Raw genomic sequence first — 57,671 nt, forward strand, 5'->3', positions numbered from 1 at the left:
CCTCACCTGGGACATGACGGAGCGTCACGACAGTGACGGGGTGCCGACCGGCATCGAGGGTGAACTGGAATTCAGCCAGGACCTCTTCGACCGTGACACGGCCGTTCGCTTCGCCGAGCATTTCTCCCGGCTGGTCGGGGCCGTGCTCGCCGCTCCCGACCGTCCCGCGGCCGACGTCGAGTTCCTGACCCCGACGCAGCGAGCCGCGGCCCTGGACGCTCTGCCGTCGGCCTCCCCGGCACCCACGAGTTCTTCCTCGACCCACTTCCACCCCGCCCCCGGGACAATGGGCCCCGTGGACGAGGACATCACCGTCGTCGACATGTTCACCACCTGTGCCACCCTGCAACCGAACCGCACGGCCGTGGTCGCCGCGGACGGCCGGCTGACCTTCGGCGAGCTGCTGGAGCGCAGCGAGCAACTCGCCCGCGTCCTGGGCGATTTCGGCATCTCCGCCGGGGACCGCGTGGCGGTCGCGCTGCCTCGTGACACCTCCCACATCGTGGCGCTCATGGGTGTGCTGCGTTCCGGAGCGGCGTATGTACCGCTGGATCTCTCGCACCCCCTCGCCCGCAACCAACTGATCCTCGACTCGGCTGCTCCGCGACTGCTGCTGACGACGACGGCCGCCGACAGCGGCCTGCCCGGCACGACGGAGCGTCTCTTCCTCGACGATCCTCAGGTCTGGCTCCCCGCCCACGGCACTCCCGGCGCGGCCGGGCCGCGGCCGCACGACGTGGCCTATGTGCTCCACACGTCGGGATCCACCGGCCTGCCCAAGGGCGTGGCCGTGGAGCACCGCGCGCTGCTGAACCTGTTCACCGGCCATCGCGAGCGGTTGATGGGTCCGGCGGAGGCGGAGAACAACGGCCTGCCGCTGCGTGTCGCGCTCACCGCGGCCATGACCTTCGACGCGTCCTGGGACCCGCTGCTCTGGATGATCGCCGGGCACGAGCTCCATCTGGTGGACGACGCCACGCGCCGCGACGCCGAGGCGCTGACCACGCTGATCCACGACAGCTCCATCGACGTCGTCGAGACCACTCCGTCCTTCCTCGAACAGCTCAGGGCCTGTGGCCTGTTCGCTCCCGGCCGCCCCCGTCCGCGCGTACTCGCCCTCGGCGGCGAACCTCTCAACGAGGCGCTGTGGCGGGAGTTGGGCACTCTGCACGACGTCGCCGTCTGGAACCTCTACGGACCGACGGAGACCACGGTGGACAGCGTGATGGGGCGCGTCACCTACGGCACCCGCCCGCACCTGGGGAGCACCGTCGCGGGGATGTGGGCCCGCGTCCTCGACGCACGGCTGCTTCCCGTCGCCCCCGGCGCGACCGGCGAGCTCTACCTCAGCGGCCCCGGGCTCGCCCGCGGGTACGAGAACCGCTTCTCCGACACGGCGGGCCGTTTCCTCCCCGACCCCTACGGGCCGACAGGAACGCGCATGTACCGCACCGGTGACCTCGTACGGCGCCGGCAAGGGCTCCTCGAATACGTCGGTCGCGCCGACGGCCAGGTCAAGGTACGGGGTTTTCGCATCGAGACCGGAGAGGTCGAAACGGTGCTCGGCGGCCACCCGGACGTAGCGCAGTCAGCGGTCGCCGTACGGCCTGACCAGCACGGCGACGGACGTCTGACCTGCTGGGTCGTCGCCTGCGACGGGCAGAAGCCAACCCCCCGGACTCTGCGCGCCTTCATGGCCGACCGGCTCCCGGCCTACATGGTGCCCACCAGCATCATCCCCGTGGCCGCGCTGCCGCTGACCGCACACGGCAAGGTCGACTTCAACGCCCTGCCGCTCGAAGCACTGCCCGCGCAGACCGCGCAAGGTGACGAACCCGCGGGCCCTGGCCCGGACGGCGGCGCCAACGACGCCGGTGATCCGCCGCATTCCGCGCAGGAGGAGATCCTGTGCGCCCTGTTCGCCGAAAGCCTTGAGCAGCCGCGCGTCGGCCGCGACGACGACTTCTTCGAACTCGGCGGCCACTCGCTCCTCGCGACCCGCGTCATCAGCCGGATCCGTTCGGCCTTCGGCGTCGAGCTCCCGGTACGGGCCCTCTTCGAATCCACCACCCCGGCGGCACTGGCCGAGCGTCTGGACCTGGCCGGCACCGCACGACCGGTTCTGCGCCGCACCCACAGGCCCGACCGTCCTCCGCTGTCGCCGGCACAGCAACGGCTGTGGTTCCTGCACGAGATGGACCCCGACGCCTCCGCGTACCACATATGCGTCGCCGTACGGCTGCGGGGCACCGTGGACCGCCCCGCCCTGCACCGCGCCCTCGCGGACGTGGTGGCCCGGCACGAGAGCCTGCGCACGCTCATCGACTCCGACGGGGACGAGCCCCACCAGGCCGTGCTCGCCCCCGGTGACGCGCGTCCCGACATGACGGTCACCGACCTGCCCGAGGCGGATCTTCCCCAGGCCCTGCGGGACGCGGCACGCCGGCCCTTCGACCTAGCGCACGAGATCCCGCTGCGCGCGGACCTGTTCCAGGTCGCCGAGGACCGGCACACTCTGCTGATCACCGTGCACCACATCGCCGCCGACGGCTGGTCGATGGGTCCGCTGGCCCAGGACCTGGCCGGCGCCTACGCGGCGCGGTCGGCGGGACGCGCGCCCGACTGGGCCCCTCTCCCGGTCCAGTACACGGACTACACGCTCTGGCAGCGGGACCTGCTGGGCAGTTCCGACGATCCGGGATCCCTGGCGACCGAGCAACTCGCCTACTGGAAGGCCGAGATGGCGGGGGCGCCCGAGGAGACCGCGTTGCCCGTCGACCGGTCCCGGCCGGCCGTGTCCACCGGGCGGGGCGCCACCGTCGCCTTCCAGCTGCCGGCCGCCACGACCGCGGCGCTGTCCCGGCTGGCCAGGGAATCGTCCACCAGCACCTTCATGGTCCTGCACGCCGCACTCACCGCTCTTCTGCACCGCGTCGGCGCCGGGGATGACATCACCATCGGTACGCCGGTCGCCGGCCGTACCGATGACGCTCTCGACCCCGTCGTCGGCTTCTTCGTCAACACGCTCGCGCTGCGCGCCGACGCCGCCGGTGATCCGACCTTCGGTGAACTGCTCGCCCGGGTGCGCGACACCGACCTCGCCGCCTACGCCCATCAGGAACTTCCCTTCGAGCGCCTGGTGGAGGAGCTGCGGCCCGGCCGATCCCTCAGCCGTCATCCCCTGTTCCAGGTGATGCTCACCCTCAACAACACCCGTCAGCCCCGGCTCGATCTTCCCGGGCTCCAGGCCGAGATCGAAGGAGTCGACACCGCGGGTGCCAAGTTCGACCTCTCCTTCAGCTTCACCCAGCGTCAGGGTGCCGCTCCGGGGAACGACGTCATCGACGCCACCCTGGAGTTCAGTCAGGACCTCTTCGACACCGTCACCGCGCAGCGGATGACGGACTGGTTCCGCCGGCTGACGGCACAGGCCGTGACCACGCCCGCCACCCGGTTGTCCGATCTCGAACTGATCGGCACGGAGGAACGGTCACACCTGCTCGCCCTCGGCCACTCGGGGGCCGCCGCGAGCGGCGCCGCCACCGTCCTCGACCGTTTCGCCGAAACCGTCTCCCACTCCCGCAGCGGCGACATCGCGCTCACCGCGCCCGACGGCCGGGTGTCGTTCACGGAACTCGACACCCGCTCCGACCGGATCGCCGCACTGCTCAGGGCGTCCGGGGTGGGCCCCGGCGACCCCGTGGCCGTCCTGCTGCCCCGCTCCGTCGACTCCGTGGCGACGCTGCTCGGGGTGTTCAAGGCCGGCGCGATCTGCGCTCCGCTGGACGCCGGACTCCCGTCGGGTCGTATCGAGGCCGTGCTGGACGACATCAGCCCCGCCCTGGTCGTCACCGCCGACGCCACCCGGCAGCTGATCCCCGGGGCGTGGCCGCGCCTGATCCTCGACCACCCGGAGACCGCCCAGCTCCTCCGGTCACCCGCCTCCTGCGCTCCGACGACACCACCCGTGCCGGGCGCCGCCGCCTACCTGATCCACACCTCGGGTTCGACCGGCAGGCCCAAGGGCGTACGCGTCGGACACGCCTCGCTCGCCCGGCTCCTGGACCACCATCGCAGGCACACCTTCGCCGCGGCCGTACGAGCCGGCGGACGCAAGCGGCTGAAGGTGGCCCTCAGCGCCTCCCTGTCCTTCGACGCGTCCCTCGACCCGCTGCTCTGGATGATCGACGGGCATCACCTGCATCTGCTCGACGACCTCACCCGGCGCGACAGCGAAGCGTTCGTCGACGCGGTGCGCGCCCAGCGCCTGGACGTCCTGGAGTCGACCCCGACCCACATCCGCCAGCTCCTGGACGCGGGACTGCTCGCCCCGGGCGGCTCCCACCGGCCGGCCGTCGTGATCCTGGGTGGTGAAGCCGTCCCGGCCGCGCTGTGGACCACGCTGCGTGCGGTCCCTGACGTCCAGAGCTGGAACTTCTACGGCCCCACGGAAGCCACCGTGGACACCCTGATCGCAGCCGTCCACGACACCGACCGGCCCGTGCTCGGTTCCCCGGTCACCGGCACCCGCGTGGCCCTGCTCGACACACGGCTCCGCCCGGTACCCGTCGGCGTCACAGGTGACCTGTACCTGGCCGGCGAGAGTCTCGCCCACGGCTACCACAACAGGCCGGCGGAGACCGCGACCAGCTTCGTACCGGACCCGTACGGACCTGCTGGAGCGCGTATGTACCGCACCGGCGACCGCGCGGTGCGCACCTCCGACGGCTCGCTGGAATTCGCCGGCCGCTCCGACGGCCAGACGAAGATCCGGGGCTTCCGGGTGGAGCCCGACGAGGTCACCGCCGTTCTCGAAACACACCCCGACGTCCGCCGGGCCGCCGTACTGCCCCATCGGAGCGGCCCCGCCGGCACCCGACTCGCCGCGTACGTCGTCCTCCGCGACCACCCGGACCGGGCAGGAACCGCCGCCGAACGACTCGCGGTCGTACGCGAGCACGCCGCCCGGCAGCTGCCCGCCTACATGGTTCCCTCCGGATGGCTGTCCCTGGATCAACTGCCGCTGACCGCGAGCGGAAAGCTCGACCGGAAGTCCCTGCCGGATCCGGCGCCCCTGACCCGGACCGACACCGCGGGGCGCAGCCCGCGCAATCCCCGCGAAGACGTGCTGTGCACGCTGTTCGCCGAAGTCCTGGGCGTCGACCAGGTCCTCATCGACGACGACTTCTTCGACCTGGGCGGCCACTCCCTCCTCGCGACCCGGCTCATCGGGCGCATCCGCGCCACGCTCGGCATCGAGATCAGCATCCGAAGCCTCTTCGAGGCACCCACCGTGGCGCTCCTCGCGGAACGCCTCCTCGACCCGGCCCAGGACAACCCGCTGGCGACCCTCCTGCCGCTGCGCACCACCGGCAGCCGCCCGCCGCTCTTCTGCGTCCACCCCGCGGGCGGTCTCGCCTGGTCCTACGGCGGGCTGCTGCCCCACCTCGATCCCGACCAGCCGTTGTACGGACTGCAGACCCCGAACCTCGACGGCGGCGCCCCGTTCCCCGACAGCATCGAGGCCATGGCTGCCGTCTACGTCGACGAACTGCGCGCCGTCCAACCCCAGGGCCCCTACCATCTGTTCGGCTGGTCCTTCGGCGGCAACGTCGTCCAGGAGGTCGCCGTCCAACTCCAGGAGGCCGGCGAAGAGGTCGCCTTGCTGACCATCCTGGACGCCTTCCCGCTCGCCCCGCTGGACGACCTCGACAGCGCCGGCCGGGACACGGTCTTCCGTGCCCTGCTGTCCAACATGGGAGTCGGCGCGGACCGCCTCGACTCCGAGGGCCCCGTACAGGCCTCCTCGGTCCGCGAGGAGTTCCGGCGCGTCGGCAGCCCGCTCGGCTCGCTGGAGCCGGCCGTCATCGACGCGATGGTCGACAACTTCGCCGGTCAGTCCCGGCTCATGAGGAAGTACACGCCACGTACCTTCCACGGCCCGGCCCTGTTCTTCACGGCCGTCGAAGGACGCCCCGCCGACGCCTTCGGACTGGACCTGTGGGCGCCCTACATCGACGGACCCATCGAGAACCACGACGTGCCGTGCGCACATGCCCAGATGATGCAGCCCGCAGCCCGGGAGCAGATCGGAACGACCCTGGCCGCAGCCCTGCGCGCCGGGCACCTGCCCACCCAAGGAGACCCCTCGTGACCAACCCCTTCGACGACCCCCGGACCCAGCACCGCGTTGTCATCAACGACGAGGGCCAGCACGCTCTGTGGCCGTCCTTCGCCGAAGTGCCCGCCGGCTGGGAGGCCGTCTTCGGCCCCGCCGAGCAGACCTCCTGCCTGGAATACGTCGAACTGCACTGGACCGACCTGACTCCCAGGAGTGCCCGCGTCGCCGTGGCCTGACACCCCGTCCCCTCCCACCACGACGAAAGGCAGCGATGACTCAGCGGCACAACGAGCCCGCGATACGCGCCGAAGGGCTCACCAAGAGCTTCGGGGACAAGCAGGCTCTCACCGGCGTGGACCTGGAAGCAGCCCCCGGCACCGTGCTGGGGGTGCTCGGCCCCAACGGGGCGGGCAAGACCACGACCGTGCGGGTGCTGTCCACGCTGCTGCGGGCCGACAGCGGCCAGGCATGGGTGGCCGGACACGACGTGCACAGGGAACCGGAGAACGTCCGCCGCCATCTCGGGCTGTCGGGCCAGTACGCCGCCGTCGACGAGAAGCTCACCGGGCGGGAGAACCTCTACCTGGTGGCCCGGCTGTACGGGATGGGACGGCACGCGGCACGCCGCCGGGCGGCCCAACTGCTCGACAGCTTCAACCTCCAGGAGGCCGCGGACCGGCGCAGTGGAACCTACTCGGGCGGTATGCGCCGCCGTCTCGACCTCGCGGGCGCACTTGTCGCCCGCCCGGCCGTCGTGGTGCTCGACGAGCCCACCACGGGCCTCGACCCGCGCGGGCGCGCCGACACCTGGGCCTCCATCCAGGAACTCGTGGCGGCCGGCACCACCGTGCTGCTGACCACGCAATACCTCGAAGAGGCCGACCAGTTGGCCGACACCATCGCCGTCATCGAAGGCGGCCGGGTCATCGCCCGCGGCACCGCGGCCCAGCTCAAGGCCCGAGTGGGCGGCGAGCGCCTCTCCCTGACCGTGCCCGAACCACACCTTCGGACACCGGCCGCCGAGATACTGGGCGCCCTGGGGCCTCACGTCCCCGTCTTCGACGCCCGTACGGGCCGGTTCACCGTCACGACCGACCATGGTGCCGAGAGCCTCGAATACGCCCTCGGCTGCCTGCGGACGGCCTCCATCGCGGTGCGGGACGTCGGACTGGCACCGCCCACACTCGACGACGTCTTCCTGGCCCTGACCGGTCGACCGCAGACCGCCGGCGAAGGCGCCGCAGTACAGCCGATGGAAGGAGTCCGGTGAACGCCGTCGGCCGCCTGACCCGCGACTCGTCCATCGTGGCGTGGCGCAACCTGCTCAATCTGCGCCGCACCCCGGGTTCGGTGATCGCCGCGCTGGTGCAGCCCGTCATGTTCGTCCTGCTGCTGGCGTACGTCTTCGGAGGCAGCCTCGGCGGAGCCGACTACCGGACGTTCCTGATGGGGGGCATCTTCGCCCAAGCCGTCACGTTCAACGCCGCGTTCACCGCCCTGGGCCTCGCGAACGACATGGACAAGGGCATCGTGGACCGCTTCCGCTCCCTGCCCATGCCCCGGATGGCGGTGCTGCTGGGCAGAACCCTGTCGGACCTGATCATGAGCAGCGTGACGCTGATCGTCACCTCGCTGTGCGGCCTGCTGGTCGGCTGGCGCATACACGCCTCCGTCACCGACGCGCTCGTCGGCTATCTCCTCATCCTGCTCTTCGCCTTCGCCATGTCCTGGGTCGGAGCAGCGATCGGACTCCTCGCCCGCAGCGTCGAAGTAGCCCAGAGCGCAGGCCTCATCTGGCTCTTCCCCGTCACCTTCGTGTCGTCGGCATTCGTCTCCACCCACACCATGCCCGGACCACTGCGCACAGTGGCGGAATGGAACCCCGTCTCAGCAACAGCGACAGCCGTGCGCCAGCTCTTCGGAAACCCGCCACCCGACGGCACACCGGTCAGCACCGCATGGCCCGTGGCCCACGCGCTGCCTTACGCCCTCGGTTGTGCCTGCCTCATCACAACGGCTTTCATGCTGGTGTCTCTGACCAGGTTCCGCAGGATAACTCTGGCATGAGAACCACAGGCACCAGTGAGAGCGTTTCATCGTGGACTCGCAGGTCGAGGTACTGGTGTGAGTCCGTGGTGCAGTCCTCGTGCCGACAGGCAGAGTGATCGCCGTCGGGTGATCGTCTGTCACCGCTGGACTTCGCGGGTCGCCAGGACGAGCAAGGCTCGTAGCAGCGCGGTGGCGTGATGGACGTTCATGCGGACCTTGGTCAGAGTGCGCCAGGTCTTCCGGTACACGAAGCCGTGCTCGACGGCGGCGCGTTCGTGTCTGACCAGCCCATTTGCCTCCTTTTCAGCGTTGGTGAGGCGGTGGAAGCGGGTCGCCTTACGGCCGGTGATGATGACCGGAGCATCATCGGGGTCGGCGCCCTGGCCGACGACACCGAGGTCGGCCAGGGCGCCGAGACCAGCCTCACGCAGATGTCTGATGATGCGGTTGCGGCGGGCGGCGGTGATCCCGCTGGCCCGGCCAGGGCTGGCGAAGGAGATCCAGATCAAATGTGCCTTCACGTCGGTCAGCGCGAGGAAGAGCAGACCACGGGCCTTGTGCTTCCCGCTGTAGTTCTTGCGGTTGTCCGGCCCGGTGCAGCGGTGGGTGCGCACGAGAGTGCCGTCCAGCAGGACCACCGCACCGCCCAGGATCCAGCGGCGCACGGTGGAGGATGAGACGTCGTCGCCACTGGCATGGAGTACCCAGACCCGCTCTCGCCACGAAGTGAGGCCGGATCCGAGCACGTCGTACCCCGGCGGTGGGTGAAGCCGTCGATCAGGGGTCAGGCTGTGGCTGCGGCATCCGTTGCGGATCTCGCTCATCGGTTCGCGCTGTTCTTCGTCCCACCGGTGCTGGAGGAATAACATCAGACTGGCGACAGCAGGCATGAGTTCAACTCCCCCTCATCGCACGGATAATCTGATGTTCTCACCATGAGGCCGTAGGGATGCCTGGTCGAGGCCCGGGTACGTTCGGTGTACGAGCCTTGCCTCACGCCCGGACCCCGGCGTGGACACACCGCGCACCAGCCTGCGGATCCCGCGTCACGAGACACGAGGTCGCGCACCTGCCCACCTCATACGCCCGGCCGGGCTTCTGCCGGGTCCGTCAAAGCGCTGCGTGAGGAGATCACGCAGCTACGCGAGGCGCTGGAGAGGCGGCCGGTCATCGACATGTCCCGCGGCGTGCTGATGGCCCTGTGGTCGTGCTCCGAAGACGAGGCATGGGGGGGGTCCTGGTCGACGTGTCGCAGCACGCCAACACCAAGCTGTACGACATCGCCGAAGCCGTCCTCGCCAGCGCCCACAGCGAATCGCTGCCCGTGCCCCTGCAGGAGCACCTGGCCCCCGCCATCGCCCGGCTGCACGCACGATGACTCACGCTCAAAACTCCCGCGTCACAACGCCTGGCCTGTGCGGTGCCCGGCAGCACCGGCCGGTGACCGTCAGATCTGTGCATGCTCCCGGCGCCGACTTGCCCTCGCATCCTCAGGCTGCCGGTGTCTTCCCGCCGCGCGCCCCGGGGTCGACTGGGAGCAACCTCCAGCGCAGCCCTTACCGCATCACCCAGGCGCGACCGGGGACTGCCCTCTTCCGGGAGCTCCGGCGGCGTGGTCTGGCTGTGGTGGTCTCTCCCCGTTCTGGTCCACTTCGTGGGGAGCCGGACGGAGTCGCGGTCACTGGACAGTAACGGTCCAGCTGCGCTGCAGGCCAGACGCTCCTGCTGGAAATGCGGAGGTGGGCTGCCTTACAGCACCCGAAGTGGGCCAGAGCCTCTCTATCCAGGAGTCATTCGGCGGGCCGTGTAAAGGTCAACGCAGATGAAATGTGATGTCGCTTGGATGTGCGAAAGCCACTGATGGCGGTTGGAGCAATTCTGACGGTGCGGATGGCGGTGGCGGCGCGTACTGTAGTGCCAGCTCAGCCTGCACTCAGGCGTGGGTGGTGTGCCGGGAAGTCTGGTCGGCGATGAATCCGTCGCGCCCGAAAGGCTTTCCGTGCAGCTCAGGCTCCCTCCTCGTCATCGCGCTCAGGCCGTTGTCCGGCTGCGGGGGAAGCTGACTTCCCGCAGGGCGCCGCACGTGCGCAGAAGGCTCTTGAGAGCGTTCGCCCGGGCTCCCGGCACCGTGGAAGTAGACCTTGGCAAGGTCACCTACCTCGCACCGGAGACCAGCACACTGCTGTTGTCCGCCGCAGCGGCTGCGCGCCGTCGCGGTATCCGTCTCATCGTCACCCGCCCCTCGTCCCGCAGCCTGCGGGTGCTGGAGGAGCTGGGTATGCAGCGTCTTCTCGACGCACCTCTTCATCCCCGTCCGTAGCTCGTAAAGAGACAAGAAACTGGCGATGCCAACACCAACCGGACCCTCCTCCCCGCACCCGCTCACTGCCCAGGAGCTCGCGGCCCATGAGGTCCTCACCTCCTTCGACGCCTACGCCCGTGTCCGCGCGGCCCGCGACGGCGTCCTGCCTTCCTCCCGCGTCGGGCCGCGCGAGGAAGAACGCGCATTCGACGAGCTACAGCAGGCCATCGCCCGGCTCCGCACCACTTCACGACCCCGATAGGACCAGAGGGAACGCCATCCGGTACAGTAGCCGCCGCGCTGTTCAGCCGGTCGCTGCGCGTTCGGACCGGTCCGTGGTGTGGGAGAAGCGGTAGGACTCGGTTCCGGTCTGGATGATCGCGCCGTTAAGGGTGCGGCCTCGAACCACCTGGGCTTGGGTCACCTCCTGACCAGGCGAGCCGCCCACCAAGGTTCTGGCAGGAGCGGACAGTCGACCTCCGCGAAGCCCAACGCTACTGATCTTCTCGGCCCTGACGGTGAGCAGTCGCACCAGGACTCCCGGGGCCGCTGCCCCTGCCCAACCCCGGACAGCCGCCCGACATCGGGCTCACCGCCTTCTTTTCGCGTCACGCACTGTCACGCACTACCGGGTCCGGAAGTTTCCCCGACCGGTGCGGCTTCGGGGTACGGAGCCTTCAGCAGGAGGTCGGTCCCCGGGGGTCGGCGAGCACCTGCTCGGCGAGAACGGACAACAGTTACCGACGGTGGCGGGCTGTGTCGCGCAGGAGCCTGAAGGCGTCCTCGGGACCGGAGGGGGAGGCGGGCGGTGATAAACCCTTTCGCCTGCCGGATCCGGTGGTGGCTCTCCAGAGCCCGGTGGAACTGGCCGTTGGGGGCTACACCGTCCGCGATCGCCCTCTGCGGGAGCAGGCTGATGGCGGCCATGTTCGCCAAACTCTGCGCCAGATACACATCACGGGCGGACATCGGATGGTCACGGAAGAGGCTCAGCCCACCGATCGTCTCCTCCCGTAGCCGCATGGGCAGTGTGGTGATGCGCGCATGTCCCAGCGCCTGAAAGATCCGCTGCCGCAGCAGGCCAGCGGCGCTCGATGTCGTCCCAGTCGGCCACCACAACCGGCTGCCCTGTGAAGAAGCAGTCCAGCCAGAACCCCTGCTCGTGGCTGCGGTGCAGCAGGACGAGCAGTTCGGTGCTGTCACAAGGAGCTGTCCACCGCTGCTGATACGGCGGCCGCACTGTCGCTGAGTTCGCAGACGGAGCGATCCAGCAACTCGGGGCTCCACCTTCCATGGCGGTGCCACCACCCCCGTTGAGCAACGTCAGGGATAGGCCGATCGAGCGAAAGAGAACTCTCGGAGCGAGCCATCCGGCTTGCCGTACCGGATACGTGGTGAAGGTCGGCGCCAGGTGCGAGCCGCGTACCCGGAACCACCTCTCTGCGACGCCCTGATGCTCCAGTCCGCGGCCGCATAACGGGGCGGCACGGACCGGATGGTCCCCCTGTCAGGATCATTGCTGGCACCGTGCGCCACTTTGATCAGGAGCGGCACGGACGAGGGGATCCGTGTGGGCGGCGGCTTCGGCACCGCCGCCCACAGCGCCTCCATGCCCGGTCGCGTCGCCGGCCCAGCCCTGCTCGCGCGACCGGGGAATGGCCAACAGTGCCTACAGGCAGGCCCGTTGCTGCACCAGTCTCCTTGCACACCTCATGCAATAAAGGGGGTGATTCACCGTTCGGACTAGCGGATTCCGTCGTGTCGAAGGCGGAATCCGGGTGGCGGTCCAGCCCAGGAATGCAGCCCTGGCATGCGATTTCGCCGCCACGTACGGCTGGCCGACCGTCCGGCCGGAGGCAGAGATCCACCCCGCCGGACCCTTGGCATGCTTTCATGCCGCTTACGCATCAATTGCGTGGTGGTGTGTTCCGGGCCGACAGCCCCGTTGCTCTTCTGTCGCTCCGGACAGTGCGTGCTTTCTTTCGCCGCGGTGCCGACCGTCAATGCCATCCATCCCTCATATCTCCATCCGATCCGCCCACAGGGTGTCGGGTGGGGTGTGTCTGCCTCTGGAAGGAACTCTGTGAAGGCAACGACCGCCAGGCGCCGCTCACGACGCGTCCTGGACCACTCCCTGCTGGTACTCGGTACCGGTGCTCTGGCCGTCTCGGTGAGCGTCCTGACCTTGGCGCCCGGCGTCAGTCAGGCATCCAGCCACCGTGAGGCGCCGCTCATCGCCGGTGACCCGCGGGCGGACAACACCGACGTCTACGCGTTCACCAGCCCCGACAAGCCCGACAGCGTCACCCTCGTCGCGAACTGGATCCCGTTCGAGGAGCCCAACGGCGGTCCGAACTTCTACGCCTTCGCGGACGACGCCCGCTACAACATCAAGATCGACAACAACGGTGACGGAGTGTCGGATGTCACCTACACCTGGCGCTTCCGCAACCAGGTCCGTGACACGGCCAACCAGTTCCTCTACAACACCGGACAGGTCACCTCACTGACCGACCCGGACCTGAACTTCCGCCAGGTCTACGACCTGGTCCTCACCAAAAATGGCAGGAGCCGGGTCCTGAAGTCCAACGTGCCGGTGGCGCCGTCACGTGTGGGACCTGCCTCGATGCCCGACTACGGCGCGCTGCGCAACCAGGCGGTGAGCTCCCTCGCCGGCGGCGGCAAGACCTTCGCGGGGCAGGCCGACGACCCGTTCTTCGCGGACCTGCGGGTCTTCGACCTCCTGTACGGCGGCAACCTGTCCGAGCGAGGACAGGACACCCTGGCGGGCTACAACGTCAACTCCGTCGCCCTGCAGATCCCCAAGAAGGAGCTCGCTCTCAGGGGCAACAGCTCACGCAACCCGGTCATCGGCGTCTGGTCCACCACCGACCGCCAGGGCGTGCAGGTCGCCGACTCGCGCACCCGCCACGACAAGTGGCGGCAGGTCTCGCGCCTGGGGAACCCGCTGGTCAACGAGGTCGTCGTCCCGCTGAAGTACAAAGACGCCTTCAACACCCTCAACCCGGACCAGGACCGCACCGTCAAGCCGGTCGTGGACAAGGTCTTCGACCCCATCCTGCCCAAGCTGATCCAGAAGGTCTACGGGGTCCCGGCACCCGCCACTCCCCGCAACGACCTCGCCGAGATCTACCTGACCGGCATCTGCAAGGCATGCGGGCCCATCAAGGCCGACCTCAACGCCCACCGGCTGAACAAGGACGCAAGCCTCAAGCAGATCGTGCCTGCCGAGGAACTGCGCCTGAACATGGCCGTGCCTCCCACCGCCGACCCCCAGCGGTACGGGGTGCTCGCCGGAGACCTCGCGGGCTTCCCCAACGGGCGTCGCCTCACCGACGACGCCATCGACATCTCGCTCCAGGCCGTGGAGGGCGCGGCCCAGACCGGCACGCTCGTTCCGGCGCTGGCCGACGGCGACAAGGTCAACACCAACGACCGGCCGTTCAACACGTCGTTCCCCTACCTGGCTCTGCCCCACACCAAGTCCGTGAACAGCGGGCCCGGCGGGAACCAGGCGCAGCAGCAGTCCTCGCTCAGGACGTCCAGCGCCATCGGTGCCGGTGCCCTTGGCTCCCTCATGCTGGGGGCCGGCGGCTGGCGACTGCGCCGCCGCAACAGGACCAGCTGACGCCTGAGGTTCACAAGGCATAGCGCCGGTGCCCGCCCCTGCCTCGGGCCGGGCACCGGCTTCATCAGCAGGGAGCCCCCATGCACGACCAAGCCCCCACACCGGCCCCCGCGCGGGCCCGCCGCCGACTGCGCAGCGGCATCGTCACCCTGGCGCTGGGCGCGGCCCTGTTCACCGTCGGCGCCGTCGTCCTGCCCCCGGACGGGCACACCACCGCCGAAGCCAGTCGTCCGGCACCACCGGCCAGAGGCACGCTCGGCGCCCTTAAGGACCGCGTGCGTCACGTCCCTCGGGACGCCGGCGCGTGGGCCGCTCTGGGCATGGCCTACGTCCAGCAGGCCCGCAGCACCGCCGATCCGGGTACGTACGACCGCGCCGAGAAGGCCCTGCGGCGGTCCCTGACCGAGCAGCCCGACGACAACACCGACGCCCAGATCGGCATGGGCGCCCTCGCGGCGGCACGCCACGACTTCCCCACCGCACTCGACTGGGCCCGGCAAGCGACCACGAGCGCCCCGTACAACCCGGTCGCCTACGGAGTTCTCGCCGACGCCTACACCCAGCTCGGCCGGTACCCTGCCGCCTACCGGGCCGTTCAGCGCATGAACGACCTGCGCCCGGACGCACCCGCCCTGGCTCGCGCCTCGTACACGTTCGAACTGCGCGGCAAGATCGGCCAGGCGGTCGCACTCATGAGGCGTTCACTCAACGCCGCCTCGACCACCGGCGAACGGTCCTTCGCACACACCGTTCTGTCCACGCTCGCTCTGCAGAGCGGCGACGCCCGTGGGGCACGACGTGAGGCGCAGGCGGGTCTGCGCGAGGCACCGGACGACTCAGCCCTCCTCGAAGCCCGTGCGCGGGCCCATGCGGCCCTGGGAAAGCCCAGCCAGGCAGTCGCCGACTACCGGGCCGCGATCGCCGTCGCCCCTCTGCCGCACTACCTGCTCGGCCTGGGCGAACTCCAGCAGTCACTCGGCCATCCGCAGGAAGCCGAGGCACAGTACGCCGTCCTGCGAGGCCAGGAAGCCATTCGCCGATCCGAACACGCAGTGGCCGACACCGACGCGATCCTCTTCGAAGCCGACCACGGCCGCCCCTCGCAAGCGGTGACGATGGCTCAGGAGGCTCTGCGAACAAGGCCGTTCATCGCGGTTCACGACGCGCTGGCCTGGGCCCTGCACCGCGACGGCCGGCACCGCGAGGCACTCGGGCAGGCCGACCGGGCACTTGCTCTCGGTACCCGCAACGCACTGTTCCTGTACCACCGCGCGGTCATCCACCACTCTCTCGGCGACGACGCCGCGGCGCGCTCGGATCTCAAGGCGGCGCTGAGTACCGAGCCGCACTTCCATCCGCTGCACGCGGCCACGGCGCGTGCCCTGCTCCAACGGATCGACAACACTCCATGAACCACACCCTGCAGCGCGCCACGCTCATGGCGGCCTCGATCGCCCTGGCCACCGTCGGCGGGCTCTCCCCGGCCGACGCGGCGCCCGCACACCCCCTGGGCAACTTCACCGTCAACTACCACACCGGTCTGCGCCTGCACCCCGACCGGATCGACGCCACAGTGGTCGTCGACCGAGCGGAGATCGCGACGCTGCAGGAACGAGCCGATGTCGACGACGACCACGACGCCACCATCTCGCCCACCGAGTCGCGCGCGTACGCCGAGGCCGGCTGCTCCACTCTCGCCGACCAGCTCCACGCCGCCGTGCGGGAAGCCGGCGTCACCTGGCGGGCGGTGTCGTCGAAACTGACCTACGAACCCGGCGAGGCGGGTCTCGAAACCAGCCGCCTCACCTGCGCCTACACGACAGCCGCAGACCTCTCCCGCCCTGCGGACATCGGCATCCGCACCAACTACGCCACCCAGCGCATCGGCTGGCGCGAGATGACCGTGTCGGGCGACGGCGTCCGCGTCTCCGGTACCAGCCTGTCGAGCGTCTCCCGCACCGACGAACTCAGGCATTACCCCCGTGACCCGGCGGCCGGCCCGCTGGACCAACGAGCCGCCCGACTGCACACCGTACCGGGCACGAGCGCCCGGACGAGTCCGGGCGGAGCCGCCCTGCCCGGCGCGGGCTGGTTCGACCGAGTCCTGGGGAAGACGTCCGCTGTCTTCGACTCGCTCGTCGGCGCCCGCGAGCTCACCGTCCCCATCGGCCTGCTGGCCCTGCTACTGGCCCTGATCCTGGGAGCCTCGCACGCCGTGCTGCCAGGGCACGGGAAAACCATCATGGCCTCCTACCTCGCCGGTCGGCGCGGTACGCGACGCGACGCGGTAACGGTCGGTGCCACCGTCACCCTGACCCACACAGCAGGTGTGCTCGTACTGGGACTCGCTCTCCCCGTCGCCACCCACCTGGCCGGCGAGACCGTCCTGACCTGGCTGGGAGCGGCAAGCGGCCTGATCGTCACAGGCATCGGACTGTGGCTCCTCGCCTCCGCCCTGCGCAACAAACCTCATCACGGTCACCACCACCATCACGGCGAAGGCCATGACCACGGCCACCAGCACAGCCACCACGGTCACCACGGTCACGAGAACCATGACCCCACTTCCGTCAGTAGCAGCCTCGGAGGACTCCTCCCACGGCGCCGCACCCCTCAGCCGGGCAGAAGCGGCGCCGTAGCCACACTCGTCAGGCCGACGGACGCCGTATCTCTCGGCGCTGCCCACCACCACACCGAGCCCCGCCGCGCAGGCCGGGGTGGCCTCATCGCCATGGGCATCGCCGGCGGCCTCGTACCCAGCCCGTCAGCCCTCGTCGTCCTCCTCGGCGCTGTAGCGCTGGGCCGGACCGCCTTCGGGGTACTCCTGGTCATCGCCTACGGCCTGGGCATGGCCGGGACTCTCACCCTCGTCGGCCTCCTCCTGGTGGGACTGCGCGAACGCCTGGAAGCCCGCCTGAAATCGCCGTCCGGCAGTCACCTGCGCGCCGTTCGCGTCCTGGCCCGCCTCGGCCCCGTGGCCACCGCTCTCCTGGTCGTCATCGTAGGCCTCGGCCTCACCGCCCGAGCCGCCATCGCTGCCGCTTGAACCCTCGGGCGACTGCGTACTGCCTCGTAATAGGGGCCTCCCGAAACAGGGTCCAGGACGGCCATACAGCCAAGGAAATCTCCGGGCGCCGTGACAGGCAGGGCTTGGGCGAGTTCCGGGGTCGGGCGGGCCGTGACCGGTTGGGGTGCATAGCAGAGCAGGCACGGGCTTCGTGATCATTGGGGTGTCGAAGCTCAACGATCATGAGGTGGCCCGTGCCTGCCGCTGCATCTTCTCTCATCCCGCCGGTGCTGGTGAAGCTGGGTCCGCTGGATGCCAGTCAAGTCGCTGACCTGCGGCCCTTTCTGGAGCGGGTGCCTGACCCGCGGGCGAGGCGGGGCCGCTGGTACTCGCTGACCGCGATCCTCCTCGTCTGTGCCTGCGCGGCCGTCTCCGGAATGAGGAGCGTGGATGAGAACGCCGAGTGGGCGGCACGGGCCTCGGACACCGTGCTGACGGCCGTCGGAGTCCGCCGGCATCCGCTCAGGTGGCGCCGTGCCCCCTCGCGGACCACGATCGGCCGCGTGCTCGCGGCCGTCGACGGTGACACCTTGGACCAAGCGGTCGGCGCCTACCTCACCGCCCGGAACACCGCGGGAACAGTCCCGGGTAAACGACTGGTGATCGCCGTCGACGGCAAGTCACTGCGGGGATCGGCCCGCCTGTCCGCCAGCCGCAGACACCTGCTCTCCGCCGTCACTCACCACCGGGCCCTGACCCTCGCCCAGGCCGAGGTCGGAACCAAGACGAACGAGACCGCGCACTTCCGGCCCCTGCTCGAACCGCTGGACCTGACCGGCACCGTCGTCACCTTCGACGCCCTGCACTCGGTCAAGGCGAACGTCACCTGGCTGGTCGAGACGAAGAACGCCCACTACATCGCCATGATCAAGCGGAATCAGCCGACCGCCCACCGGCAGCTCGCCGCCCTGCCCTGGCCTGACATCGCCGTCCAGCACACCGCTTCCTCTGCCGGACACGGCCGCCAGGAGTCCCGCTCGATCAAGACCTGCGGCATCGCCGACGAACTCGGCGGGATCGCCTTCCCCCACGGCCGCCTCGCTCTCCGCGTCCACCGACGCCGCAAACAGACCGGCGAGCGCGAGAGCCGCGAGACCATCTACGCCGTCACCAGCCTCGACGCCCACCAGACCACCCGGCCGAACTCGCCGCCGCCGTCCGCGGCCACTGGGCCGTCGAGGCCCTGCACCACGTGAGAGACGTGACCTACGCCGAGGACGCCTCCACCCTCCACACCGGCACCGCACCCCGCGCCATGGCCACCTTCCGTAACCTCGCCATCGGCCTGCTCAAAACCCTCGGAGCCGTCAACATCGCCAAGACCACCCGCGCAATCCGCGATCAGCCCGACCGAACCCTCCCACTCCTGGGCATCACCAACAACCCGGACGCTCAGGGAACTTGATCACGCCCTGGCTCGGCTGGCGCCCGGACCCTGCTCCCGGTCGAGTTCAGGTCTCTCCGTCGACGGTACGAGGACATACCTCTGGGCCCGTGTTGCCGTTGACACGAGCCCTTCGGTAAGGCGGTATCGAGCGCCGCGACCGGGTCTAGGCCACAGCCGGGTATCTCGAACATGTGAGCTCGGACGCTCGTGGCCGAAAACTGGACACACTGTGCGCGAGGAACTCTGCGGCCAATACGGTCCCCAGCTGCGCTCCTGGAGTCGATGTGAGCCCGTCGTTGCCGCGCTCCGCCCGTGGGGCCATCGAGCGTTTCGGAAGAACCACGTGTGCGCTCAGCTCGGTTGGTCTGCCGCCGGTCCGACTCGTGCGCGGGGGTTGGAGGGGGCACCAAGCGCTGGTCTCCAGGTGCTGGTTTGTACAGCGGGGTGGGTTTGGGAGTCATGCTGCTCATTGGCGAGCAAAGTCCGTTATCACACTTAGCGCGTAAAGTTCCGCGGGTGACGAACGCCCTGCACCGCCACTCGATCGACTGCTCGCCCGAGCGCCCGGCCCCGTGCGACGACGCCCACGACGCCTACCGACAGCTCGCCGACTGGACCGCCGAGGGCGGTGTGTACAAGCTGGTCTCCGGCGCGTTCTCCTCCGAAGCCCGCCGTCACAACCGGGCCCTGGACCTGGAGAACCGCGTCGACGAGGGCTTCCGCACCACTTGGAAGGTCCGACGTTGCCGCTGGTGCCGCAGGTGAGCGCCCACAGCGTCAGGTCGTCCGGGGCCGTGTCGAGCGCCGACCCGCCATAGTCGGGCGGGCACCTTCACATCGGCTTGCGCGGAGAGAGCCACAGGTGCCACGGGGCGCGGCCTGCCGGACGAGCTCACCGAGCCGGCCGTCTCGACGAGGTACACCGTGTCAGGACAGCACAGTCCACCACCCGGCTCGTCTTGCACCACTGCGGGATTCACCCCGTCGGCACAGCAGCAAGGAGGAACGAGTCGTGCCGTATCTCTTGTTCGGTGCCCATCGGTTGCTGGCGAGCAAGTTCATCCACAGGGGGGGCAGGTGGGGACGGATTTGAACCCGGTCGAGCGGTTACAGTCCGCATCCTGGAGCCTTTTGATCAGTTTCGATCGTTGAGGGAGCGAGTGCCATCCGGTCTGTCAGTAATCGGTGAGATCCACGGTCACATCGCAGTGGGGATCGTCGGAGGGCTGATGCAGATGCTCGTTTGCCAGGAATGCCGGGGAAGCCAGAGCACCGAGCAGGCCGGGCCCGGTGTGGCTGCTCAGCACGTCCACGCCGTACGTACGGTCTCGTTCAGGAGATCGGAAATAGAGGCGTATCCGGTCCTCGCCTGTGATGACCGCTCCGATGAACAGCGGCTTCCACGCCACATGCGTGGTGACGAAGGAGCGAACGAGATCAAGGAGACGGCCGGTGGCCGCCTGCTCGGTGCCCGGCTCCGGAGAATTCACATCTTGGCCCATGCGGGACACTTGTTTCCCTGCTGGTTGTGGCAGTACGCCGTGATGACACCGATCTTCTGACCGCGACCGGCATCGTAGCGGCCGTCTGCAGTCTTGCGCGTGTACTGCACGACCACAGTGAACTTCACCTGCCGCGGCCTCGGCACACCCGTCTCGAACACAACGCCGTCGTACTCCAGGTGATCGTGGTGATCATCCCGGTCCACCCAAACACGCAAGGCTGCGTTGAGGGTGGGGCACTTCTTGATGTTGTGGCGGCGGGCGAAGTGATGCCAGCCCAGTTCCGAGTTGGTGACTCTCTGTAGGTGTCCCCGGCGCCAATACGGCGAGCTGTCATCATGCCGAGATGGCCCACGACATAGTGTTCTTCCTCGCTCCCGACGATGAGACTGCCGCTGCAACGTATTTGCAAAACCCTGGCCGGGCCTTTGAGTCTGTGACCTGCCGTTTCATTGAGCCAGACAGCGCCATCGCCGAGTGGGACATGTACTTCGAAGAGCCCTCGGCCGAGGTCCCGCCGCTTGAACAACTCCATGGGTGGTCGTGGCCCAAGTGGGTCACCGCCCCTTCGAACGATGGCGTTGAGGTGTTCGCTCTGCCGCAGCGGTTGACCCGGGCGTTGGCCAGCGCTAGCTCCGCCGAGCTGGAGGAGTTGGCAGGTCGCTGGATCATCCGGCTCAAATCTGCCGACGGGGACGATATGACCGACGATGATCTATTAGCGGTCCTGCAAAGAGTTGCCCAGCTCGCGACGTCGGCGGTGGGCACGGGTGGTGGCCTCTACAGCTGGAGCTTCTGACCGTCCGGTGGAACTTCTTCGGGCAGTGGAATCGCCGTCCTGGTAGCCGGCCAGGAAGCACTTGCTGCAGCCGCTCGGAGGGGCCTGGCGACTGCAGCAGAGATGAACTGCGCGTAGGCAGTCATGCTCGTGTCGGCGTACACGTGAACGTGGCCCAGGCAAGATTTCCGTGAGGCGGGAGTGTGCCACCGTGCGCCGATGACGGTCCGTCACGGGTAGCGGCGTCGGAGACCGGCCACGCGGATGACACGGTCATGCAGGAGCAGCACTCCGGCACGCCAGGCCATGATCCCCTTCTGGCGTTTCAGATCTGTGATCCGGATTTCATTGACGCCGGAGTTGAACGGGGTGGTGACTCCCTCGACGACTGCGTGCTGGTCTTCGCGGATGGCTCTGGCCCGGCTGGCCAAGGTTGAGAGACGGGAAACCGCAAGGTGTTCGACCCAGTCCGGCAGCGGGCCGGCGTCACGGAAGTCGAGCATCGCCGCGAACTGCCGCACCACGTCATGGGTTCGGCCCAGCTCCGGACTGTTCTGAAGCAGCCGCCGGCGTGGCCTCAGCGGTGCGCAGGCCGCGTCGGGACGGTGTGGCGGTGATCCACCGTGCGACCTGGCGGAGTGAGGATGGCCGCTCGCGCGGTGTGTCGATCTGCAGACCGTGAAGCAGCGGCGCGATGGCCATCTGCCAGAGCGGGGCAGGCTCAAGAGCCACATATAGACCTGAGCTGCATAAATACCCTCTTTATTATCGCGACCGCCCGGCACAGGCGTCGCACGGCAGGGTGGCTGACGACCGTCTACTGACCTTGCTGACGTGATGTCGTGGGGGTCGACAAGCTGTGGTTGTCGCAGTAGGCCGGTCACATGAGGTATCCGCAAGGGGGCGGGCTGACCGCGGAGCGACGGACGTTTCGCGAGCACATCCGGATGCAGGCGGCCGAGTTATTCGCCCTGGGACACGACAACGCCACCATCGCCAAGCAGTTACGTGTCAGCGTGCGGTCGGTACAGCGGTGGCATCAGGCATGGGAGCACGGCGGAACGCCGGCCCTGGTGTCGAAGGGGCAGGCGTCCAGGCCCAAGCTGAGTGAGGCACTGTTCGAGGTTCTCGAGCAGGAGCTGGCCAGGGGGCCGGTGGCGCACGGCTGGCCGGACCAGACCTGGACGCTGGCGCGGATCAAGACGCTGATCGGGCGCCGGTTCCACAAGAGCATGACGCTGTCGGCGATCGCGCAGATGCTGCACCGGCACGGCTTCAGTCACCAGGTCCCGGCCCGCCGCGCGAGCGAGCGCGACGAGGACGCAGTCACCGGGTGGGCGAAGGAGACATGGGCCCGGGTGGAAACGCCGTGGCGGCGCTTGGGGCCTGGTTGTGCTTCGAAGACGAGGCCGGGTTCTCGATGACGCCGCCCACAGCCCGCACCTGGGCCAGGCGCGGACACACACCCGTCATCCGAGTGCGGGGCCGCTCCCAGCGCCGTTTCTCCATCGCCGCTCTGGCCTGCTACAAGCAGGGCGAACGCTCACGCCTGATCTACCGGCCCAAACAACACGTCGACCACAAGCAGGGCGGCAGACGCAGCTTCACCTGGACCGACTACCGCGACCTGCTCATCGCCGCCCACCAGCAACTCGGCGCACCGATTGTGCTCGTGTGGGACAACCTGAACGTGCACAAAGACCGTCGGCTGCGGGAGTTCATCGACACCCACGACTGGGTCAACTGCTACTTCCTGCCGTCTTATGCACCCGATCTCAACCCCGTCGAGGGCATCTGGTCACTGCTGCGACGCAGCAGTCAGGCCAACACCGCTTTCACCGACCCTGACCACCTCATGAGCGCGCTTCGGCACGGTCTCCGCCAGATCCAGTACCGCAGCAACCTCGTCGATGGATGTCTCTCCGAAACCGGCCTCACCTTGACGACATCACGGCAACAACCTCAGTAACGGTGCGCGCGGGGGCCTAGTGTGTGAGGGCACCGTCCTCCATTCGAGTTGCAGGGAGCATCAGGTCGTGAAGGTCGAGATCCAGCCGGACGTACGCGAGACCGCCGCCCGTCTCGGAGCAGACGTCCCCTACGCGCTGAAGGCTGTGGCCGGCCAGCTGGCTGATGATCCCGACATTGGCCGGCCCTCGGGACTGCCTGGCATGCTGACGGTGACGGTGAACGGCGACATGTTCGACGACTGCCCCGACTTGTCCGTCGGCTACCTCCGCGAACCGGACCGGATCGAGATCCGCTTCTTGGAAGCGCTCCCCTCCCCCGAGATCTCCGCAGATGCTCCTGACCAGGAGCAGCACCAGGAGCAGAGGCGAGATGAGTACCCGCCTGACGGCGTTGTTGGCGCCGCGGCCACCGTACGGGAGGTCGCCGACGCCTGGCGGCGCATCACCGGCTGGCTGAAGCAGCACGCCCCCGACTCCTACGCAGCGCTCCGCGCCGGCGCCAGTCCAGCTTCCATCGCTGCACTGGAAGAGGATCTCGGCATCCCGATACCCGTTGAGCTGCGCACGCTGTGGATGCTGACCGGCGGCGACGACGGAGCCGACGGCTGGGGATGCCTCCCGGGCAACAGGGCACTGATGAACCTGGACGCCGTGGCCGCCCGCTACCGGCTCAAGACGGACGCCCAGACCCAGCAGGACGTCCTCAACGCCGGCCGTCCCGAGGAGGAGCGGATCACCGTGTGGGAGGCGACCCGGATTCCGGTGATCGCCCTGGGGCCGGCCGACCACACCATGGGCCTGTACCTGGACGCCGCTACCGGCTACCTGGGCTTCTTCTCCCGCGAGGTCGAAACCCCCGGCGACGTACTCGACACGCTGGTCACCTACCTGGAAGAGACCGCCGACATGCTGGAGGCCCCGGCCCTGGCCGCACGGGACAAGCCTGGCCTGATCGGCGGAACGCTGATCTGGCTCAGCAGCATCAACCCGGCACACGAGGAACGCTGGCAGCCCCTGTCCAGCTGACCACATACGAGAAGGACCAGCCCTGCGGGCTGGCCCCCCTTACGACTTCACGTATCCGGTGCTCGGACTACGTCAGCCGATCTTCTTCCATGTGCAGGTAGTTGCGGTCGACGTGCAGTGCTCGTATCCCGGCAGGGTCACAAAGAATCCGTCACCGTCCAGCAGCCGCCACGACGGGGCCGGATAGTCCTTGAACGCTTCCTCGTTCTGCACGCTGTCGATAGCAGCGCGTCCGCACCGCTCCGTGCCGCTCGGCCCGTTCGTCACGGCACGCGTGTCTGCGAGGAGACCGAAGTTCGCCGAGCCATCGCCCATCTTGTCTGTGAACAGCTGCGCACACTTGGTTCCCGAGGTCACCAGGTTCACGCCCTGCGGGTAGCCACCGGACTCGTGCGTCGAAGCCATCGCATACTCGTCGCAGTCGACCGATCCCACCGACGCATCGGAGGGGTGGATACTCCAGGCGGAGCCGGAACCGCAGATGACGTTCCTGCTGTTGGCTTTCGTCCACTTCGCGCCGGTACTGGTCGTCAGAGGAGTGTCCGGGCCCAGGTAGTGCAGCAGCGAGTCCCACCGCTTGGACCCTGCGTGGTCGGGCATCACCTGCTGCATGTACCAGTAGTAGCCCCCCGCAGCCGGGTATTTGTTGGTGTCCACGGTGTAGGTCGGCTTGAAGAACGGCAGTACACAGCCCGGCAGCGACCCGCCGACGAAGTCGTCACAGCGAGGCGCGAACTCCTGTACCTCCGGAATTCCGGAAGTACCGAAGTCGGCGGTGTCCGATGCGGTCGCGCTGGCATCCACGCTCGCGGTCACCGACCAGCCGAGATCGATGATCTCCTTGCCCGTTCCGTTCCAGGTGGTGGCGCGGGTGCCCCACCTGCCGTCGGTGTAGGCGTTCCAGTCGTCCGCGTCCCAGTAGGCGCTGTCGCCCGCCGCGTTGTCGAAGTCGTCGGCCCAGCGGATCACCGACGTATTGCACGACTCGCACGTCGACTGGGTGTTCCACTTCAGGGTGACGCCGTCGAGAGCGGCATCGATGCTCACCGGCATGATGCGGATCTGCTGGTCGAACTCCGCGAAGTTGGTGCCGCCGGCGGCTTTGTTCGGGTACGCCTTGATGCGCTGTTCGAAGTCGAAGACGGCGTGGCCGATCGTCGCCTCCTCCGGGTCGACGAACAGCAGCCTCGCCGACCCGATGCTCTTCAGGCACGCGTCGGTGCGGTTCATGTAGTCCGCGCCAACCGGCTCGTCGGAGCACCAGCTGACCAGGTCCGCCAACGGCGCGTCAGCCGCCACCTCAGCCGCCTCGGCGGACGACTTGCCCGCCTTGCGGGCCTTCGCCGCGGTCGCCTCCCGCAGCGCCTTCGTGCGCTGTTCCGCGCGCGCCTTCGACTCCGCGGTGGGCGGGGACAGCTCGATACACAGCTTGCGGCCCTCACCGTCCTGCTTGCCGCAGGTCCGCTCCTGGGTGGCTTCCCGCTTCACCGTCCCGTCGGCGTTGAACGTCGGCAAGGCCGGGCCCGGATCCGTCCGGGTGACCTCGATGTTCTCCTGCGCGGTCGTATTGATCGTCGACGACGTCTGCGCGGCAGGGAACTTCACGTACGGCTCGATGCGGAAGTCCGCCCACGGCGACCAGGTCGTCTCGTACAGACTGCCGTCATAGGCGGAGGTGCGGAACTTGTACAGCACCCCGGGCTTGAGAATGCCGTACGGCACCGTCACCTTCGCCGTGGCGCCGGAGGCCACATACGGCGACACCAGCACGTTGTTCGAACCCGCCCCGTCGAGGTCGACTTCCGTCCCCGGGGTGCCGTCCGCTTTCGCGGTATACACCTGGAACGTCTCGGTGGAAGTGTCACCGTCCGCGTCGGTCACCGTGTTCCGCAGCACCACCTCCGGTGCGATGACCCGCCAGACCGAGCCCGATTTAGCGAACTTCGGGCCGGCCGACGGAGCGGTGCCCGACACCGGCCGCGCACCCCCCGCAGCGATCGCGGCAAGGTCCTGCGGTCCGGCCGCCGCGACCTCCGCCGGAGAATCCTCCAAGCCCGGCACGGGCGGCGTGGGGGCCGCGGCCGCGGTGCCCATCCCCGCCACCAAGGCCAGCGCGGCACCGGCCGCAACATGTCTCCACGCCGACACACGTAAGAGTCTCAATGCGTCAATCTCCCCTGTGAGTTCGTGAGTTGTACACAACAGCCTGCGAACCCCACCACGCCCCGACACAAAGCAACATGATCGAAATCATGGTTTGCCGGGCGTCAACCTCTTCAGGCCACAGCGCCGCACCAGAGCCACAACGCACCACCAGCCGCGGCAGGAACCGGCGAACTGCGGCACGTGGGCCGCCGGTGCCACCCGTTCACCAGCGGTAGGGGACTTCGGCCACCCTTCGAGTGAGGTGCGACCACAGCGCACCCCCATCGGCGTGGAGAGAACAAAGGAGAATGTGCAGGATGCTCCACTACGGCGCGTCTTCGATATCGCCCCCGCCCGGACTGTCGAACATATGACCTAATCGCGGGCGTGGGTCTCGATCTGTCTCCCCCACGATCCAACCGGGCTGCACGCACACAGGCCCCGCCCGGCCAAGCTGTACTGGTAGGCCCTGAACGCCGGCCGCCACGCATAGAACCCCACCGTCAGACCCGCCCTGGACCGGCTGCCGAGAACGCGGACCCGCCGGACGATCAGGCAACGGCAGGGCAGCGGACGCCGTCAGCCCCGCTCGCCGCTGCGCCGATCACCTCGTCAACGGAGGATGCGAAGACGGCTGCACCCCATGGCCAGCTCGACGTGTGAGCGGTGACGGCCGCCCGGGCTCTCGCAGGGTGTGTCACAGACCCAGGGAGTCTCAGGCGGCGCGCCAGCCGCAGACGAGACGCGGTCGCCGCCGATGGGTTTGCGGAGCCGAGGAAGGAAATAGGGCCGCGCGGCCGTCGGCGCGGCACAGATAACCTGCGCCAATGAAGCGGATTCAGCGGGCCGCCGGCGTGATCGTCGGCTCAGCGGTGGGTGATGCCCTGGGTGGCCCCTTCGAGTTCGGTCCTCAGGGAGCGTTCTCCGCGCGGTTTCCCGCGCCCGGTACCGGTGGCGAGATGTGCGGAGGCGGTGGCTGGGACCCCGGCGAGGCGACCGACGACACGCAGATGGCTGTCCTGGTGGCGGAGTCGCTGCTGGAGCGTTGCGGACTGGATCTGCCGGACATCTTCGCCCGCTTCCAGCGGTGGGCGGCATCAGAGCCCAAGGACATCGGCTTGCAGACCGAAGACGTTCTGACCAACGGCATGCCCTGGGACCTCGCCGCCGCAATCCATTTCCAGGTCAACCAGCGAGCAGCGGGAAACGGCTCCCTGATGCGGGCATCGACCTCCGCGGTCCACTTCGCGGCCGCCGGCCAAGAGGCCACCATGGACGCGGCCCGCCGCATCGCAGCCCTCACCCACGGCGACCGCGCGGCCTGGGAAGGCACCGCGATCTACCACGAACTGATCCGCCTGGCATTCGAGGACACCGACCCCCTCACCGCGCTCCCGGACATCCTGACTCAGGTCCACCCCGACCACCGCGGCCGTTACGCCACCGTCCTCACGCCCGACTGGCACCCCGATCAGGCGACCGAGTTCAACGGTGCCGTCTGGCCCTGCCTGGGCTCCGCCGTCTGGGCCCTACGCACCACCGCCAGCTTCGAAGACGCGATACGCGCGGCGATCGACCTCGGCGGCGACACGGACACCGTCGCCGCGGTGACCGGAGGCCTAGCGGGGGCGCACTACGGCCTGGATGCTATCCCTGCCCACTGGACCCAGCCGCTTCACATTCCCCTCCCAGGATTCGACGGAAGAGTGCTGCACCTGCCAGATCTGCTCCGCCTTGCACACCTCCTCGGAGGCTGAACCGGGTGCTGCTCCGCGCTCTCCACGAACTCCGGCCCTCAGCCGCAGTCACCCGACCAATGGCTTCTCGCGGATAACGGGCCCACAGGCCCGTTAAAATTGCCGACGAGCTATTAGATTCCGGCAACCATCCGCCGGATCGGCGTCAGGCGTCTGGAGACGTGGCTACGCAACCGCAAGGTCACCTGCACTGTCCGGCTCGCCGAGACTGCCGTCCAGGCCGCCGAGCTCCAGGTCGAGTGCATAAGGATCCGAACAAGCGAAATCGCAACTGCTCCCCCTGTGGCAGGGTTCCGCCCGTAGTGAGACCCCGACAGCGTCACGAACCTGTGAACGTGTGTTCGCTCGTCGCTTTCAACCGGCGGCTTCAGCCCAGTAGTCCTTGAGCATCTGGCCTGGCCAACCGGGCTCGCGAACTTCGCCGCGCGGTCCCATCTCCGCGAAGAAGGGGGCAAGGTCGTAGATCGGTGTTCCGTCGACCGCGTCAAGGTCGCTCACGTGCAGGTCCAGGCTGTCGACCTTCAACAGCCGCGGGAAACTGGTCGCGAGCTGGTTAGGGCGCCGGTGATTCCTGTGTACGAACGTGCCCGAGGGCTCCCAACGGGAATCGCCTCGCGGGCTCCGCGCGTGCAGGGCAACGTCCTCCGGCGACGCCTGACTGAAGTGCCAGGTCACCACCAGAACGTCCTCCGGCGACGCCTGACTGAAGTGCCAGGTCACCACCAGATGGGAAAACTCTTCGAGGCCCTTACAACGGCTAACACAAAGAGGTGGATCGGTGCTGGTGGCCGTGTCCGGCACGGGAGATAAGTGTTCGATCCGGTGTGGGGATGTCGCCGTGGATCGTGTCGGATGAGCTGTGGGACCTCCTGGAGCCGCTGTTGCCGAAGCGTCAGCGCAGGTTCCGGTATCCCGGCCGCAAGCCGTTGCCGGACCGGGAAGTGCTGTGCGGGATCTTGTACGTGCTGCACACCGGGATCCAGTGGGAATACCTACCCCAGGAGCTGGGCTTCGGGTCGGGCATGACGTGCTGGCGACGGCTGAGGGACTGGAATGAGGCCGGTGTGTGGCAGCGGCTGCACGAGGTTCTGCTCGCCGAGCTGAACGCGGCCTCCCGGCTGGACTGGTCCCGCTGCGTAGTCGACTCCTCCCACGTCAGAGCCTTAAAAGGGGGCAGCACACGGGTCCCTCGCCGGTCGACAGGGGCAGGGCAGGCTCGAAGCACCACGTGATCACCGACGGGCACGGCACCCCGCTCGCGGTTCTGCTGACCGGAGGTCACCGTAACGACGTCACCCAGCTGCTGCCCCTGCTCGATGCGATCCCACCTGTCCGCGGCCGAGTCGGCCGACCACGCCGCAGACCTGACTCGCTCTTCGCGGACCGTGGCTACGACCATGACATCTACCGCGACCAGGTCCGCGCCCGCGGCATCGTGCCGGCCATCGCCCGTCGAGGCACACGACACGGCACCGGACTGGGCACCTATCGGTGGGTGGTCGAGCGTACCTTCGCCTGGCTCCACGGCTTCCGGCGTCTGCGCATCCGCTGGGAACGCAGGGCCGACATACACGAAGCGTTCCTCAAACTCGCCTGCTGCCTCATCACCCACCGACAACTCGGCTCATTGCGTTAGCCGTTGTTAACAACGTCGATTGGGAACTTCAAGTCAAGGCGGATGATGGATTCGATGCCGCCCCAGTAGTCGTCCGTGATCTCTGTGCGGCCGCCGATCACGGTGCCGATGGGCTCGATCTGCAACGTCATGGTGCTCCCTCTCATCCAGCCTGACTCGATTCTTCGAGGTGGTAGACGCTGTTGACGGCGTGGCCCGCGCCTTCATCCCTCAATATCGCGAACTAGAAGATCACCGCCCACAACCTTCAGGCCAGCCCGAACACCGACAGGATTGCCGTCAAGGCGCCGCTCGACGAACGCAGCGGGCGGTACCTGTGTGCGCCGGAGTCTCAAACCGCAGACGCCATCTGCAACCAGCCCGAGACCGTCGGCACGAATGCCCCACTCTCTAAGATTTCCATCGACGGGCATCCGTTCAAGGATGCAACCTCTTCACCATGACCGCGTATACCGGAGAGTCGGCGAACGGCCTCTGCTCGCCGACCTTTTCGTAGCCCCATGTTTCGTACAGATTTTGGACCTTTGGGTGAGTCACGTCGACCAGGAGCACGGCAAGATCCTCGCCGCACTCATTCAACAGGGCTTCGTGCAGACGATCCGAGATGCCTTGCTTCCGCCACTGCGGGCGCACCATGACCTCGGAGACGGCGTAGGTCTCGGTGTAGCCGTTGTTCGGCTCGAATTCGGTGGAGCGCCACCATTCACGCCCCGGCTGAAGCGGGGCGCCGTACGCGAAGCCGGCCGGCTCCTCTCCGTCAAAGGCTACGACGCAGGTGAAGCCGTCCATTTCTGACCAATGGTCAACGAACCAGGGGAACCGCTGGTTGAACTCGTCGTCCATTGCGTCGGCATACGCATCGGCGTGCACATCTATCAGCATCTGTTTGAAGCCTTCCGGAAGGCTTCCCTTGCCGTAATACCGCAGGTCGATCACCCTGGTCACGCTTGACTCCATTCATTTCTCATACGGTCTACCCAATCGCGGGCGTACGTCGTGGACGGCGCCAGCCGGAACAGGTCTCTGTGAAAGTCTCCGATCAAGGTGCGTAGTCGTCCAGGCAGCGGAGCACCATCCATGATTGTGAAAATGGCGGCTGCGGTTATCGTGGCCTGTTCTGGCTCTCCCTGCCAGAGTTGTGCCTGCGCGAGCTGACACGTGGCTAGGGCGCGGTTGCGCTGGAAATCAGACGGGATCTCCGCCAGGGCACGATGCGCCATCGCCTCTGCTTCGGCGGACCGCCCGTTGTTGTTGAGGATGATCGCGGCGAGATGATTGAGTTCTGCTGGTCCGTAGAACGCGGTCCACCGGGGTCTCTCGTCGTCGTCCGCCTTCCGAAGGGTTTCCTGTGCGGTGCCCAGGGCTCTCTTGGCGGCCCGCGGGTCCCCCAGGGTGGAGTGAGCCAGGGCGAGACGGACGCGGCCCATGGAAGCAAAGAACGGGTCGCGACGGGCGGCTTGGGAAGCGACAGCTGCCTGTGCTGCTGCGAGCTGTTCTGTTCCGCTCTTCCGCTGGTAGGCGAGCATGGCCATGTTGATCCACACGCGCATCGCCGTGGCCGGGTCCTGAGAGAGGCCGGCGAACGTGGTCGACTCGTACAGATGCCTCTGGGCTGTATCTAGGTCGCGCAGGTCAATGCAGGACCAGGCCGCGATGGTGGTGTACTCCGCCGCGAGTGCATACAGGGCGCGGCGCACACGCTCACTGGCGTTCCGCTGCTGGAGCTCCAAAACCTTGGCGCGGCCTTCAAGGGCCGCACTTGCCAAAGATATGTGACCACCTTGCCGGTCATCGGCCTTCACGAGGTCGTTCATGCCGGCCGCCGCGCGGGTTACGTCTGCCATGCCCACTGACCGACGCTGTCTAACGATGGGGGCAGCGGCGGCTGCCGTTCCGGTAGTAGAAAGCATGAAGTCGCGACGCCGCACTGGATCCTCCGGGGGGTGCTGCATGGAGCTGGGTGCGCTGAACCCCAAGTCAGCCACGCAGCAGCCGAACACACGCTCAAGTGCAGCGCAAGTGCGGCCGATTGGGCGTCGACTCGACCCGTTGAGCAGGTTACGGACTGTCCGCGAGGAGATCTCCCCCGGTCGGCCGGTGATCTCTAGTAGCGCGGCGTTGAGCTGAGCGGCCAACTCGTCCTGTGTGAGGCCGAGTTGATCCATCCGACTCTGAAGGATGAGATTCGCTCCCATGTACCGAACGTAGCGCCACCGTCACCACGTCACCTAAGCCTCGGGTAATAGGAACGTAAAGTCTTCCGGTTGAGGCAATGCACGAAACCAGAACCCTTCCTGTTGCCCGCTGCTGATGAGCCGTTGACTGGATATCAGCCGCCGCATCAGGTTCGACATGGCGGCATGGAGGAGATCCCAGCCCTGCCTCCCCCGTCAGAGACGGGACCCCACGTCGGAGGGAATGGCCTCGTGCCCATGACCGTCGCAAAACCGAACAAAATGTGGAAACAGAGGCCTCCCGTGAAGCTGCAGCTGACACGCATCCCACTCCCCGTCCACCCTGTGGGTGTACGCACGGGCCCTCACGCCTCGTTCCAGTACATCCCGCGCAGAGGCTTCGACGTAGCCATCGAGCGCAGTGCCGGCTCCAGGGACGGCTCCGTCGATCCTGCGGATGCGGTATGGGTGGGGAACCTGCGTCGCACTGTCCGGCGCGGACTCGACCGATCAGGACTACCTGATCTCGTCGAGAACGCCGAACTGCTCGTGTCCGAGCTGGTCACCAACGCGTTCAGACACGGACGCGGCGACATCCGCGTACGCATGCTCTTCGAGCACGGCCGGATGCGGCTCGAAGTGCGGGACGGCTCGCACGAATTCCCCGAACTGCGCACCGCTGGCGCCTTGGAGGAGGCCGGTCGCGGCCTGTTCATCGTCCGGGCTCTGGCCGATGACTGGGGCGTCAGCGCCGACGGCACCACGACCTGGTGCTCCCTCAACTTGTACCCGCTCAGCCGTACCCCATAGACGCCGTCGGGTTACAGCCGTCGGACCCTGCTCCCCGCACGGATCAGGTTCACGTCTGGCTGTGGCCCGGCGGCCCCATCCCCGTCTGTCTGCTTCGAGGAAGCAACCTTCATGACCAGACCACAACCCTCCCGCCCGGACCTCAGCGTGAGCTTCCTGCAATGCATGTGGCGGGTACAGGAGACCGAAGCCTGCACCCCTCGAACGGACGCTGCGATCCGTGTGATCAGTGGCATATACGCAGAGCACACGCACCTCCTGCGCAGCACGCTGGCGGAGCACGGCTGGCCGGGCTATCGCCTCGTGGGCGAGCAGGGGTCAAAGGCTGCCTGGCAGATCGCTACACACTGCGGGGACGGCGCGTTGCAGGCCCGTGCGCTCGAACTGCTCGGGCGGGCAGTACGCCAACAGGACGCCGACCCCCAGCATTACGCCCTGCTCGATGACCGCCTGTGTCTGTACCGGAACGAGCCGCAGCGGTACGGGACGCTCTACATCCCGACCGCGAGCGGCGACCTGACGATCTACCGCGTCCGGGATCCCCAGCGGCTCGACGACCGCCGTCACGCCGTGGGCCTGGAACCGCACGCCGAGTACGCGCAACGACTCAGAGCCGACGTGCTGCCCCTCGACGTGACAGCGCCCTCCGGCTGACCCCCTGAACGCCGCCGAGCCGCAGCCACACCACCCGCCCATCCCCGTGCGGGTTCCCGCCGGCTGCTGCTCGGCGGCTCCCCTCCCATCCCTTCTTGAGGACTCCACCCTCCATGGCTTTACCTACCCGCTGTCCGCAGAGATCCGGCACGCGTCCGTTTCCGCGGAGGTGCCACCGTGTCCACCCGTGACATGCCCCTGATCGACCACGCCGCCGGCCGTGATGAGGCGCTGTATCCGGTTTTCGAGGAACTCAAGCTCGGCCGCTACCGGCTCGTGAGGGAAGTACTGGCCGCCACGGGCCACGACTGGCAGCTGCGGACGTTCCGCAGCCAGGTCATCGCCCTGTACGCCGCCCGTACTCCGGCGATCGACTACTGGTACCGGGAAGAGCCCCACACCGCGGACGCCCTGCTGATGTGGGCCCGCGTCCTGACGCAGCGCGTGTTCGCTCTCCAGCTTCCCCACAGCGACCCCGCGGTGCTGGCCGCAGCCGAGCAGGCCCGCCACGCCTGCCACGCCGCCATCCGTGCGTGCCCGAAGTGCCCGGCGGCGCGGGTTTGCCTGCTCGCGCTGGCGCAGTTCGACGCCGATCCGCGCTACCGGCAGAACCAGCACGATCACTGGGCGCCGGGCGCTGACAACCTTCTTGAGGGTCCGTGGCCGCTGTTCTGGGCGGTGCGACAGCGGGACCCGGAGAACCGCGAGGCCTATCAGCGCCTGCTCCAGTTCTTCTACGCCCGCGGAGAGGGAGCCCACAACGTCGCGCTGTGGCTGGCGACGAGCGCGGGCGAGTGCTCGAACCTGCACATGGTGCCGCTGCACGCCTTCGCCGAGGACTACCGGCAACGACGCCGTCGGGGGGCCAGCGACTTCACGTACTGGACGAGCCAGCACATCCGGCGCTACGTGCAGCGGGCGAGAGACCACTGGTTCGCCTACCTCGACGAGGACACGCGCGCCTCGCCGGTCCTGTCGATGGATTTCAACCTGCTGGCGTGGACGATCGGCAAGAGCGGGGTGGGCGGGGCCGGCCCGGTGTTCGAGGCGATCGGCCCGTACGCCACCGCCACGCCGTGGCAGACCCTCGAATCCCGCTCCAACTGGGTCCAGGACTTCCTCAAAGCCCGGCATTCCGCCCTGGCCGAACACGTCAGGTACTGAACCAGTCTTCCCGAAGATCCTTTCCAGATCTCTCTACGACACCACGAGGACGCACACCCGTGTCTCACATAAGAACAGCACGCATCGACGATGACGCCGCGCTGATCGCTGAGGGCATCACGCCCACACTGGCCCGCAAGATGGGCGGGTTCGGCAACTACGCCGTGTCGTTCTCCGTCATCTGCATCCTGGCCGGCGGCATGACGTTATTCGGGTTCGGCCTGCACAACGGCGGCCCGGCCGTGATGGTGTGGGGCTGGGTCGGCATCTTCGCCATGACCCTGGTCCTGGGCTCCTGCCTCGCCGAAGTGACCTCCGTCTACCCCTCAGCCGGCGCGCTCTACCACATGGCCGACCGGCTCGGCGGGCGCGGCTGGGCCTGGCTGACGGGCTGGCTCAACCTCCTCGGGCTGGTCGCCGCCATCGCCGGGATCGACTACGGCGCGGCCTCCTTCATCGGCGCGTTCGCCAGCCTGCAGTGGGGTTTCGAGCCGACGCCCGAGAACACCATGGGCGTCTTCGTGTGCGTCCTGCTCCTGCACGGCCTGCTGAACTCCTTCGGTGTGGGCCTGGTCGACGTGCTGAGCAAGATTTCCGTGTGGTGGCAGTTCTCCGGCGTGTTCCTGATCGTCGTCCTGCTGTTCGCGGCCCCCGGCGAACGCCAGTCCCCGGCCTTCGTGTTCACCGAGTACTACAACGACTCGGGCATCACCAACCCGCTGTACGGGGCCGGGGTCGGCTGTCTGATGGCGGCGTACACGTTCTGCGGCTACGACGCGTCCGCCCACATGGCCGAGGAGACCACCCGGGCGCAGAAGTCCGCACCGTGGGGCATGGTCCACGCCATCCTGTGGTCGGGCATCGCCGGGTTCGTGCTGATCGTCGGCATGCTGTTCGCGATGGAGAGCTACTCCGGCACGCTGGAGACGGCCACCGGAGTACCGCCCGCGCAGATCTTCATCGACGTCCTGGGCGTCGGCGTGGCCAAGGCCCTGCTCGTGGTCGTCATCGTGGCACAGCTGTTCTGCGGCAACGCCGAGGTCGCCGCCGCCAGCCGGATGGCGTACGCGTTCTCCCGCAACCGGGCCCTGCCGGGCTGGAAGAGGTGGAGCAGGGCCCACGCCCGCACCCAGAACCCCACAGCCGCGGTGTGGCTGTGCGTGAGCCTCGCGTTCGTCCTGACCCTGCCGAGCCTGCACTCCCCCGCCGCATACGCAGCGGTCACCGCGATGAACGTCCTGGGCATCACGCCCGCCTACGCCATCCCCGTCTTCCTGCGCCTGAAGGCCGGCAACCGGTTCCAGCAGGGCCTGTGGAACCTGGGCCGATTCAGCAAGCCGCTGGGCATCCTCGCCGTCGCCTACGTGATCGTCCTCACCATCTTCTTCTGCCTGCCGCAGGCCTACCCGATGCAGGTCACCAACTTCAACTACGCCCCCGTCACCCTGGTCGTCGTGCTCCTGGGCGCCTGGATCTCGTGGATCACCGTGGGCCGGAAGAACTACGCCATGCCCCTGCCGGCCGCCACCGCCGCGGACTCCGCGATCGCCGGAGGCATGGTCTGATGCACGCCACCGACACACCGCACCGCACCGGCCTCATCTCCCTTGGCCAACTCCACACGGCCGTGGTCGACCTCCACATCCGCGCGGTGACGCCCGTCGTCCCGGACCTGCACGGCCTCCTCAGAGGCAAACGCCTCGACGCCAACCTCTTCCTCGACCAGGTCACAAAGCAAGGCGACACTGCGGGCGAGGCGTGCTCGTACCTCCTGGCCACCGACCGGCGCATGACCGTCACCACTACGAGCAAGCACGACATCAGCGGGTGGATCCAAGGCTTCCCGGACATGAGCCTCCAGCCCGACCTCGACACCATCCGCTTCATGCCCCACACCCCGGGCGTCGCCCTCGTGCACTGCGACGCCATCGACACCGACGGCAAACGCATCGGCATCGCTCCGCGCGAACTGCTGCGCCAGCAACTGAACCTCCTGGCGAAGCAGGGATACGAGATCCGTATCGGGTGGGAGAGCGAGTTCCTGCTCCACGACGGCCACCGGCCCGTCACCCGCCACAACGCCGACTACGCCCTCAACCTCCCGCCGCAACTGCACGACTTCTTCCACGACCTGGAACAAGCTCTCTTCAACGCCGAAACCCCCGGCGAAGCGTTCAAGGGCGAGGGCGCGCCCGGCCAACTGGAGGTGACCTTCCGCTACGGGGAGGCGATGCGGGCCTGCGACAACTACACGGTCTACCGGCAGACCCTCCAGCACGTCGCCGAACAGCGCGGCCTGCGCGTGAACTTCATGGCCGCACCGAGTGATGAGGTCGGCAATGGCCTGCACCTGCACCTGTCCCTGTGGAAGGACGGCGAGCCGGTGTTCGCCGCCCCGCACGACGGCACCCTGTCCCCGCCCCTGGAGTACGCGATCGGCGGGCTCCTCAAGAGCCTGCCCGACCTGGCGCCGCTGTGGGCACCAGTGCCCAACAGCTACAAGCGCTTCCGGCCGCACTCCTTCGCACCCCTCTACATGAACTGGGGCGACGACCACCGCGGATGCGCCGTCAGGATGACCGGCCACGGCCGCGGCCGGCACCTGGAGCTGCGGATGGCGGGCGCCGACGCCAACCCGTACCTGGTGGCCGCCGCCGCCATCGCCGGCATCCTGCGCGGCCACAGGGAAAAGCTCGCACCACCCCCGCCCTGCCCGGGAGACGCCTACTTCGACAACGGCTCACCGCGCCTGCACCGCGACCTCATCGAGAGCCTGCGCGCGTTCATGAGCAGCGACTTCGCACTCACCGCGTTCGGTACCAGCGTCCTGCACCACTACGGCGTCGCCGCCCAGCACGAGATCGACACACACCGCGAGCGGGTCACCGACGTCGAACGGCAGCGAGGTGACATCCGTGCCTGAAGCCCCCGAGCGTCCCGGCCGTGGGAGCCCCGAGCCGAGCACAGTGGAACAGATCAGGGAGGTCATGCACGCACGGCTGGCCGATGGGACGTACGCACCCGGAACCATGCTGCCCTCACTGCGCACGCTGGCCCCTGAGTTCGGCGTGTCCCACACGGCGGTCGACCTGGCGCTGCGCCCGCTCAAAGACAAGGGCATTCTCCGCGGGGACGGCTCGCGCGGAACCGTCGTCACGCGCCAGGTCAGCGCCGCCCAACAGCCGGTACCGCAGGACCAGGCCGACGACCCTTGCGGGGTGCGCCCCGGAGACGGAAACGCTTCCGGCAGCCAGGCCGAGGACGCCGAGGTCCCGCACGACGGAAAGCCCGCGAAGAGCGGACGCAACGCGACCGTCGAACGTGTGCGGGAAACGATCCGTGAGCGGCTGGTCAGCGGCCGGTACCCACCCGGTTCGTGTTTACCCAAGCAGAGCGAACTCGCCGCCGAGTTCGGGGTGCCCGAACAGCTCATACGTGAGGTCTTCCGGCCCCTCAAGACCGACGGGACGCTCCACTTCGTCAGTGGCTGGGGAACCTACGTGGCAGTCCCGGAAGAGACGTCACGCAGGGGGTCCCGTGTCACCGTCGAACAGGCCGTACGGCAGAGGATCACCGACGGCACGTACCCGCCCCTCACCTGGCTGCCCCCGTTGCGCGTCCATGCCGTCGAATTCGGATGCTCCCCTGCGACCGCCTACTGGGGCCTTGTTCCTCTCAGAGCCGACGGGCTCCTCGGCTCCGCCCGCGGCATGACGTACGTCATCAATCTGAACGAGCCGACCGCGATCCCTGATGCGCCGCCTCCACACCAGGGGCGGTTCGGAGCAGACCGCGCGGAGTCGGACCAGGGACCCCGGGACTTGGCAGTACCGAACGCGGATGCCGGGTTCCCGATCCACGCCTGCGGGACCGCTCCGGGCGCATCCCCAGACACCAGCCCACACGGTATGCAGGAGACACGCCCGTGACCACGATCGACGTTCTTGACGCAACCCCTCGCGCGATCCCCCTGCGCGCCGTGACGTACAACCTGCTCAACGGCGGCGTCGACGGCCGTCCGGAAGCACGCTCGGAAGGACGGTTCGACGCGCAGCTGGGCATCATCAAGTCCCTGGCCCCCGATGTCCTGGCGCTGCAGGAGTGCACCTTCTGGGACGAGGACGGCAACCGGCGCCTGGAGACCGTGGCCAGGGAGACGGACATGGCCGTCGTCGCCATGGTGCCCTCCCGCGTCGGTGACGGCCGCAACTTCACCGCGCTGCTCTACCGGCCGGAAACACTCCGCCTGGTCGACTGGCGGCAGCGCGGCCAGGGCGTCCTGCACCACGCGATGATCCAGGCCCACCTGCGGCCGGTCGACGCGCCCGACGGCAGCGCCGACTTCACCGCGCTGGCCACCCATCTCGCCTTCACCAACGGCGACACCCGGCTCGCCGAAGTACGCGGATGGGCCACCGACCTCGCCGGCACGTTCCCGGGCGCACCCTCCCGGGCCATGCTCCTGGGCGACCTCAACTGCGCCCGCCCGGCGGACGCTGACGTTTTCGACTGGGACCAGGTCCCGCGAAACCTGCACGCCCGCTACCGCCTCGTCCTGCCCAACGGGACGTTCGGTGACGCAGACCTGCGGGCCATGCAGGTCCTGCTGGCCTCCGGCTGGCAGGACCCCGAGTCCCTCACCACGATCCCCAGGACCCCCACCGTCGGCTACTACTACGCAGGCGAGAAAGGGGACGTGTGCCTGGACCACATCCTCGTGCACGGCTTCACCGCCCGCTCCTACCGGACCTACGACACACCCATGGCGCGCACCCTGTCCGATCACCTGCCGACCCTGCTCGACGCGGAGATTCACGCACCACGTGAGGGAGGTGACCGCCGTGGCTGAAGCCACTGAGCGGCCAGCCCGCAAGGCCACCGTCGGTCCGGTGCGAGCCGCCATCCGCCAACGACTGCTGGACGGGACGTACCGGCTGGGAACCGTTCTGCCCTCACAGCGGAGCCTGGCCGTCGAATTCAACGCATCGTCCACGCTGATCGCCAAGGCTCTCCGACCATTCAAAGACGCCGGCGTTCTGCGCGCACACCCGCCCAGCGGAACCGTCGTCGTGGGCCGGATCGACCCCACCACGCCGGTCCCACAGGAGGCCGCCGACCGCCGTGCACTTGAGGTGGCCAAACGCAAGGAGCTCACTGAGCGCACTCGACGTGTGATCCGCGAGCGCCTGGCCAACGGCCAATACGGACCCGGATCGCAGATCCCCACACGAAGCGCACTCTGCCGCGAGTTCGGCGTGCCTGCATCGGTCCTGCGCGCCGCGCTCAGGCCTCTCCACAATGACGGGACTCTCTACTCCGTCAGAGGCCTGGGCACATACGTGACAGAACAAAAGAGGGATCCGCGACCACCGTCGTACACACCGTCCGGCAACGGATCACAGACGACATCCACCCGCTCCTGACATGGATACCGACACGGCAAACCCTTGCCGACGAATCCGAAACGTCCGCGTCGAGCGCCTCCTACGGTCTCGCGACTCTGAGAGACGAAAAACTTCTCGGCACCGCACACGGCATGACCTACGCCCTCGATCCGGCGAACCCCCCGGCGCCGCCCGATACACCCAGACCCCCACCACCGGCGGCAGCGCCGGACAGCGGCAGAAAAAAGCCCTGGCTCCGACCCGGCGGCGCAAAAGGCCGCGCCGCCACAGACAGACGCCCAAGCCCCGGCCGGCGTCCGCGGATCCACAACGGGCGAAGGCCAAGACCACAGCCAGCACGGTATTCAGGAGATGCACGCGTGACCATGTTCGAAGTTCTTGACGAAACCGGCCGCAACACGAATCTGCGCGACCGGATTCGTGAGGTCCTGGAAAGGGTGGCCCCGCACGTCGCGGAGACCACCGGCCTCCCCCTGCCCGCACAGGCCCGCTACCGCCTGCTGCCCCCGAAAGCGTGGCGGGAGGAGTTCCGGCTGAACGCGCATCGCATTCTGGCCCGGGACATCGCCGAGCTGGACCCGACGCCGGCAGAGATAGACGCGACCCGGGTCGTGCTCAAGGGCGCGGGAGCTGCCGCGGTCCTGGTCTGGCCTCTGGTCCTCGGAAGCACGCACAAGGCCGCCGACGGTCAGCACGAGACCGTCATCGCCCCCACGACCTGGCGTCACGCCGGGCTGCTGGCCGACGATCCCGCCATCCACCAGGTGGTGGCCCATGAACTGGTCCACCACCTGCAGGCCAAAGCCCGCGCCGGCGAGGTCTGGAAGACCTTCTTCCCTGCCCGGCGCGGGCTGGAGAACATTCCGCGTGACAGCTTCACGTATGTCCTTGAGGGCCATGCGACCTGGGCCGACCAGCAGGTCACCGGCCGCCTGTTCGGTACACCGGCCGATCACCGGCAGGCGCGGAAGTCCTGGCGCTACCGGCTCCACGACAACCCCGTCATCCGCCGCCTTGGCCCCAGCCGGGAGGCATATGAGCAAGGGGCTGCCCTGATCGCGCGCGCGGTGCAAGCCCACGGCACGCACTCGGTGAACCGGATCTGGAAGGACGTCTCGCTGCTTCCCACGGCGGAAGAACTCGCCGACCCCGCAGCCTGGGCCCGCCGCCTGTGGCCCCAGGCCACGGACGGCGACGTCCGACTCAGGATCTTTCCACCCAGCAGGAGAAAGGGGATGACATGACGCCACGGGATCTCTGCGTCGTCAGCTACAACACCCTCAACGGCGGCCGTGACCGCGACGGCTCGCCGCACCGGCTGACCACCCAGCTGGAGATACTCAAGGAACTCGCACCGGACGTCCTGTGCCTGCAAGAGGCCAAGCGCTGGGACGAGAACGGCGGCGAACAGGTCAACGCGGTCGCCGCGGCACTGGACATGGAGCCCCGGCTCGCTCGCTCGGCCAGCCATGGCTGCCACCTCATCACCCTGGTCCGGCCGCCACGAGTGCGCTTCCTGCGCTTCTACCCGGACATCGCGGAAGGGAATTTCCACCACACGGTCTCCCGCGCCATCCTCCAGGTGGAAGGGGTGGAAACGCCGCTGCACGTCCTGCACACCCACCTCGACCCCTTCTCCCCAAGGGACCGGGTGGCCGAGGCCGGATGGCTCACGCCGTACGGCGACCGGGACGACACGCTCCTCGTCGGCGACCTCAACACGGAAGCCCCTCGCGACCCCGAGCCCACATCCTGGGACTGGCTCCCGCCCACGCAATATGCGAGCCACCGGATCCAGCATCCGGACGGCAACTACGGCGACCTCGACAAGGCCGCCATGAGCGCGCTGCTGACCGCCGGATTCATCGACCCCGCCGCCGACCTGGAGCTGCCTTTCGCCAGAACCGCCGGCCACTGGCACCCAGGCGACCGCGACCACCGGTCCGACTACATCCTCACCACGAACCACCTCTCCTGGCAGATGCAGTCCTACACCGTCATCGACACACCCCGCGCACGGGACGCCGCAGACCACCTCCCGGTGGTGGCCCACCTCCACAGAACCTTCTGACCATTTCCCGAAGGAAGCCAAGGACAACGGTGCGCCCCGACCATCCCGCATTCCTCCATCCCGGCGCTCGAACCCAGCATCGCCAAGCCCCAGGGACGTGTGCAGGTGGCCGTAGCCCGTACCCCTCAAGCACCCCGCGTCGCTCGTCGGCGGGCGACGCGGGGCCCCCGGCAGCCGACCGGCCGCCGGAACCGCCCAGAAATCCGACAACATCGGAGGGCAACATGGCAACACCAGCACCGACGATCCTCATCGATCGGCAGGCGTCCACGGTCACTCGTGACCCGCGGGATTACGTCGAGCCCGACGTGTGGGAGCGGGAGGTCACCTTGCTCATGCGGGACTACCCGTTCGACAAGGTGATGGCCGAGAGGCTGTTCTCCGCGGCCGTGTCGTACCTGATCACGGCCATGGAGAAATGGGGCCAGCGACTGGAGATGTGCGCGGGGCGGATCGTGGACATCGCGGTCCACGTGTTCATCCTGGACACCCCCAACTACCGGGCGTTCTGCGCCGCCAACTTCGACGGGAAGTTCCTGGAGCACATCCCGGAGATCGAGTTCAAGAACGACGGCAGTGTCGAGCGGACCGCCCACATCATCGCCGCCAACGGATTCCCGGTGGACTGGTCGCTGTGGGAGGCCGACTTCGCCAAGTGCGGGCCGTGCTCTCCCGGCAGTAACTGCCACTGATCTGATCCGATAGGCCCTTCGGGGCCATGCACGCCGGGGGCCGCCGTTGGCGGCCCCAGGTTCTTTTTGTGCGCATTCACACTATTTTCTGGCATTCCCATACGCCCCCGCAGGGACACGAGTACCTTGACGGCCCTGGAACCCGTCTCCCTCCGGAGGACCCTCGATGTCCAGCGCCACCCCTTCGACCGCACCCGAGTACTGGGACAGGTACAAGCCCTACCGCGGCGAGGGCGAGCAGCCGCCCCCGGCCGCAGCCCGCTTCGAGTGGACCGATGTTCCTGGACACGGGCCCGGCGCGGAGGTGCTGGGCAGTCCGGGCACTGCGCTGGACCTTGGTCCCGCGGAAGGGGAGAACGCCGCCGTCCTCGCACGGGCCGGCACCGCGGTGACCGCCGTGGACTTCTCGCTCACCCAAGTGGAACGCGCCCGGCGGTTATGGAGGGGCGCTGCCGGACTGGACTTCGTCCTCGCCGAAGCGTGCACCTTCCTCGACAACGATCCGCGCACGTGGGACGCGATCTACTCGACATGGGGAGCCGTCTGGTTCACCGACCCGGACGACCTGCTTCCCCGCGTCGCCCGGCGTCTGGCACCCAGCGGTGTGTTCGCCTTCTCCCACAGGGCGCCCGCCGTCAACGAGTACGGAGCGCAGGCGATGGGCGGGCCGTGGCTGGAGGGCCGCGAGGGCGAACTGACCGTACGACGGTGGCAGTACACCATCGAACAGTGGTCGGACATCCTAAAACGGACGGGATTCGCCGACATCAGTGCTCAGGTACTCCTTCACCCGGAACCCGGCAGGCAGGGCACGCTGCTCGTTCAGGCCCGGAGGGGTAACTGAACACGAGCCCTGACGGGCGGTACGCAACGAGGTCTCTGTGCTGAGCTCCCCCGGCGCGGAGACCCTCCGTCGTTACGGTGCGTGCATCGCTTCCGCCGGTCATTCCGTCCATAGAAGCGGCGAGCCAGGGGCACTCGGCCACGACCTGATGCGGGTCATCACAGGTAGGACTCCTGTTGGCGAAAGGCGGAACGCCGAAGCCGAAGCATTGCGAGCGCGGCTCAGCGAGCGCGGGTATCACTTCGGGCGACCGCTACGGCGTGAGACGGGGCCGCGGCGTGGGCCACCCCGCGGCCGGGCACCGATGCGGTCCAGGCGCCAGGGAACCAGACGGCGCTGTACTGCTCGATGACGTCGCGCAGCCCAGTGGTGACGGCCCCATCCCACGGCAGTCGACCTGGTGAGCGCGAAATTCGGAGAATCCCTGCGGACGCACGGGGTCAACTGCAGTCTGTCGGTCAATGCGCCCTTGTCCTGTGGAGGATCTCCGCAGGCGCGGGGTCGACTCGGCGGTAGCGCGCGTGCAGGTTCTGCGGGACGGAGGGTCCCCGCAGGCGCGGGGTCGACCAGGCAGGCTTGATGGCCTTCTGCCACAGCCACGGAGCATCCCCGCGAGCGCGAGGTCGACTTCAATCCGCGGAAGAGACGGACGGCTCCGTCCGGAGCATCCCCGCGGGCGCGGGGTCGACTCGTGGAGCGCGCCTGCGGTTCCCGGGTAGCCCGGAGCATCCCCGCAGGCGCGGGGTCAACGCGCAGCACTACGCCCGCGTGATGCACGTGATCGGAGCATCCCCGCAGGCGCGGGGTCGACCGGTCGCCGTGCCCACCGCCGGGACAAGGTCACGGAGCATCCCCGCTGGCGCGGGGTCGACGCGGTCGCCGACGCCGCGTCGGACGGCTGACTCGGAGCATCCCCGCAGGCGCGGGGTCGACGTGGCGGTATCGCTGGTGGTCACCTGCGGCTCCGGAGCATCCCCGCAGGCGCGGGGTCGACGACGTGGCGGCGCAGTTCGAAGCGCTCGGCGACGGAGCATCCCCGCAGGCGCGGGGTCGACACTTGCTGAGCTGGGACTTTACCGGGCCGGGTAGCTGTTTTCATTCACTTGTTTTCTCTCGGCATGAAGGAGCAATTCCCGACGACAGCGACGACGAGCAGTGGGCGCCCTGGGACTTCGGCCCGCATCAAAACGCACAAGCGTGGAACAAACGAAAGGTTATTCACACAAGTCAGCAGGTCGAACCGGTCTATCGCAGCAGCTCCCGGAACGCACCGGCCCCATCCAGGACAACTCAGCCTGCAGCCACGGCCAGTAGACGTCGCCATGAAGTAGCAACGTACAGGGCAGTGTTGGCCGCTGGTGCCACTTTCTGACCGGCAGCACGAACGGTTACCGCAGAGCCCGACCGCTGGCTGACACCAGGTGATCGCCCCGAACAAAGTACCGACCGGCTCGTCCTCGCCGGCATCGTCACCGGCAACCGCCTCACGCCCTCCACCCACTCGCACTGACCGAGGCCCTTCCCCGGTAGGACGCTGTACGAGGTGCCGGGCAGCTCACATCACCACGTGCGGTGGCCATCATTCAGTCGCCAGCCACCATTTCGCAGATCAAGTGCCAGCCCCAGGGCTGTCCGCGCGCAGAGCGTCCCGAGAATGATGCTTCGACTACGAGCGGCCCAGGCCGCGCCTCAGCGGCGGAGACCACGGTGGCACAGCCGTGGTGCGCAGCGGCCCCGGACCGGCCAGAGGCCGCTCGGTCGTGGTGGGGCGCAGGCGAGGGCTTTCGGGTTTTCGGCGCTCGGTGCGCTGCCTCCCTCTACAGTGCTGAGCACGGTATTCGGGGGCGAGTTCGGGGGCACGGGGCATGGCACGTGTGGTGGCGGTGCACGGGATCGGCAAGCAGACACTCGGGGAACAGTCGCTGCGTCGGCTGTGGTTACCGTCCCTCAACGACGGCCTCACCCGCGCCCGGTCCGGCGCGGTCAGCCTGCTGACGGAGCGGGACCTCGCGGTGGCGTTCTACGGCGACCTGTTCCGCCCCCGCAGCGAGTTCCTCGCCGCCGGTGATCCTCCCTACACGGCTGCGGATGTCGGCGAGGGGCTTGAGCAGGAGCTGCTGCTGGCCTGGTGGCAGGCGGCCGCCGACAGCGATGAGGCCGTGGTCCCGCCCGGCGCGGACACCCTGGTCGCCACGCCCCGGTCGGTGCAGGCCGCGCTGCGGGCCCTGTCCGGGTCGCGGTTCTTCGCCGGCGTCGCGCTGCGGTCCATGGTCTTCGACCTGAAGCAGGTCAGTCGCTACCTCACCGACCCCGACCTGCGCGCCGCAGCGCTGGCCCAGGTCACCGACCAGATCGGCGACGACACGCGAGTCGTGGTCGCGCACTCTCTGGGCTCGGTCGTCGCATACGAAGCCCTGTGCGCGCGTCCGGGCCATCAGGTGCGGGCGCTGGTCACGATCGGCTCGCCGCTGGGCATCGAGAACCTGATCCTGCACCGGCTCCAGCCGCCCCCGGTCACGCTCGGAGGGCGGCCGCGCGGGGTGTGGCCGGGCAGCGAGCGGCTAGTGTGGACGAACCTGGCCGACGGCGGGGACGTCGTCGCCCTGGTGAAGGACCTGCGCCCCTCCTTCGGGGACAGCGTGCGCTGCGCGGTGGTGCACAACGGCGCGACGGCGCACGAAGCGACCGCCTACCTGACGGACAAGCTGTGCGGACAGGCCATCGCGGACGGCCTCGCATGAGCGGCCCCAACGACGGCAGCACGCACGATCTCCGCCAGCCGCGCAGGTACCTGATCGCGACCGCGGTCGCCCACTACTCCAAGTGCGCCGACTGGGACCGGCCCGCGCTGGTTGAGGCACGCGAGCAGATCATCGCGCTGTTCACGCAGGAACTGGGTTATCACCACCACACGACGCTCGGCCTGGACCCGACCCGCGCCCAGCTCACCGACCACCTGAGGGCGTTCTGCAGGTCGGACGACCGCCGCGAGGACGACCTGGTCGTCATTTATATCTCCGGTCACGGCGAAGTCGTCGAGGACGGCCACGAGCACGTGCTGCTGATGGCCGACACCGAACCGGACGACGTCTCCTACACATCCCTGCCGACCGCGGACCTCGTGCGGGCGCTGCGCGGCACCAAGGTCCGACGGCTCCTGCTGATCCTGGACACCTGCTACTCCGGGCAAGGCGGCAACGAGCTCGCCGCCTCCGCTCTGGAGCGTCTGGGCGCGCAGTGGGCGCCGAGCGCGACCAGCCCGGGGCTGGTCGTGGTGTCCTCCGCGCAGCCCAACCAGCAGGCGAGGGCGGGGCTGTTCCCGCAGTTACTCAGTGAGGCGGTCGGAAACCGGGCCACCGCCGGCCACGCGCCGACCCACCTGTCGGTGTCCGCGGTGGTTGAGCAGATGAACAAGCATCCCGACCGGCCCGGCTACCAGCACATCAACCTTTCCCTGCTCGGGCTGACCGGTGAACCGCCCGATTTCTTCACCAACCCGCGGCACAACGTCCGCCTCACCGACGTGGACCTCGCACTGCAGGACGCCGCCGAGTTCGACGCTTACGCCCTGCAGCGGGAGACCGAGTTCTCCTCCCGCTTCCTGGTGCGCGCGATGGGCTACAGCGGGAACGCGGGCCAGGGCTGGTGGTTCTGCGGCCGCCACCGGGCCCTGGCCGAACTCGCCGCCTGGCTCAACCAGACCACCGACACCGCGCAGGACCTGCTCTTCGAGGCCGACGTTCCCGTGGGCGAGTGTGTGCGGGTGGTCACGGCGGGCCCGGGGTCGGGCAAGACGGCCGTGCTCGGCCTCGTCGGTGCCCTCACCATGCCCGACCGCCGCCGCACCGTTCCCCTCGATTCCCTCGGCCTGGATGCAGATCTCATTCCCGCCGAGAGCAGCATCGACGTCGTCATGTATGCCCAGAACCTCACCGACAGTCAGGTCCTGGCTGGTCTCGCGGCCGCCGCCGGTTTCCGGTGCACCACCGTCGGTGAATTCCTTGAAGGCGTGGACGACAAGTACCGGAGCCGCGGGCGGCCGTTCACCGTGCTGATCGACGCCCTGGACGAAGCCGCCACCCCCGCCACCTTGTGCTCACAGATCGTGCGGCCCCTCATCGAGCACGCCCGCGGACGCATCCGCCTCCTCCTGGGAACCCGCCCCTACCTGCTCGACTGCCTCGGCCTCAGCAACCGGCCAACACACCGCGACGGCCCGGTGATCGACCTCGACAGCCCCCGCTACACCGACCGCCAGGCGCTGCTGGCCTACACGATCCGCAACCTCGTCCAGAGCCACGCCACCTCCCCCTACCGCAGGCCGCCCTTCTCCGACCGGCCCGAACGGTTGCGGCCCATCGCCCACGCAGTCGCCGACGCCGCCGGCACCTCGTTCCTTGTCGCCCGCTTCGCCGCGTACACCCTCGCCTCCGCCGACATCGCGGTACCCGACCCGCACGACGCCCGCTGGCGCGCCAGCCTGCCCCGCCACGCCGGACAGGCCATGCGCGACGACCTCGCCCAACGCCTGGGCCCCGACGCCCAGCGCGCCACAGACCTCCTACGCCCCCTCGCCTACGCCGAAGGCCAGGGCCTGCCCTGGGAAGACATCTGGGCACCCCTCGCCACCGCCATCTCCGGCCGCCCCTACACCGACGCCGACCTGCTCTGGCTGCGCCGCAATGCCGGCTCCTACGTTGTCGAAGCCATCGAGAACGGCCGCTCTGCCTACCGCCTCTATCATCAGGCACTCACCGAACACCTCCGCGAGAACACCGACGAGGCCGCCGTCCACAGCGCGTTCGTCGACACCCTCACCGACCAGGCCCCCTACCGCGGCGATGCCACCCGCGACTGGTCCCGCGCCCACCCCTACACCCTCCACCACCTCGCCACCCACGCCGCCACCGCACACCGCATCGACGACATCCTCACCATCCCCGAATACCTCGTCCACGCCCACCCACCCAGCCTGGCGCCGCACCTTCACCACGCCACCAGCAGCCAGGCACGCCTCACCGCAGCCGTCTACCGCATGAACTACGACCGGCATTCCGCCGTCTCACCCAACCTGCGCCGCACCACCCTCACCCTGAACGCCGCCCGCGCCAAGGCAACAACACTTCTTCAGCAGCTCAACCAGTTTGCACAGCCCGGCGAATGGGTTCCTACATGGGCTACCGGCTACGACTTCACCCCCGCCCTACGCCATACCCTCCATGGACACGACAGCCCGGTGAACGCGGTGGCGTGCACCGTCCTCGACGACCACCCCATCGCCGTCATCGCGACCAACACCGGGTTCAGTCGCGGTGAGGTGTTCGTGTGGGATCTGGGCTCGGGCGAGCAGATCGCAGGCCCCTTCCGCCACGACGGCCCGGTCAGCGCGGTGGCGTGCACCGTTCTTGACGGCCGACCCGTCGCCGTCACCGGCACCGGGTTCAGTTCCGGTGAGGTGCTCGTGTGGGATCTGGGCTCGGGCGAGCAGATCGCAGGCCCCTTCCCCCACGACGGAACGGTCAGCGCGGTGGCGTGCACCGTCCTCGACGGCCGACCCGTCGCCGTCACCAGTACCGCGTACCGTCGCGGTGAGGTGCTCGTGTGGGATCTGGGCTCGGGCGAGCAGATCGCAGGCCCCTTCCGCCACGACGGAACGGTCAGCGCGGTGGCGTGCACCGTCCTCGACAGCGGACCCGTCGCCGTCACCAGCACCCGCACCCGCATCGGTGAGGTGTTCGTGTGGGATCTGGGCTCGGGTGAGCAGATCGCAGGCCCGTTCTTTCACGATGGACTGGTGAACGCGGTGGCGTGCACCGTCCTTGACGGCCGACCCGTCGCCGTCACCGGCACCAGCACCAGCTTTGGCATCGGTGAGGTGTTCGTGTGGGATCTGGGCTCGGGCGAGCAGATCGCAGGCCCCTTCCCCCACGACGGACTGGTGAACGCGGTGGCGTGCACCGTCCTTGACGGCCGACCCGTCGCCGTCACCAGCACCGGGTTCAGCCGCGGTGAGGTGCTCGTGTGGGATCTGAGCTCGGGCGAGCAGATCGCAGGCCCTTTCACTCACGCCCAACCGGTAACGACGGTGGCCTGTATCGTCGTTGACGAACTCCCCATCATCGTCAGTGGCTGCACCGACGGTGCCGCCCGGGCATGGCGCTTCTCCGCTACGCACGAGCGTGCAGGATCTCCGTCTTCCCTTCAACCGGTGAGTGCAATGGCGTGCACCGTTCTCGAAGGCCGATCCGTGGCCGTCATCGTCACCAGTACCGGGTTCAGCCGCGGTGAGGTGCTCATGTGGGATCTGAGCTCGGGCGAGCAGACCGCAGCCCTCTTCCGCCACGACGGACCGGTGAACGCGGTGGCGTGCACCGTTCTTGACGGCCGACCCGTCGCCGTCACCAGCACCGGGTTCCGTCGCGGTGAGGTGTTCGTGTGGGATCTGGGCTCGGGCGAGCAGATCGCAGGCCCCTTCCCCCACGACGGCCCGGTCAGCGCGGTGGCGTGCACCGTCCTCGACAGCCGCCCCATCGCCGTCACCGGCACCGGGTTCAGTTCCGGTGAGGTGTTCGTGTGGGATCTGGGCTCGGGCGAGCAGATCGCAGGCCCCTTCCCCCACGACGGCCCGGTCAGCGCGGTGGCGTGCACTGTCCTCGACAGCCGCCCCATCGCCGTCACCGCCGTCAGCGGTGAGGTGTTCGTGTGGGATCTGGGCTCGGGCGAGCAGATCGCAGGCCCCTTCCCCCACGACGGCCCGGTCAGCGCGGTGGCGTGCACCGTCCTCGAAAGCCGCCCCATCGCCGTCATCGGCACCGACACCGCAGTTCATATGTGGGATCTCCGGACACAGCGAATTGTGCAGCAGGTTGTTACGGCAGACCTTAGATGTCTGGGGGTTTGTCCCGACGGCCGTCTGGTTGTGGCATTGGGACGCGATATCGCAGTTCTGGAACGAGATGAGGGCCTTGCAAGGTGAGAAGGGTGCGGATCCTTTCGAGGGGCAGCTGAGCTGGGGAGACGCTGATCAGCAGTGTCGAGGCGGTGGCTTGCTTCTACCGTGGCAGGGTGGAGGTGGGGTGCCATGGTGTCTTTGCCGGAGGAGCTTGAGGCGCGGGAGGCTGCGGCTCGGCGGCGTGTCGAGGAACTGCAGGCCGAGGCCGCGGAGGTGGTCTCCCGGCTGGAGAAGGCTCGCGAGGACCTGTCCCGGCTGGAGATCACGCGGGAGACCGTCACGAAGGTACTGGCCGAGTTGTCGGCCACGGAGGCTGACGCCGAGTTGAACGTGCCGGCGGAGCTGCGGCAGGGCCCGGTCGGTGCGGCCGGCACGGCTCTAGGCCGGCCATTTCCGGGAAAGAATGAGGCTGGTCTGGTCGTAGTCACCGATGCTCTTCGACACGACCAGCCATCACCGCCCCCGGCCGGCCGGGGGCTTCGTGCGTCTTGGAGGAGTTCGCCGTGCCCGCCCACGAGGCACTGCCCCGCTTCACCACCGACCTGGAGTACCTCACCCCAGAACAACGCCGCCGATTCCGGCAGGCTGTCACCGCTTCGTCCACGACCTGTACGCCGATGGACGCTTCCGCGCGGGCCTTCGCCAAGCACCTCGGCGGGTTCCTCTGCACCGACGAACCCGCCTAGCCCATAGGCACCGGTCCTGCGGGACGCGTCACGTGGCAGTACGGGCCCGCACGTCGCTCCCGGCATCTTTCATGTGATCTGGCGCCGAATGGCCACCCACGACATCCTTACCGTCCCCTGGCCTGGGGTCAAAGGTCGGTGACAGTGATGTCGATGTCGACGCTGCCGTCGTCGGAGGACAGGGTGTACCTGCCGTTGCCGTTGAAGTTCTTGGAACCGCGGGCGAGGAAGTCGTCGCCGCTGAGTGCGTCGTACTCGTCGACGTAGGCGCCTATGCTCGCGATGTCGGACGAGGTGAACGGCAGGTTCATGGAAGGCGCGGCGCTCGCGCGGGCCGGAGTGGAGTTGCCCTGGTTCATTTGGGTCCAGACCCGGAAGGGCTGGCCGCTCTTGGTCTTCAGTTCGATCCACCCGTAGGGGTTGGGGTTGTTCTCGCCCGGGTTGTTGAAGGCGATCCTGATGTCTGCGCGCGCCTTGACCTGCGGGTAGGGCGGCGAGGCGGTGGCTGCGGCGTACTCGGTGCCTTTGAGGCCGGGCCAGAGGTCGGAGATGTTGCGGGCGCCGGTCAATGGTTTCCAGTTCTCGATGTCGAACTGCAGGACCTTGTCGGCCTTGACGAAGTAGCACTCCCGCCTGCTGTTGCCGCCCAGCGCGGAGGGCTCGACGACGTTGTAGACCACCGCGTCGATGCCCCGGTCGAAGCCGGCCTCTTTGAGCCCCGGCCACCGGTCGGCGATCGGGTAGGGGCCGCCGCTCACCTTGTCCGCACGGGGATCGTAGGTGATGTACTTGTCCCCCTTGAAGAAGATGTAGGTGTCCTCGAAGACCTGCGCGAAGTCGCCCCGGTGGTCGAGGAACGCGGCGTCGATGTCCCGGTCGAACCCGACGTCCTCCATGCCCGGCCAGTAGTGGGCGATGTCGAGCGGACCGTAGATGATCTTCTCGTTGGCGAAGTCGTACCGGACGTACTGGTCGCCGCGGAAGATGTAGACGTAGTCCTTCTCGGTCGGAAGCACCGGCACCGTCGAGATGACCGGCGGGTAGGAGAAGGGCACCATCGCGTCGACGCCCTGGGCGAACTGCGTGTCGGCCAGGCCCGGCCACCCGGCGGCGATGGAGCGCGGGCCGACGAACACGGTGTTGGAAGCGAGACCGTAGGACAGGTACTGGTCGCCCAGGAACATGTACGTGTCCCACTTGAGCTGGGAGCGGTTGAAAGCTGCCTGGATCGTCATTGATCCCTCCCTCGGAGCTCGGGGCGCAATGTCCGGCACAACCCGGTTGCTGTACCGCGCTGTCGCCCATCGGCCCGGAACCTAGGGGCACCGACAGACCAAGTCCAGAGAAGCCGGGGTGCCGATCGCGCCCCGGCGTCGACTGTGGGCCTTCTGCAGCCAGATGCGGCCACCGACTCGGGTGCGTCCGCCGATGCCCGCCGCACGACATGCCAGGTCACGCCAGGGCCACTGGACCCGGTGGAAACCTGAGGTACCGGCAGCCTGCACAATACATTTGTCTAGAATCGGCCGATACCACATCTTTCACAGCTGTATAGGCATACCCCTGCCGAGACGGACACCCGATAAGCCCGCACCGTGACAGAGCACAGAGTCGCGCACCATGCCCTGCTGAGAAGCTGTCCCGCTTCCTCGGCTGACCGTCACGCGGCGTGACGGTCAGCCGAGGAAGCGGGACAGCTTCTGACTCCGTCTGACCGGCGCCTTTGGACCCTTACGGCGACCGGTGTCTCCACTGCCCCGGCCCCAGGCCCCATCGTGCCCGGAAACCTGGGCACGGCCGCCTTCCGGTGGGAGGCTGGAAATCACTCCCTTCCAGATGCCGGGGGCGCCATGTTGAACTTGCGAAAGGCACTGGCCAAGAGCGGGATCGCCGCTGCTGCGGCCATACTCACCTGGAGCGTCGCGGCATGCGGAACTACTGAAAAGCCCCCCGGGCCGACGGACTTCCCGAGCGGTGGCGGAAAAGGCCCCAGTAAGTCCCTCCCGAGCGATGGTGGGAAGGGCACCAGTACGTCAGCATCAGGAGTCCCTTCCGACACTGGCGAGGTACCTCCGCCCCCAGAACCACCAACAAACACTCTTCCGAGCAAGAATCCGGAGCCAAACCCAACAGGTACTGAGCCATCGCCGACTTCTGCCCCTGAATGCAGCACCTCGCCCGCTCCCACCTCTTCAACGTCATGTCCCTCGCCCGCACCGGATGACTCCACATCCCCGGGACCTGATTCCTGAGGCAGCCGGATGGTCTCGTCACGCGCACCGGCCCCCGCGAGCGGTGCTCCAGGTCCGTCATCTCGTAGTCGACGCCGCTTGGTACGGCAGAGGACTGTGCGACGAGCAGCGCCAGCTGTACCTCCTCCTGCGGCCGGGCCTCGCCGAGTGCGCCGTGAGAGTCGCCGACGCCGCAGGCAACGTCCTCAGCCGGTGGCCGTGTGGAGTGGCAGCGGCGTTGAACTCGCCAACTCCGCTTTGGGCGCCGGCTCGTTCCTCGTGGGCCTGATGTTCTTCGCCGGGTTCGTCCACAGCAGCGTCTACTACGGGTACTTCCACCTGGAGAGCTCTGCCATCGGCTTTGACACGGTCGAACTCGCGCTGCGCAGCGTGCGGCTCGTGACCTTTCCCGTACTGATCACGCTGGCTGTGGCGGTGGTTCTGCCCCGCCTTCATGAACTGCTGCCGCTGCTTGGCGTTCCCGCCTACCTCACCCGGCGCGTGCGCCGTGCCGGACGGGCAGTGGCCCGGGCGTACCTTGCGTTCGTTGCCGCCGGGATCGGTCTGATGCTGGCATGGCGCACGATCCAGTCCTTCGCCTGGGCTGCTCCCCTGCTGGTGGCGTGCGGATTGGTCCTTGGGCAGACCAGCGCCGCAGCGCCCGCGGTGGCCAGGCCCAGACGTATGTGGGACCGTGCGCTTCCCGTGGCCGGTGCTGCACTGTTCCTCATGTGGGTCGTGGCCCTGTCGGCCGGGCAACTCGGCCGCCAGGACGCCGAACGGGACGCCGAACGGCTCGTCGAGCGTGTCGCCGTTCTCGTCCACAGCACCAAGCCGCTGAGCATCACCGGCCCGTCAGGACTGGTGATCGAGGACCTGGGCGAGGGACTGTACTACCGGTACCGCTACAGCGGGCTGCGCCTGCTGGTCGAGCGGGACCACCGCTACTACCTGCTGCCCCTGGGCTGGAATCACGACACCGACCCCACGTACGTCATCGACGACGACGAAACCATCCGGATCGAACTACGCCCCGGCACTCAGCCCCGCCGCTGACCTGCCGCGCACCGAAGTCGGTCATCGAGCCTGCACGCCAGAGCCCTCGTGCGGAATACGTCGACTGCGAAGCCGGTGCCGGCGGGCAGACCTTCATATCTGGATTGGTCACAAGTAGGAGAATGCGGCTCCCCCACCGGCAAGTCATAGACATGATCTGGGGATGGCCGGACTCGGGGGACGCCGCCAGCGGCGCAACTGGCAACTGACCGACGCCCTGTGCGCACTGCTGCTCATCGCGAGCGCCGCGTACACGGTCCGGCAGATCTCCCATGGCGGTCTGGAACCGTCCGACATCGTGAGCGTGCTGGGCTTTCTGCTGACCGCGGCCGGGTTCGTGGCCGGAATCAGGGCGCTGCGGAAGCCGCTGGAGGGCAACGACGCCGAACGTGCGCGGGGCCAGGCCCTGACCCTTGCCAGGCAGGTTGAAGCGGGCGAGAGCGCGGTCTGGCGGCAGTTGCTGGGTGACGACATCCGCCGCATCAACCTCACCTACATGCTGCACCCGGCCGCGGTCCGGCCGGCGGCGGCCCCGCCTGCCGGACGCCTGTCGGCCGACGGCCCGGGCCCGGCGACCGTGCCTGACATCGTCACCTACTACCGCGCCACCCGTCCCTCACGGCTGGTCATCACCGGCGCTCCAGGCGCCGGCAAGACCGTCCTGGCTCTGGAACTCCTGCTGGCCCTCACCGACAGCCGCACCGACGACGATCCGGTCCCGGTCCGAGTTCCGCTCTCCCAGTGGGACACCGACCGCCAGTCCCTGCCCGACCATCTCCAGCAGCGGCTGGTCGACGCCTACGACTGGCCCGCGGACCTGGCCGCCGACCTGATCCGCCACCACCTGGTGCTGCCGGTCCTGGACGGCCTGGATGAGATGGACCCCCTGCTCGCCGACGGCTCCCCCGACCCCGCCGCGCCCCGCGCTACCGCGGTCATCCGGGCCCTCAACCTGTACCAGCAGGGGCGGGACGCCGGACCGCTCATCCTGACCTGCCGCACCCGCCACTACGACACACTCGCCCCCGGCACCACCCTCCTGGACGCTGCCCGCATCGCCATCGCCCCCGTCACCACCAGCGACGCCTACACCTACCTGGCTGCCCGAGCACGCGACACGGCCCGCTGGCAGCCCCTGCTGGACCAACTGGCCGCCCACCCCGGCGGAGTTCTCGCGGCCGTGCTCTCCACTCCGTGGCGGCTGTGCCTGACCGCCACCGTCTACCACGGCGACGGCAACCCCGCCGAACTTCTCGCCCTCCCGAACGCCGACGCCCTGGACGAGCACCTCCTAGCCCGCTTCATCCCCGCCGCCACCCGCACCGCCCCCAACCCCCACGACTACACCCCCGAGGATGCCCACCGGTGGCTCCACCACCTCACCACCCACCTCGACCCCACCGGCACCCTCCAACCCGCAGCCCCCGCGCGCGCGGAAGCCACCGACCTCGTCCTGCACGAACTGTGGCCCTTCGCCGGACGCACCCGCGTCCGCGCCACCGACACCCTCATCAGCACCCTCACAGTCCTCATCACGCTCCCTCTCACCTGCATCCCCACCTCATTGCCATCAGGGCAACTCGCAGCTGCGGTCGTTGTGCTCGCCGTCGTGTTCGGAATGGCTGTTGCCCTCGGAGCCCCTACTCCCATGGGTCTGAACGACCTGTTCACAACCTTTCCGCCCCGCCGCAACATCGCGGCCGGACTCACGGGCGGGATCGTGCTCGGAATCACCGCCGGAATCAAGGCTGGCTTCACAGCCGGACTCACCATTGGAATCACGTTCGGGCTCATGGGCTGGGTCGTGCTCGGCTCTGGACCGCAGAAACCGGGCAGGCGCTGCAGAGCCCGGGATGTCATCAGGGACGACTGCTTGGCCGGGCTCACGTTCGCGCTCACGGTTGGGCTCACGCTTGGAGTCCTGTCCGGGTTCCGGTCCGGGCTCACGGGACTCGTGTTGGGGGTCGTGGGCGGCATGGCCGGACTCGCGGCCGGTTTTTCTACTTCACGCCGGTATGCAGTGTTCCTGCTCTGCTCGCGCCGCCGTCTGCCGCTCCAACTCGGCCTCTTCCTCGACTGGGCCGTCACCGCAGGACTCATGCGCTACAGCGGACCCGCCTACCAGTACCGCCACCGCGAACTCCAGCACTGGCTCCGTCGGCACCCCCACCCTCCCACCAGCACCTGACCGGCTGACCGCCTACGGCATCTGGGGTACCAGCAGCGTGGCTCCGACCGCCGTCCCAGTCACCTTCCTTTGACGAGTGCCACGCCGACCGCACCGCCGCGGCGGTGCGGTCGGCGTGGCACTCGTCATGACGGCGCAGGATCCGGCGGGACCAGGTTGGTCGGCTGGCACTGAACTGCCGCAGGCAACGCAGGACAGCCGCGGTCGGCGGGGTTCAGCAAGGAGGGTGGCCACCGGGGTGCGGCAGCCACCCTCCCGGGGGACGTACGGGCGGGCGGACCGTCGCTACACTCCCCCGCACGTTGCCTGCGCTGGGGCACCGTGGACATCCAGGGGGATCACCGTGCCGACTGCCACGTCCGTGAGCGAGGACGCGTTACGCACCATGCTCGCCGACCGCAGCGGCCTGCCCGCCGATACCCTTTGGGCTTCGGTCCATTTCGTGCCGCGCACTTTCGGGATGTCCTGGCCGCTGACCGGGGCCCGCGCCGAGGAAGTGCTGTCCGCCCTGCTCGACGAGCTGCGCCGCGTGCTGCCACCGCCCCTGCAGGACGAGCCGGACGGCCGCGGGCACCGCTACGTGTACCTGTCCGAGATCACCGACCGTTATGAACGCTGCGACACCCGCCGTATCCTCGACCGTATCCACGCGGCCGGACCTACTGCGGCCCGCCCGGCTTTCGGCGGCGAGGACTACCACCCGCGGTCCGAGGACGGGTGGGGCGCTCGCCCCTCAGCCGCCGCCGACCTCGAAGGCATACCGACCTGGGGCTGGTGGCGTGCGGTGCGTGCGGCCGGACCGCGACCGTACTACCGGATGCCCAACCCGTACGTCGGGGATGAGCCACCGCCGGTCGACCGCGCCCTCGATCTGCGCGGGCGCGCGGGAAACGATGCGGTCTACCGGGCGGCCCTGCTCACCGCCGTGCGCGAAGACCCCCGGCAGATCGACTGCTGGGCGCACCTGGGCAGTGACGCCTTCGAGCGCGCCGGGGGGACGATGTCGCCTTGTCCCAGGCTTTGGGCTTCTACCAGACGGCCGTCGCGGTCGCCGAACTGTCGTTGCCGCCGCTGTTCTGTCCTGGAGCGAGCTGGACAACCGGCCCTTTCACCGGGCCCTGCACGGCCTCGCACTGACGTGGTGGCGACTGGGTGAAACCAAGAAGGCGACAGCCGTCTTCAGTAACAGTCTGTGGACCAACCCCGACGACAACCAGGGCATCAGGTATCTGATCGGGCAGGCGAAGGCGGGCGTCGCGTGGACCACTGAGGAGTTGTAGCCCGCTCGGATTTTTCGTTGTGAGGCGTTCAGCGGCGAGTGACGGTGAAGCCGCTCTCGTTGACGGCGGCCGTCC

The 57,671-nt window shown here is 68.3% G+C and carries 47 protein-coding genes (2 of these 47 running past the window's edge); 36 read left to right on the top strand and 11 right to left on the bottom strand.

Annotated features, from left to right (window positions below):
- The 4 genes in view from J8N05_RS19045 to J8N05_RS19060 are tightly spaced (at most 35 nt apart) and all read left to right on the top strand, a layout consistent with a single transcriptional unit that may run on beyond the window.
- A protein-coding gene (locus tag J8N05_RS19045; protein ID WP_210884328.1) for a non-ribosomal peptide synthetase crosses the window boundary here: on the top strand, positions 1-6,154 show its 3' portion. It extends 4,328 nt beyond the left edge of the window; only the last 6,154 of its 10,482 coding nucleotides appear in the window; the start codon falls outside the window, past its left edge; its stop codon occupies positions 6,152-6,154.
- Positions 6,151-6,357, top strand: coding sequence for an MbtH family protein (locus J8N05_RS19050; RefSeq protein WP_210884330.1), 207 nt, complete (start codon positions 6,151-6,153; stop codon positions 6,355-6,357). Before J8N05_RS19045 ends, J8N05_RS19050 begins: the two co-directional genes overlap by 4 nt.
- Positions 6,358-6,392: 35 nt before the next feature.
- On the top strand, positions 6,393-7,391 hold the full coding sequence (locus J8N05_RS19055) for an ATP-binding cassette domain-containing protein (protein ID WP_210884334.1): 999 nt from the start codon (positions 6,393-6,395) through the stop codon (positions 7,389-7,391).
- On the top strand, positions 7,388-8,188 hold the full coding sequence (locus J8N05_RS19060; protein WP_210884336.1) for an ABC transporter permease: 801 nt from the start codon (positions 7,388-7,390) through the stop codon (positions 8,186-8,188). The genes J8N05_RS19055 and J8N05_RS19060 overlap by 4 nt, the downstream gene beginning before the upstream one ends.
- Positions 8,189-8,307: 119 nt before the next feature.
- On the opposite strand, the gene J8N05_RS19065 is transcribed toward J8N05_RS19060, so the two are convergent.
- On the bottom strand, positions 8,308-9,060 hold the full coding sequence (locus J8N05_RS19065; RefSeq protein WP_247706333.1) for a transposase family protein: 753 nt from the start codon (positions 9,058-9,060) through the stop codon (positions 8,308-8,310).
- 335 nt (positions 9,061-9,395) lie between these two features.
- Between J8N05_RS19065 and J8N05_RS19070 the strand changes: the two genes are divergently transcribed.
- The 9 genes from J8N05_RS19070 to J8N05_RS19105 all read left to right on the top strand — a co-directional run bounded on the left by J8N05_RS19070 (position 9,396) and on the right by J8N05_RS19105 (position 19,340).
- Positions 9,396-9,548 carry a hypothetical protein gene (locus J8N05_RS19070; protein ID WP_210884338.1) on the top strand — a complete coding sequence of 51 codons (153 nt, stop codon included), beginning with the start codon at positions 9,396-9,398 and terminating at the stop codon, positions 9,546-9,548.
- Positions 9,549-10,169: 621 nt separating this feature from the next.
- The gene (locus tag J8N05_RS47365; RefSeq protein ID WP_282108190.1) at positions 10,170-10,490 is read left to right on the top strand and encodes an STAS domain-containing protein; all 321 of its coding nucleotides are present in this window, start codon (positions 10,170-10,172) and stop codon (positions 10,488-10,490) included.
- A gap of 25 nt (positions 10,491-10,515) precedes the next feature.
- Positions 10,516-10,734 (top strand): hypothetical protein, encoded by a 219-nt coding sequence (locus J8N05_RS19080; RefSeq protein ID WP_210884348.1) that lies wholly within the window; start codon positions 10,516-10,518, stop codon positions 10,732-10,734.
- A 1,821-nt stretch (positions 10,735-12,555) separates the two neighbouring features.
- Positions 12,556-14,121, top strand: a complete 1,566-nt coding sequence (locus J8N05_RS19085; RefSeq protein WP_210884350.1) for a DUF4331 domain-containing protein — start codon at positions 12,556-12,558, stop codon at positions 14,119-14,121.
- An 80-nt stretch (positions 14,122-14,201) separates the two neighbouring features.
- Complete coding sequence (locus tag J8N05_RS19090) at positions 14,202-15,533, top strand: tetratricopeptide repeat protein (RefSeq protein ID WP_210884351.1); 1,332 nt, start codon at positions 14,202-14,204, stop codon at positions 15,531-15,533.
- Positions 15,530-17,167: a nickel/cobalt transporter gene (locus J8N05_RS19095; RefSeq protein WP_210884353.1), complete on the top strand. Its 1,638-nt coding sequence runs from the start codon at positions 15,530-15,532 to the stop codon at positions 17,165-17,167. The genes J8N05_RS19090 and J8N05_RS19095 overlap by 4 nt, the downstream gene beginning before the upstream one ends.
- A gap of 314 nt (positions 17,168-17,481) precedes the next feature.
- Positions 17,482-18,384: an ISAs1 family transposase gene (locus J8N05_RS19100; protein WP_247706330.1), complete on the top strand. Its 903-nt coding sequence runs from the start codon at positions 17,482-17,484 to the stop codon at positions 18,382-18,384.
- The gene (locus J8N05_RS47370; protein WP_247706329.1) at positions 18,381-18,593 is read left to right on the top strand and encodes a hypothetical protein; all 213 of its coding nucleotides are present in this window, start codon (positions 18,381-18,383) and stop codon (positions 18,591-18,593) included. The genes J8N05_RS19100 and J8N05_RS47370 overlap by 4 nt, the downstream gene beginning before the upstream one ends.
- Positions 18,594-19,091: 498 nt before the next feature.
- Positions 19,092-19,340: a hypothetical protein gene (locus J8N05_RS19105; RefSeq protein WP_210884355.1), complete on the top strand. Its 249-nt coding sequence runs from the start codon at positions 19,092-19,094 to the stop codon at positions 19,338-19,340.
- Between the two features lie 410 nt (positions 19,341-19,750).
- Here J8N05_RS19105 and J8N05_RS19110 read toward each other — a convergent pair whose 3' ends face one another.
- Together J8N05_RS19110 and J8N05_RS19115 are read right to left on the bottom strand one after the other, a co-directional pair.
- Complete coding sequence (locus J8N05_RS19110; protein ID WP_210884356.1) at positions 19,751-20,077, bottom strand: hypothetical protein; 327 nt, start codon at positions 20,075-20,077, stop codon at positions 19,751-19,753.
- Positions 20,062-20,283 (bottom strand): hypothetical protein, encoded by a 222-nt coding sequence (locus J8N05_RS19115; RefSeq protein WP_210884357.1) that lies wholly within the window; start codon positions 20,281-20,283, stop codon positions 20,062-20,064. Before J8N05_RS19115 ends, J8N05_RS19110 begins: the two co-directional genes overlap by 16 nt.
- A gap of 140 nt (positions 20,284-20,423) precedes the next feature.
- Here J8N05_RS19115 and J8N05_RS19120 point away from each other — a divergent pair, with 140 nt between their 5' ends.
- Positions 20,424-20,876 carry a hypothetical protein gene (locus tag J8N05_RS19120; protein WP_210884358.1) on the top strand — a complete coding sequence of 151 codons (453 nt, stop codon included), beginning with the start codon at positions 20,424-20,426 and terminating at the stop codon, positions 20,874-20,876.
- A gap of 209 nt (positions 20,877-21,085) precedes the next feature.
- Here J8N05_RS19120 and J8N05_RS19125 read toward each other — a convergent pair whose 3' ends face one another.
- Positions 21,086-21,376 (bottom strand): transposase, encoded by a 291-nt coding sequence (locus tag J8N05_RS19125; protein WP_210884359.1) that lies wholly within the window; start codon positions 21,374-21,376, stop codon positions 21,086-21,088.
- Positions 21,377-21,739: 363 nt separating this feature from the next.
- Between J8N05_RS19125 and J8N05_RS48315 the strand changes: the two genes are divergently transcribed.
- Positions 21,740-22,824, top strand: a protein-coding gene (locus tag J8N05_RS48315; protein WP_456339978.1) for an IS630 family transposase whose coding sequence is annotated in 2 segments (ribosomal slippage) — positions 21,740-22,265 and positions 22,265-22,824 — 1,086 coding nt in all. Because the reading frame shifts where the segments join, the coding sequence is not laid out codon by codon here.
- A gap of 67 nt (positions 22,825-22,891) precedes the next feature.
- Positions 22,892-23,851 (top strand): SMI1/KNR4 family protein, encoded by a 960-nt coding sequence (locus J8N05_RS19140; protein ID WP_210884363.1) that lies wholly within the window; start codon positions 22,892-22,894, stop codon positions 23,849-23,851.
- 72 nt (positions 23,852-23,923) lie between these two features.
- On the opposite strand, the gene J8N05_RS19145 is transcribed toward J8N05_RS19140, so the two are convergent.
- A complete protein-coding gene (locus J8N05_RS19145) occupies positions 23,924-25,999 on the bottom strand; it encodes a hypothetical protein (RefSeq protein WP_210884365.1) in 2,076 nt (691 codons plus the stop codon).
- Positions 26,000-26,823: 824 nt separating this feature from the next.
- Between J8N05_RS19145 and J8N05_RS19150 the strand changes: the two genes are divergently transcribed.
- The gene (locus J8N05_RS19150; protein ID WP_210884373.1) at positions 26,824-27,753 is read left to right on the top strand and encodes an ADP-ribosylglycohydrolase family protein; all 930 of its coding nucleotides are present in this window, start codon (positions 26,824-26,826) and stop codon (positions 27,751-27,753) included.
- A 354-nt stretch (positions 27,754-28,107) separates the two neighbouring features.
- Here J8N05_RS19150 and J8N05_RS19155 read toward each other — a convergent pair whose 3' ends face one another.
- Positions 28,108-28,554 (bottom strand): TrmO family methyltransferase domain-containing protein, encoded by a 447-nt coding sequence (locus J8N05_RS19155; protein ID WP_247706336.1) that lies wholly within the window; start codon positions 28,552-28,554, stop codon positions 28,108-28,110.
- Positions 28,555-28,583: 29 nt separating this feature from the next.
- Between J8N05_RS19155 and J8N05_RS19160 the strand changes: the two genes are divergently transcribed.
- Positions 28,584-29,389 (top strand): IS5 family transposase gene (locus J8N05_RS19160; protein ID WP_247706337.1). Its coding sequence is split into 2 segments (ribosomal slippage): positions 28,584-28,901 and positions 28,904-29,389, totalling 804 coding nucleotides; the frame shifts between segments, so codons are not numbered across the junction.
- On the opposite strand, the gene J8N05_RS47920 is transcribed toward J8N05_RS19160, so the two are convergent.
- The 3 genes from J8N05_RS47920 to J8N05_RS19170 all read right to left on the bottom strand — a co-directional run bounded on the left by J8N05_RS47920 (position 29,386) and on the right by J8N05_RS19170 (position 31,233).
- A complete protein-coding gene (locus J8N05_RS47920; protein WP_282108155.1) occupies positions 29,386-29,520 on the bottom strand; it encodes a hypothetical protein in 135 nt (44 codons plus the stop codon). The genes J8N05_RS19160 and J8N05_RS47920 overlap by 4 nt on opposite strands.
- A gap of 286 nt (positions 29,521-29,806) precedes the next feature.
- A complete protein-coding gene (locus J8N05_RS19165) occupies positions 29,807-30,334 on the bottom strand; it encodes a GNAT family N-acetyltransferase (RefSeq protein WP_247706338.1) in 528 nt (175 codons plus the stop codon).
- A complete protein-coding gene (locus J8N05_RS19170) occupies positions 30,331-31,233 on the bottom strand; it encodes an XRE family transcriptional regulator (protein WP_247706730.1) in 903 nt (300 codons plus the stop codon). The genes J8N05_RS19165 and J8N05_RS19170 overlap by 4 nt, the downstream gene beginning before the upstream one ends.
- Before the next feature lie 675 nt (positions 31,234-31,908).
- On the opposite strand from J8N05_RS19170, the gene J8N05_RS19175 reads away from it, so the two are divergent.
- The 15 genes from J8N05_RS19175 (at position 31,909) to J8N05_RS47385 (ending at position 50,841) form a co-directional block, all read left to right on the top strand.
- Entirely contained in the window at positions 31,909-32,373 is a 465-nt protein-coding gene (locus J8N05_RS19175) for an ATP-binding protein (protein ID WP_247706339.1), read from the top strand.
- A gap of 165 nt (positions 32,374-32,538) precedes the next feature.
- Positions 32,539-33,027: a DUF6624 domain-containing protein gene (locus tag J8N05_RS19180; protein WP_308286982.1), complete on the top strand. Its 489-nt coding sequence runs from the start codon at positions 32,539-32,541 to the stop codon at positions 33,025-33,027.
- Positions 33,028-33,204: 177 nt separating this feature from the next.
- On the top strand, positions 33,205-34,191 hold the full coding sequence (locus J8N05_RS19185; protein ID WP_210884382.1) for a hypothetical protein: 987 nt from the start codon (positions 33,205-33,207) through the stop codon (positions 34,189-34,191).
- A 59-nt stretch (positions 34,192-34,250) separates the two neighbouring features.
- Complete coding sequence (locus J8N05_RS19190) at positions 34,251-35,756, top strand: amino acid permease (protein ID WP_407699917.1); 1,506 nt, start codon at positions 34,251-34,253, stop codon at positions 35,754-35,756.
- Positions 35,756-37,114: a glutamine synthetase family protein gene (locus tag J8N05_RS19195; protein ID WP_210884383.1), complete on the top strand. Its 1,359-nt coding sequence runs from the start codon at positions 35,756-35,758 to the stop codon at positions 37,112-37,114. Before J8N05_RS19190 ends, J8N05_RS19195 begins: the two co-directional genes overlap by 1 nt.
- A complete protein-coding gene (locus tag J8N05_RS19200) occupies positions 37,107-38,120 on the top strand; it encodes a GntR family transcriptional regulator (RefSeq protein ID WP_210884384.1) in 1,014 nt (337 codons plus the stop codon). Before J8N05_RS19195 ends, J8N05_RS19200 begins: the two co-directional genes overlap by 8 nt.
- Positions 38,117-39,040: an endonuclease/exonuclease/phosphatase family protein gene (locus J8N05_RS19205; protein WP_247706340.1), complete on the top strand. Its 924-nt coding sequence runs from the start codon at positions 38,117-38,119 to the stop codon at positions 39,038-39,040. The genes J8N05_RS19200 and J8N05_RS19205 overlap by 4 nt, the downstream gene beginning before the upstream one ends.
- Entirely contained in the window at positions 39,033-39,614 is a 582-nt protein-coding gene (locus J8N05_RS19210) for a GntR family transcriptional regulator (protein WP_210884385.1), read from the top strand. Before J8N05_RS19205 ends, J8N05_RS19210 begins: the two co-directional genes overlap by 8 nt.
- Positions 39,615-39,961: 347 nt before the next feature.
- Positions 39,962-40,840: a zinc-dependent metalloprotease gene (locus J8N05_RS19215; RefSeq protein ID WP_247706732.1), complete on the top strand. Its 879-nt coding sequence runs from the start codon at positions 39,962-39,964 to the stop codon at positions 40,838-40,840.
- The gene (locus J8N05_RS19220) at positions 40,837-41,667 is read left to right on the top strand and encodes an endonuclease/exonuclease/phosphatase family protein (RefSeq protein ID WP_210884392.1); all 831 of its coding nucleotides are present in this window, start codon (positions 40,837-40,839) and stop codon (positions 41,665-41,667) included. The genes J8N05_RS19215 and J8N05_RS19220 overlap by 4 nt, the downstream gene beginning before the upstream one ends.
- A 224-nt stretch (positions 41,668-41,891) precedes the next feature.
- Complete coding sequence (locus J8N05_RS19225) at positions 41,892-42,359, top strand: glycine-rich domain-containing protein (protein WP_210884395.1); 468 nt, start codon at positions 41,892-41,894, stop codon at positions 42,357-42,359.
- A gap of 166 nt (positions 42,360-42,525) precedes the next feature.
- Complete coding sequence (locus tag J8N05_RS19230) at positions 42,526-43,203, top strand: class I SAM-dependent methyltransferase (RefSeq protein WP_210884397.1); 678 nt, start codon at positions 42,526-42,528, stop codon at positions 43,201-43,203.
- 1,865 nt (positions 43,204-45,068) lie between these two features.
- Complete coding sequence (locus J8N05_RS19235; RefSeq protein ID WP_210884399.1) at positions 45,069-45,944, top strand: lipase family protein; 876 nt, start codon at positions 45,069-45,071, stop codon at positions 45,942-45,944.
- Positions 45,941-50,179 carry a caspase family protein gene (locus tag J8N05_RS47925; protein WP_210884401.1) on the top strand — a complete coding sequence of 1,413 codons (4,239 nt, stop codon included), beginning with the start codon at positions 45,941-45,943 and terminating at the stop codon, positions 50,177-50,179. Before J8N05_RS19235 ends, J8N05_RS47925 begins: the two co-directional genes overlap by 4 nt.
- 479 nt (positions 50,180-50,658) lie before the next feature.
- Positions 50,659-50,841: a hypothetical protein gene (locus tag J8N05_RS47385; RefSeq protein WP_247706341.1), complete on the top strand. Its 183-nt coding sequence runs from the start codon at positions 50,659-50,661 to the stop codon at positions 50,839-50,841.
- Positions 50,842-50,969: 128 nt separating this feature from the next.
- Here the strand turns inward: J8N05_RS47385 and J8N05_RS19250 are convergent, their stop codons facing one another.
- Positions 50,970-52,076: a hemopexin repeat-containing protein gene (locus J8N05_RS19250; RefSeq protein WP_210884403.1), complete on the bottom strand. Its 1,107-nt coding sequence runs from the start codon at positions 52,074-52,076 to the stop codon at positions 50,970-50,972.
- Positions 52,077-53,285: 1,209 nt separating this feature from the next.
- Here J8N05_RS19250 and J8N05_RS19255 point away from each other — a divergent pair.
- The 3 genes from J8N05_RS19255 (at position 53,286) to J8N05_RS19265 (ending at position 57,472) form a co-directional block, all read left to right on the top strand.
- Positions 53,286-54,128: a hypothetical protein gene (locus J8N05_RS19255; protein ID WP_247706342.1), complete on the top strand. Its 843-nt coding sequence runs from the start codon at positions 53,286-53,288 to the stop codon at positions 54,126-54,128.
- 163 nt (positions 54,129-54,291) lie between these two features.
- A complete protein-coding gene (locus J8N05_RS19260; RefSeq protein WP_210884409.1) occupies positions 54,292-56,316 on the top strand; it encodes an NACHT domain-containing protein in 2,025 nt (674 codons plus the stop codon).
- A gap of 361 nt (positions 56,317-56,677) precedes the next feature.
- A complete protein-coding gene (locus tag J8N05_RS19265; RefSeq protein WP_210884412.1) occupies positions 56,678-57,472 on the top strand; it encodes a hypothetical protein in 795 nt (264 codons plus the stop codon).
- Positions 57,473-57,624: 152 nt separating this feature from the next.
- On the opposite strand, the gene J8N05_RS19270 is transcribed toward J8N05_RS19265, so the two are convergent.
- Positions 57,625-57,671, bottom strand: partial view of a hypothetical protein gene (locus tag J8N05_RS19270; protein ID WP_247706343.1) — the end only. The gene runs 511 nt beyond the window's last position; 47 of the gene's 558 nt are visible here — the last part of the coding sequence; its start codon lies beyond the right edge, outside the window; its stop codon occupies positions 57,625-57,627.

It is taken from the genome of Streptomyces liliiviolaceus, from assembly GCF_018070025.1.
GTDB lineage: Bacteria > Actinomycetota > Actinomycetes > Streptomycetales > Streptomycetaceae > Streptomyces > Streptomyces liliiviolaceus.

Bases quoted from the DNA above. Each gene is read 5' to 3' on its own strand.
- J8N05_RS19055 (WP_210884334.1), top strand. From the start codon at position 6,393: ATGACTCAGCGGCACAACGAGCCCGCGATACGCGCCGAAGGGCTCACC.
- J8N05_RS19065 (WP_247706333.1), bottom strand. From the start codon at position 9,060: ATGCCTGCTGTCGCCAGTCTGATGTTATTCCTCCAGCACCGGTGGGAC.
- J8N05_RS19070 (WP_210884338.1), top strand. From the start codon at position 9,396: ATGGGGGGGGTCCTGGTCGACGTGTCGCAGCACGCCAACACCAAGCTG.
- J8N05_RS19080 (WP_210884348.1), top strand. From the start codon at position 10,516: ATGCCAACACCAACCGGACCCTCCTCCCCGCACCCGCTCACTGCCCAG.
- J8N05_RS19090 (WP_210884351.1), top strand. From the start codon at position 14,202: ATGCACGACCAAGCCCCCACACCGGCCCCCGCGCGGGCCCGCCGCCGA.
- J8N05_RS19095 (WP_210884353.1), top strand. From the start codon at position 15,530: ATGAACCACACCCTGCAGCGCGCCACGCTCATGGCGGCCTCGATCGCC.
- J8N05_RS19110 (WP_210884356.1), bottom strand. From the start codon at position 20,077: ATGGGCCAAGATGTGAATTCTCCGGAGCCGGGCACCGAGCAGGCGGCC.
- J8N05_RS19120 (WP_210884358.1), top strand. From the start codon at position 20,424: ATGGCCCACGACATAGTGTTCTTCCTCGCTCCCGACGATGAGACTGCC.
- J8N05_RS19150 (WP_210884373.1), top strand. From the start codon at position 26,824: ATGAAGCGGATTCAGCGGGCCGCCGGCGTGATCGTCGGCTCAGCGGTG.
- J8N05_RS47920 (WP_282108155.1), bottom strand. From the start codon at position 29,520: ATGACGTTGCAGATCGAGCCCATCGGCACCGTGATCGGCGGCCGCACA.
- J8N05_RS19170 (WP_247706730.1), bottom strand. From the start codon at position 31,233: ATGGCAGACGTAACCCGCGCGGCGGCCGGCATGAACGACCTCGTGAAG.
- J8N05_RS19180 (WP_308286982.1), top strand. From the start codon at position 32,539: ATGTGGCGGGTACAGGAGACCGAAGCCTGCACCCCTCGAACGGACGCT.
- J8N05_RS19195 (WP_210884383.1), top strand. From the start codon at position 35,756: ATGCACGCCACCGACACACCGCACCGCACCGGCCTCATCTCCCTTGGC.
- J8N05_RS19215 (WP_247706732.1), top strand. From the start codon at position 39,962: ATGTTCGAAGTTCTTGACGAAACCGGCCGCAACACGAATCTGCGCGAC.
- J8N05_RS19220 (WP_210884392.1), top strand. From the start codon at position 40,837: ATGACGCCACGGGATCTCTGCGTCGTCAGCTACAACACCCTCAACGGC.
- J8N05_RS19225 (WP_210884395.1), top strand. From the start codon at position 41,892: ATGGCAACACCAGCACCGACGATCCTCATCGATCGGCAGGCGTCCACG.
- J8N05_RS19230 (WP_210884397.1), top strand. From the start codon at position 42,526: ATGTCCAGCGCCACCCCTTCGACCGCACCCGAGTACTGGGACAGGTAC.
- J8N05_RS19235 (WP_210884399.1), top strand. From the start codon at position 45,069: ATGGCACGTGTGGTGGCGGTGCACGGGATCGGCAAGCAGACACTCGGG.
- J8N05_RS47925 (WP_210884401.1), top strand. From the start codon at position 45,941: ATGAGCGGCCCCAACGACGGCAGCACGCACGATCTCCGCCAGCCGCGC.
- J8N05_RS19250 (WP_210884403.1), bottom strand. From the start codon at position 52,076: ATGACGATCCAGGCAGCTTTCAACCGCTCCCAGCTCAAGTGGGACACG.
- J8N05_RS19260 (WP_210884409.1), top strand. From the start codon at position 54,292: ATGGCCGGACTCGGGGGACGCCGCCAGCGGCGCAACTGGCAACTGACC.